The organism is Pseudomonas sp. S04 (assembly GCF_009834545.1).
GTDB lineage: Bacteria > Pseudomonadota > Gammaproteobacteria > Pseudomonadales > Pseudomonadaceae > Aquipseudomonas.
The window spans coordinates 3,879,856-3,937,308 of record NZ_CP019427.1; the positions used below are offsets into that span (position 1 = coordinate 3,879,856).

Consider the following 57,453-nt stretch of genomic DNA (forward strand, 5'->3'; position numbering starts at 1 on the left):
TCATGCTGCTTGGCCATGTCGTCGGCAGCTACGACCTTGATCAGGTCCTGGCCGCCGGCGATCTGATTCGCGCCCACGCGCTCTACCCCATCCTGTTACCCCTGATCCTGATCGGCGCCTTGAGCAAAAGCGCACAGTTCCCCTTCCACTTCTGGCTCCCCCACGCCATGGCCGCACCGACACCGGTCTCGGCCTACCTGCACTCGGCAACCATGGTCAAGGCCGGCGTATTCCTGCTGGCGCGCTTGTGGCCGGCGCTGTCCGGCAGCGAAGAATGGTTCTACATCGTCAGCGGCGCCGGGGCCTGCACCCTGTTGCTCGGCGCCTACTGCGCTATGTTCCAGAACGACCTCAAGGGCCTGCTGGCCTACTCGACCATCAGCCACCTGGGCCTGATCACCCTGCTGCTCGGCCTCAACAGCCCGCTGGCGGCAGTGGCAGCGGTGTTCCACATTCTCAACCACGCGACCTTCAAGGCCTCGCTGTTCATGGCTGCGGGGATCATCGACCACGAAAGTGGCACCCGTGACATCCGCAAGCTCAGTGGCTTGATCCGCCTGATCCCGTTCACCGCCACCCTGGCCATGGTCGCCAGCGCCTCGATGGCCGGCGTGCCGTTGCTCAACGGTTTCCTCTCCAAAGAGATGTTCTTCGCCGAAACGGTATTCATCAATGCCACCGCCTGGGTCGAGACCAGCCTGCCGATCATCGCGACCATCGCCGGCACGTTCAGCGTCGCCTACTCCCTGCGCTTCACGGTCGACGTGTTCTTCGGCCCGACCGCCACCGACCTGCCCCATACCCCTCACGAGCCTCCACGCTGGATGCGCGCGCCGGTCGAGTTGCTGGTGTTCACCTGCCTGCTGGTGGGGATTTTCCCGGCCCAGGTGGTCGGCCCGCTGCTGGCCGCTGCCGCCTTGCCGGTAGTCGGTGGCACCTTGCCCGAGTACAGCCTGGCGATTTGGCACGGCCTCAATGCGCCGATGATCATGAGCCTGATCGCCATGTCCTGCGGCATCATTCTCTATTTGCTGCTGCGCAACCAGTTCAAGCACGGGCGCTTCAAGTACCCGCCGCTGATTGGCCGGTTCAACGGCAAGCGCCTGTTCGAACGCAGCCTGGTGGTGATGATGCGCCTGGCCCGCCGCCTGGAGCGACGGATCAGCACCAAGCGCCTGCAGGCACAACTGTTCCTGCTGGTGCTGGCGGCAGTGCTGGCCGGGTTGATCCCGATGCTGGGCAGCGGTATCAGTTGGGGCGACCGGCCGAAGATCCCGGGCTCGATTGTCTTCGTCACCCTGTGGCTGCTGGCGATTGTCTGCGCCCTGGGCGCCGCCTGGCAGGCCAAGTACCACCGTCTTGCTGCCCTGACCATGGTCAGTGTCTGCGGCCTGATGACCTGCATCACCTTCGTCTGGTTCTCGGCCCCGGACCTGGCCCTGACCCAACTGGTGGTCGAGGTGGTGACCACGGTGCTGATCCTGCTGGGCCTGCGCTGGTTGCCACGGCGGATCGAGGAAGTCTCGCCACTGCCAGGCAGCGAAGCCCGGGCCAAGGTTCGCCGTCTGCGCGACTTGCTGCTGTCGATCGCGGTCGGTGTCGGCATGGCGCTGCTGTCCTACGCCATGCTGACCCGCCAGACACCCAACGACATTTCCTCGTTCTACCTCAGCCGCGCCTTGCCCGAAGGCGGCGGCAGCAACGTGGTCAACGTGATGCTGGTGGACTTCCGCGGCTTCGACACCCTGGGTGAAATCACCGTGCTGGCGGCCGTGGCGCTGACCGTGTTCGCCTTGCTGCGGCGCTTCCGTCCACCCAAGGAAAGCATGCAACTGCCGGCGCAACAGCGCCTGCTGGCACCCGACGTGGTCACCGACCTGGTCAACCCGCGCCAGGCCAGCGACACCGCCCTGGGCTTCATGATGGTCCCGGCCGTGCTGGTGCGCCTGCTGCTGCCGATTGCCCTGGTGGTCTCGTTCTACCTGTTCATGCGCGGGCACAACCAGCCTGGCGGCGGGTTTGTCGCCGGCCTGGTGATGTCGGTGGCGTTCATCCTGCAGTACATGGTGGCCGGCACCCAATGGGTCGAGGCACAGATGAGCCTGCGTCCGTTGCGCTGGATGGGCACCGGGCTGTTGTTCGCCAGCGTCACCGGCCTCGGTGCCATGGTGGCCGGCTATCCGTTCCTGACCACCCATACCTGGCACTTCAGCTTGCCGCTGCTGGGTGATATCCATATTGCCAGCGCGCTGTTCTTCGACGTCGGCGTGTATGCCGTGGTGGTCGGTTCGACCCTGTTGATCCTGACGGCCCTGGCGCACCAATCGGTGCGTGGCCACAAACCGAGCAGCCAGCCCAAACCCATTGCCAAGCCAGGAGCTGCCTGATGGAAGAAGTCATCGCAATTGCCATTGGTGTACTGGCGGCCTCCGGGGTCTGGCTGGTACTGCGTCCGCGGACCTTCCAGGTGGTGATGGGCCTGTGCCTGCTGTCCTACGGGGTCAACCTGTTCATATTCAGCATGGGCAGCCTGTTTATCGGCAAGGAGCCGATCATCAAGGACGGCGTGCCCCAGGACCTGCTGAACTACACCGATCCCCTGCCCCAGGCGCTGGTACTCACCGCCATCGTCATCAGCTTTGCCATGACCGCGCTGTTCCTGGTGGTGCTGCTGGCATCCCGGGGCCTGACCGGCACCGACCATGTCGATGGCCGGGAGCCTAAAGAATGAACTGGATGCAACATCTGATCGCCGCCCCCATTCTCCTGCCGTTACTGACGGCGGCCTTGATGCTGCTGCTGGGGGAAAAACATCGCCCACTCAAGGCCCGGCTCAACCTGTTTTCCAGCCTGATCGGCCTGGGGATCTCGGTGATGCTGCTGTACTGGACCCAGCAACAGGGCGTCCCCAACTCCATCGGTGTGTACCTGCCCGGCAACTGGCCGGTGCCTTTCGGCATCGTGCTGGTGGTCGATCGCCTGTCGGCCTTGATGCTGGTCCTGACCGGTATCATCGGCGTCAGCGCCCTGCTGTTCGCCATGGCCCGCTGGGACGGGGCCGGGGCCAGTTTCCATGCGCTGTTCCAGATTCAACTGATGGGCCTGTACGGCGCTTTCCTGACGGCCGACCTGTTCAACCTGTTCGTGTTCTTCGAAGTACTGCTGGCGGCCTCCTATGGCCTGATGCTGCACGGCTCGGGCCGCACCCGCGTATCCGCGGGCCTGCACTACATCTCGATCAACCTGCTGGCCTCCTCGCTGTTCCTGATTGGCGCGGCGCTGATCTACGGCGTCACCGGCACCCTGAACATGGCCGACCTGGCGCTGAAGATTCCCCTGGTGCCCGAAGCCGATCGTGGCCTGCTGCATGCCGGCGCAGCAATCCTCGCGGTGGCGTTCCTGGCCAAGGCCGGGATGTGGCCACTGAACTTCTGGCTGGTGCCGGCCTACTCCTCGGCCAGTGCGCCGGTGGCGGCGATGTTCGCGATCATGACCAAGGTCGGCGTCTACACCCTGCTGCGCCTGTGGACCCTGCTGTTTTCCGGGCAGGCCGGAGCCTCGGCGTATTTCGGCGGTGACTGGCTGATCTACGGCGGCATGGCGACCATTGTCTGCGCGGCGCTGGCGATCCTCTCCGCGCGCCGCCTGGAACGCATGGCCAGCTTGAGCATCCTGGTCTCGGCCGGCATCCTGCTCTCGGCCATCGGCTTTGCCCAACCGAACCTGGTGGCAGCGGCGTTGTTCTATCTGGTCAGCTCGACCCTGGCCCTCAGTGCGCTGTTTCTCCTGGCGGAACTGATCGAGCGCTCGCGCACGGCGGTGGAAATCCCCCTGGACGACGAAGTCGAAGCGCTGCCACGTCCACTCGGAGCAAGCCCGCCGACCAAGGGCATCAACCTCGACGACGAACAGCAAGCCGTGGTCGGCCAGGTGATTCCCTGGACCATGGCCTTTCTCGGCCTCAGCTTCATTGCCTGCGCCCTGCTGATCATCGGCATGCCGCCACTCTCGGGCTTTATCGGCAAGCTCAGCCTGCTCAGTGCCCTGCTCAACCCGCTGGGGCTCGGCGCGTCCTCGGGCCAGCCGGTGTCGACTGCGGCCTGGTGCCTGCTCGCGCTGTTGATCCTGTCCGGGCTGGCTTCGCTGATCGCGTTCTCGCGCCTGGGCATCCAGCGTTTCTGGACCCCGGAAGAGCGCCAGCCACCGGTCCTGCGGCGCCTGGAGTGCGTGCCGATCATCGCCTTGCTGGGCCTGAGCATCTTGCTGACCTTCAAGGCCGAACCGCTGATGCGTTTCACCCAGGCCGCCGCCGACACCCTGAACAATCCCCAGCAGTACGTCATGGCCGTGCTCGGCACCCGCGCCGTGCCTAGTCCGGAAGCCCAGGCCGCCGCGCAGGAGGTGCACCCATGAGGCGTCTGTTTCCGGCTCCCTGGCTATCCCTGGCGCTGTGGGTACTGTGGTTGGTACTGAACCTTTCAGTCAGCCCGGGCAACCTGTTGCTCGGCGCGCTGCTGGGCTTCTGTGCCCCGCTGATGATGCGCAAGCTGCGCCCGCTACCGATCCGCATCCGCCGCCCGGGGGTGGTCCTGCGCCTGTTCCTGCTGGTGGGGCGTGACGTGCTGGGGTCGAACCTGGCGGTGGCCTGGAGCGTCCTGAACGCCAAGCGACGGCCGCCGCGCTCACGGTTCGTCAAGGTGCCGCTGGACCTGCGCGACGCCAACGGCCTGGCGGCGCTGTCGATGATCACCACGGTGGTGCCCGGCACGGTCTGGTCGGAGTTGGCACTGGATCGCAGCATTCTGCTGCTGCATGTGTTCGACCTGGAGGACGAGGCGCAATTCATCGAGCATTTCAAGGCGACCTACGAGCGCCCCCTGATGGAGATCTTCGAATGAGTGCCCTGCTCTCGAATGCGATTGTGTTCAGCCTGTTCGTGTTTTCCCTGGCCATGGTGCTGACCCTGATCCGCTTGTTCAAAGGCCCCTCGGCCCAGGACCGGGTCCTGGCGCTGGACTACCTGTACATCATCGCCATGCTGATGATGCTGGTGCTGGGCATCCGCTATGCCAGTGATACCTACTTTGAAGCGGCGCTGCTGATTGCGCTGTTCGGCTTCGTCGGCTCCTTTGCCCTGGCGAAATTCCTCCTGCGCGGCGAGGTGATCGAATGAACCAGGCTTCTCAATTGCCACTGTGGGTCGAGATCACCGTGGCCATTTTGCTGGTCATCAGCAGCCTGAGCGCCCTGATCGGTGCCATCGGCATGGTGCGCCTGAAGGATTACTTCCAGCGCATGCACCCGCCCGCACTGGCCTCGACCCTGGGGGCCTGGTGCGTAGCGCTGGCGTCGATCATCTATTTTTCGACGCTCAAGTCCAGTCCGGTGCTACATGCGTGGCTGATCCCGATACTGCTGTCGATCACCATGCCGGTGACGACCCTGCTGCTGGCGCGCGCGGCGTTGTTCCGCAAGCGCATGGCGGGCGATGACGTGCCGGCTGAAGTCAGCAGCCGGCGCAACGAGAGCGGTAGTTGAGAGGCTGATTCAGACCCAGGCGACGGTCAGCAGCCCCGCTCCCAGGACTACGCACAGAGGGGAAAAGGCCCAGGTGTCGAGGCGCGCGAACTTCGACCCGACCTGCTCCTTGAAGAACCCCACCAGGTCCGAATCACCAATGGCCCGGGCAAACATCAGCAGGGCAATCGCGCTGATCAACCATTGCAGCGACCAATGTTGAATCTGTGGCACCAGCAGTCCCACTCGCAAGCTCACCATCAGGGCAATCAGCAGCAGCCCGACGGCTACTGCCAGGGTGCCCAGTGACGAAGGTTTGAAGGCCGGGCGCAACCCCTTGCCCTCGGGCGTCGGGACGTAGGGCACTACCGCATCATTGGCCCATTGACCACCCAGCGCCCAGTACACATGGATCAGGCTGATCACCACAAATGCTCCTGCAAGCCATTGAGCAAGCACGAAGGTCATGATCGAGTTTCCTTGAATCGTTGGCAGAAAAAACAGCCTAGACCAGACTAATCCTCAATGCTTTGCGATTTATCAATGAAACGCCGATCGGTATGAGCAATATCTTCGTGCCCCGCAGTTCGCTTACGCTGCGCAGGCCTGGCTGCCGCGCTGCCAGTTCAGGTCGGTAAAGTGGATCGGTGCCTGAGCGATGTCAGGACCGCCTGGCGCAGGAAAAACGCCAGCCGCTGCTTATTCAGTCAATTGACTGCAGTAGAGGGTCCAGTGATCGCGGGACGAGGTTTATCGGGCGGGCGGTTCCTGCAGTTGCTGCAATTCTCGGCGCACCATGCTGGCGTACTCCGCCGGGCGCAACAGGTAGAGCTGTGAAGCCACCCAGTTCAGCCAGGCACCTTGCATGACCGCCTTTTCGGCGAACAACTGCAGTGCATGGGCGTGGGCGCGTGCCTGGTGCTGCTGATGAAAATCAGCCCGGGACAGGCTCATTACTCACTGGCCTTGAACGACACCAACTCACCCTTGCGGAACTTCGCTGCCTTGGCGGTAACGGCCTTCAGGGTCTTGGTCAGACCTTCCTGCAGTTGCTGATGCGCAGCAAACACGGTGACCACGCTATGGCCTTCCTTGAACACGATGGCTTGGCCATCGGCAGTGGTGACGAACGCGTAATCACCCAGGCCGTAGACCGTCAGTTTGATTTCGCGAAACTTGATTTCCAACTTGCCGCCTTCGCGGCTGGGTAATACCGCGGCGCGAAAATGATCGCCGACCTTGAGTTCAAGGCGCTGTTTGTCATCCACCACCAGGGCCGACTCGGTATCGATCTCGGCGACGTAGATACCTTCGGGGTTTTGCTCGGTGATGTAGACGAAACGAGATTGAAACTGCTTAACCAGCTTTGCGCGCAAATCACCCAGCACAAACAAAGCGTGCATATCGAGATTACTTACTGCCAACGAAATATCCCCACATCAGAAATGACACTGCCGGCAGAAAAACAGGCAGCAAAAAAACGGCCGTACCGAAGATGTCGCAACAATGGCCCAGGCTGTCATCGTGAAGCCGGTAGAGCACCGCTTCATCGCAAGGCACGAGCAGGCTACTGGATAACCACTCGCACCGTCGTCTCTGGCAGTCGTCGGATGTTGAAGGAAATGTTCCTTCTAACGATCAGAGAATACTGGACTATCAACTTTAGGGAAAAAGCTCATAAAAAAAAGCATTTTTCTGACATATAGCCTGAAGAAAATTGCTTTAGATGAGCACCTACCTCCAGTCAGTGGAGGATTCTAGAGCAGCCAAGCGCTCCTAGACTACTGAAAGTGACGTGCGACCGTCGGCAAACCATAGAAAAGGAATTCCTATGTACTCACAACACCTTGCCAGCCTAATCACCAGCAACCGCCACTATTCGCCACAGACCGTTCACGACGGGACTTGCAGGGCGATCGGCGAGCTTTTTCCAGCACCGCTTCAATTGCGTTATCAAGTCATACTCGCTGGGAATGGCTTCTTTCATATCACAGAAACCGCTACAGGTCGTGTAAGGGGTTTCCGTATGAGCCACAACGAAGCCTGTGCCCTCGCCCGCACCTTCGAAGCCAGCCACTAAGTAACCGCCCTGTAAACCGGCGCAGGTGTTTCGTCATACCAATGACATAACTGCGCCGCCTCCCCGCAACAACTGCCATACTGCCCGACCATTGAGACCCAGCCTCCTCGGCGGACTGCGTTGCAATCAATAGAATAATTTCCAAGGGAAGGCGCACGTGACCGAATTTGATATCGGCGAGTTTTTCATCCGGGGCGAAGCCAGAGAAATCGACGGCGAATTCCAGGCAGTGATTGTTATGCGTGCCAAACCACCGCTGACCACCATCACCTATCACCAGGTCGAAAAAGACCGCTGGTTCAAGACCTGCGAAGTGGCTGCCGTCGCGGCCATGGAGTCGGCCAAGGCCCTCAAGCTCGCCGTCGATCAAGGCGCCCTGAAGAGCTGATCAGACTTTCGCTGCTGCGGCCCGTGGCCTCTCGGGCTGCCCGGCATTCAACTGCGCCAACCAGGCATCCTTGCAGGCTTGCGCCTCTGTGCGGCTGCCAAAGGCCGTTCCGTACTGCTCGCCATTGAGCAGGACCACCCAGCACACTGCTTGCCCCAACGCCCGCAACCCGGCAGGCACACCACTGCCAATCATCACGGCAACATCGACCTTACATTGCATGAACCCCCCTCGGGATATTCATTAGCTTCCTATCAATAGGCCTATGGTAATGAATAGCCGAACGGGGAAATAGCGATGTGCCTGCACTATTTAGTTGCGTAACCGGTAACAATCGCGCGTAGGAGCGAGCTTGCTCGCGATGGACGTTAACGATGACGCGTATAACCTGAACAAACGCGCTGTCTTTGAGTTCATCGCGAGCAAGCTCGCTCCTACAATGACCAGCATTACGCCAAACGCAAAAATCGCAACCTGCAGCAACGTCCGCCTCGGACGCTGTTGCAAGTTGCGATTTGTTTGCGGCAACCCTCTAAGGGTGACCCGCGCGAATCAAGCTTGACGCTGGTGCTTGTCGATCTGCTCGTGACGTTCTTGAGCTTCGATGCAGTACTTGGTGGTCGGGCTGATCAGCAGGCGCTTGAGGCCAATAGCCTCGCCGCTGTCGTCGCACCAGCCAAAACTGTCGTCAGCGATGCGCTCCAGGGCACGTTCCAGCTGAGGCAGCATGCGCTGGTCACGGTCAATGGCGTTCACCAGCCAGGTGCGCTCTTCTTCGACCGAAGCCGCGTCAGCCGGATCTGCCGGGGTGTCCAGGCTTTCAATGGCGATGCGGTTCTGCTCGATACGCTCGTGGGTTTCCACCTTCATGTTTTGCAGCAGCTCAGTGAAATAAGCCTGTTGCTCGGCATTCATGTAGTCATCCGCCGGCATGGCCAGCAACTTATCCTTTGTCATTGATTTCTCTATAAAAAATACGTGCATTAAGGCGAATCAGGATGCGTTCCGGTCAACCTGCCAGGTTTCGCAAAGGCGCCATACATTCCAAGCGCCACCCAGCAGTCAATTTACGAGGGGGCGGCAGTCTAAGGCCGAGGGGCGGCCTCAGCAACTGAAAAGACAGGGAATTTGTCTGACAAAGCCCTTAAATTGCTCTGCGGCAAGCTTTGGGCGTTTATCGGAGTGCGTTTATAGCAAGAAATTCAACCCAGCGGCTGTATATAGAAGACAAACGGCGACAGGCGCCCGCCAGAAGTGTTCAAGGCCAGTCATTTAGCGCTAGATTCTGTCCCTAGCCCCGCCACTCTCCAAGGAGTTGTACATGAAGCTGATCGGAATGCTCGATTCACCTTATGTAAGACGTGTCGCCATCAGCCTCAAGACCCTGGACATCCCGTTCGAGCACGCCTCGATTTCGGTGTTCCGCGGTTTCGAGGCGTTCCAGGCGATCAACCCGGTGGTCAAGGCGCCCACGCTGGTGCTGGACGACGGCGAAGTGCTGATGGATTCGACCCTGATCATCGACTACCTGCAAGCCCTGGGCAGCCCGGGTAAAAGCCTGATGCCGGCGTCCCTGGATCAGCGCCTGCGCTCCTTGCGGCTGATCGGCCTGGCATTGGCCGCGTGCGAGAAGTCGGTGCAGATCTATTACGAACGCAACTTGCGCCCCGCCGAGAAACAACATGCGCCCTGGCTGGAGCGGGTCAGCGGGCAATTGCATGCGGCGTACTCGGCACTGGAGCGGGAACTGGCCAGGCAACCACTGCCCATGGATGGCACCTTGCAACAGGACGGCATCACCCTCGCCGTAGCCTGGAGCTTCACCCTGCTGGTGGTGCCCGATCAGGTCGACATCACGCAGTTTCCACTGATCAGCGCATTTACCGCGTATGCCGAACAGCAGCCGGCGTTTATCGAGACCCCGATGACCTGAGGCCTCGCCTGATGCTTGCCGCTCCCGGCCTGCCCGCGATGGCCTTTCAGATATCGCCATCGCGGTATAGGTATCTACACAACTGTGGTGCGACGTTGCACCTGTGGGCCTCTGGGGTGTTGGATTAGACCGAGTACATATCCATTTCTTCGGTAACGGCCTCCTATGGTTCCGCCTGACGGCGGCTCACTTTTGGACAGCGCAAAAGTAAGCAAAACGCTCTTGCCCCACCACTCGGCACCTCGCTTAGGCTCGGTGTGCCCTCACTCCGGCTTGAATCCGTGGGCCGCCGCCACGCGCCATCCATGGCGCGGGGCGGCTAACCCGGCGTCCTGCCGGGTTACCCACGGCTTCAAGCCTGCGTTCGGCCAGCGTGGTTAACGGGGCGCCCAGGATCAAAAGCCAGAGCCAGAGCCAGAGCCAGAGCCAGAGCCAGATCAAAAGATTGCTGACTTCGTCAGCGTCTTAGGAAGTAGAAGCCACACCGCGCATGCCCCAGCGATCAGGTCGGCTTTAAGGCCGCCTCGCTTTGTTTTTGATCCTGGGCGCCCCGTTAACCACGCTGGCCGGAGTCCGATATTGATTTGGGGGGTAAACCGGCAGGACGCCGGTTTAGCCGCACTGGGCCAGGGAGGGCCCATTGCGGCGGCCCCCCAAATCAATGTCGGAGTACGGGCATGCCGAGCCTAAGCGAGGCACCGAGTGGTGGGGAAAGAGCGTTTTGCTTACTTTTGCGCTGTCCAAAAGTGAGCCGCCGTCAGGCGGAACCATAGGAGGCCGTTACCGCAGAAATGGATATGTACCCCGCCTAATCCAACCCCCCAGAGGCCGCCACGCAAGCAAGCTCCCTCGCCCCAGGCCGCTACAAATTTGTGTAGATACCTACGGCCATCGCGAGCAAGCCTTGCACCTAGCGCCCACCTGATTATTTGACGAACGGTCATCCGAGTGTTCAGATACCGCCCAGTTTCAGGTGTCTCATGCCGCCGTGCATGAGGTGAAACGGGAAACCGGTGCGCCCTTTCAGGGTTAGTCCGGTGCTGCCCCCGCAACGGTAAGCGAGTGACGCGTTCGACAGACCACTGGGCCCAAAGGCCTGGGAAGGTGAACGCTTCGAGCCTCGCAAGCCCGGAGACCGGCCTGGAATTTCTGTTTGGCAAACCTGCGGTGGGCGGGCATGGGCCGGTATTGGCGCGTGTCCGGTACTTTCTCCTGCGTGCTTCTGCGAAGATTTTTTTCGAGAAGACCAAAAATGACTCAGATTCCAACTCCTTCCAGCCAGGACCAGCGTCCTGCGCGACTGTATGCCTGTGGCGCCCTGCTCTGCCTGATCAGCCCACCCGCCCTGGCCGACACCTCGGCCATGACCCTCGACCAGCAACTCGTCAGCGCCCCGTCGGTGGAATCCACCACCGTCGCCGAAATGGCGCGGTTCGGCAGCAAGGTCGAGATCATCGACCGCGCCCGGATCGAACGCGCCGGCCCCGACGCCGACATCACCCGCGTGCTGCAGATGTCAGTGCCCGGCCTCTACGTCGCGCCGAAAAACGGCCCCTTCGACTACGCCAACTATTCGCTGCTGGGTGGGCGCAACGACGACACGCTGATCCTGCTCGATGGCGTGCGCCTGAACAATCGCCTGTACGGTGGGCTCTACCTCGACACCCTGCCGGCCAATGCCATCGAACGCATCGAAGTGCTCAAGGGCGGACAAAGCCTGCTGTTCGGCACCCAGGCCGTGGCCGGGGTGATCAACATCGTCACCCGCAGCGCCCAGACCCGCGAGACCTCCGGTGAAGTCAACATGGGCCTGGACAGTTTCATGGGCCACAGCGGCGACGCGCGCGCCGAACAGATCGTCAGCAACGGCTTTGGCGACCTTGGCTTGCTGGCGTACGTCAGCCACAACGTCTCCGACGGCTACCAGCCATTTCGCAGCAGTGACATGCGCAGCACCGCCACCGACCGCAAGCGCGGCTACGAAGTCAGCACCTTTGGCGCCAAGGCCACCCAGGCCTTCGGCGACGATTCGCGCCTGGAACTGTTCTACCAGTACAGCGACGCCAACCTGGACTTCGCCCGCCCCACGGACAACCGCAACACCAGCAACGACCGGGTGCAACAGATCGCCACGGCGACCTTCGAACAGCAGGTCAATCAAGACCTGAGCTACTTCCTCAAAGGCCACGTCAACGACTGGGACACCCGCTACACCCGGGTCTACAACCTCGAAGGCGGCGGCACCCGGGTGCTCAATCACAACGACTACTGGGGCTTCACCGACTGGGGCCTGCAGGCCGAGGGCAAGGCCGAACTGCCCGATGGCCACGTACTGGTGTTCGGCAGCGACAACCAATGGTTCAAGGGCCAGGACGATGTCATGGTCATCGACAACCAACAGGCCGAAGCCCACGCGCTGTATACCCAATTGCGCCCGGTGATCGCCGCGCTACCGGACTGGCACCCGAGCATCGGCGTTCGCCAGGAGCACCTGAGCGGCGGTGAAAGCGCCACGGTCGGCATGCTCACCTCACTCTACGACCTGACGGAGCACTGGGCATTGCGAGGCCAGTTCGGCAGCGCCTACAAGCTGCCCAATGCCGAGCAGTTGTACGTCAACGAACCTGGCGAGGAGATGGGCAATCCCAACCTCAAGGCCGAGAAGAGCCGCAATGCCGAACTCGGCCTGGATTACCGGGGCACCCTGCTAGGCCGCGAATTCAGCGCCAGCGTCACCGGCTTTCGCCGGGAAATCGATGACCTTATCACCCTCGACGGCGACCAGTGGGTCAACGGTGATGGCGAGATCCTGGTGCGCGGTATCGAAGTCGACGGCCAATGGCAGCTCAATGATCGCTGGAGCCTGCAAGGCGACATGACCCGCAACTTGGTGGAGGGCCGCAACGGCGTGACCATCAGCAACATCCCGAGCTTCTTCGCCCGCTCACGCCTGGGCTATGAGTCGGACAATCGCTTGTGGGGGGCCGGAGGGTCGCTGCGCTACATCCGTTCGGTGGTCAGCGCCAAGGACGTGGATTACGGCCACTACTCGGTGGTCGATGCCGATGCCTATCGCTACCTGGACAACGCCCGGCGCCACCGCCTGAGCCTGCTGGTGGAAAACCTGTTCGACCGTGACTACGCCACCAGCATGACCACCGGCAGCCCGTCCGTGGAGAACCTCGGCCGGCCGTTCACCACCGAGGTGCGTTACACCTACCGTTTCTGAGGGAGTGCTTGCCATGGAAAATGACGTCAACGGCGTGCCGAGCGATCCGGCCTGGTCGAGCATCCCGCCGCACGCCCGCCAGGTGTTCTTGTGCACCGGGCCGCGGTGTGTGGCCAGGGGTTCCCTGGCGCTGTGGAAAACCCTGCGCCGGGAATTGCTCAAGCATGACCGGATCGAAACACCGGCGGGGGTCCTGCTGACCCGCACCGGCTGCCAGTTCCCCTGCAACCTGGGGCCGGTCCTGACCGTGTACCCGGATGCTTGCTGGTACCGGGTGCGCGATGACCAGGAGGTAAAGCAACTGGTGGACGGGCATCTGGTGGCGGGTGGGGTGGTCGCGCACCTGCTGATCGGCGCGCCTGCAGGAGATCCGTCCAATGCTTAGGCGACTGCTGCTCAGTGTGTCGCTCTGTGCCCCGCTACCCGCACTGGCGCAGACCTACGACAACTGCGGGACAACCCGGGAAATCGAACAGGCACCGCAACGAATCATCGCGCTCAACCAGCACAGTGCCGACACCTTGCTGGCCTTGGGAGCCGGACCGGCGCTGATTGGCGTGGCCTATATCGACGATGACAATGTGGCGATCGAACAAGGCGCCTACCGCGGCATCCCCCTGATCTCCAAACGTTATCCATCGGCCGAGGTGCTGTACACCCAGCACGCCGACCTGGTGGTGGGCGGGTTTGCCTCGGCCTTTGCGCAACACCTGAGCTCACGGCCGATGCTGGCTCGCCAGGGCATCGCCAGTTACCTGCTGGAGTCCGCCTGCGACCAGCGCTCGCTGGATTTTTTCGCGCACATCCGTGCCGACCTGCAAACCCTCGGCGCTCTGCTGCAACGCCCCGGGCAGGCGCAGCAATTGAGCGCCGCCCTCGACGCCGACCTGGCCCGGGCCGCGGCGCTGCACAGCGGTGCCAAACCGTTATCGGTGTTCTACCTCGATAGCGAGGCGGACGGCCTGGACAGCGTCGGCAAAAACGCCTTCGTCACGGCCCTGCTCAGCGCCGCCGGGGCGCGCAACACCTTCGCCGAGGTCGACCTGGGCCGCCTGAGCGTGAGCCGCGAAACCTTGCTCGACAGTGACCCCGACGTGCTGTTGCTGGCCGACGCCGTCTGGTCTCCGGCCAGCCGCAAGCGTTATCTGCTGCGCCACGACCCGGTGCTCTCGCAACTGCGGGCAGTGAAGGAAAACCGCATGCTCGACGTACCATTCGCCCACCTGGTGCCAACGTTCGCCAGCGGGCGCGTGGCGCTGGAGTTGGCGCAGCGTTTAAAGGAGATACGCATGGAGCTGCTACGGGACCCCTATGGCCACGCGCTGGACCAGCCCGTCGGCGTGGCAGATGACGCGGTTGCGGCCGGTGGTCTTGGCGGCGTACAGCGCCAGGTCGGCGTCGCTGAGCCATTGCGTGGCGTCGCTGTGCATCGGGTTGAACGCCGCCAGGCCGATGCTCAGGCTGACTTGCAGGGTCGGGCTCTGTTCATAGCCCAGGCCCGAGAAACGGTCGCGCAGGGCGTCCATCGCCTGGACCGCATGGGCCAGCGGCACGTCGGGGAGGATCACGCAGAACTCGTCCCCGCCGTAACGCCCTGCGACGTCCGTGGCGCGCAGGTTCTGCTTGAGGATCTTGCTCAACTGGCGCAGCACAATGTCCCCGGCGACATGCCCGTAGGTGTCGTTGATCGACTTGAAGTGATCGATGTCGATCAAGGCAATCGCCCCGCCGGCCTGCTGACGCTGGCAGCGCTGGAACTCGATTTCCAGGGCGTCTTTCCAGGCCCCGTGGTTCAGCAGCCCGGTCAGGCTGTCGGTGCGACTCAGGGCCAACAGTTCACGTTTGCTTTTGCCCAGGGCATGGGTCTGGCGAAAGCAGATCCAACCGAGTGCCAGTGGGTAGAAAGTCAGCAACGGCAAGCAGGCATACATCTGCAAGGAACTGGTCGGCGGGATGAAGGCCGGCAGGAACAACAACAGCCCAAGCCCCAACCCCAGCAGTTGGGCCAATAGACCGGCGAGCAGGAAGCGCAAACCGCCAATGGCCACGTTGTTCATGGCCATCATCGACAGTGTGGCAACGCTGGGTAACGGGTTGAACTGCATGGCCGCCACCCAGAAGCCGCCCATGAACGAGTCAAGCAACAGGTTGCGATATTCCGCGCGATACGGCACCGCCGAGCGGCGGGTCCACTGGTACGCCAGGTGCGGCCATACCAGGCCGTTGAACAGCATCAATGCCACCAGCCAGACCGGCGGCTTGAGCGGCAGCAGCGCCGCACCCACGCACAACAGGCCCAGCACCAGGCCGAGGGAGCGCGAGGTGTACAGCCTCTTGGCCATTGAAAGTCCCTTTCCTGCAACAGGTTGCATAGGGGGCCAAAGCTCCTCTTGGTACGGCAGATGGGAACCCTGCGACAGCTAGTCCCGCAGACGGCAACACATCGGAGTCTATCAGGGCAACGTCAAATTGCCATCACCGTCCAGCAGCCAGAAAAAGCCGGCCCAGCCTACCCTGCGCCGAAAGATTGACTATAAATGACAGGGACTCATCGCACCGCTGGCGCGGGTGTGCGGCACGACGAAAAACGAGGAGGAGCATGCACACCTACCAGGTTCTGATCATCGGCAGCGGTTTTGGCGGCCAGTGTGCGGCAGTCAATCTGCTCAAGGCAGGTATCGACGACTTCCGTCTGCTGGAGCGGCGTGATTTTTCTGGCGGCACCTGGTGTCAGAATACCTACCCCGGCGCCGCAGTCGATGTGCCCTCCCCGCTCTACTCCCTGTCGTTCGCCTCCTGGCCCTGGACGCAGATGTTCGCCGAGCAGGCCGAGCTGCACCGCTACACCCAACATGTGGTCGAGCACTACCAACTGCGTGACAAGGTCGAGTTGCAGGCCGATGTCGAGCGGGTCGAATGGGACGACAACGCCCGGCAATGGCAGGTCTTCACCCGTGGCAAAGGCACCTTCCGGGCGCAGTTCCTGATCAACGCCTCCGGACCGCTGAGCCAACCGGTGATCCCGGCGTTCGAGGGCCTGCCACGTTTTGCCGGCAGCACCTTTCACAGCAATGCCTGGGATCACCGCTACGACTACCGCAACAAGCGGGTCGCCATCGTCGGCAGCGGTGCCAGCGCGGCGCAGATCATTCCCAGCATTGCGCCGCAGGTCGCCCACTTGCATGTGTTCCAGCGCACCGCGCATTGGGTGCTGCCCCGCGCCGACCGCAGTTTCGGCCGCTTCCAGCGCTGGCTGCTGGGACTCAAGCCGGCCTACAAGCTGCTGCGCTGGCTGATCTACTGGCAATTCGAAACCCGGGTGATTGCCTTCAAGTATTCGAAAACCGCCCTCAAGCTGGTGCAACGGCAAGCGCTCAATCATCTCAAGCGCCAGGTGCCGGACCCGCAGCTGCGACAAAAGCTCACCCCGGACTTCACCATCGGCTGCAAGCGGGTGATTCTGTCCAGCACCCTGTACCCGGCGCTGAGCCGCGCCAACGTTACCCTGCACGGCCGCGACCAGGGCATCGCCGCACTGGACGAACGGGGCATCCGCACCCTCGACGGCCAGCACCTGGAGCTCGACCTGATCGTCTGGGCCACCGGCTACGACGCCACCGACGGGGTGATCAATTATCCGGTGCTGGGTAAACACAGCACTCGCCTGAGCGACGTCTGGGCGCTCTACCCACGCGCCTACCTGGGTACCAGCCTGCCGGACTTTCCCAACCTGTTTATCGTCACCGGCCCCAACACTGGCATTGGCCATACCTCGGCGCTGTTCATCATCGAGTCGCAGATGAACTACATCCTCGACTGCATTCGCACCCTCAAGGCGCAGGGCCTGCGCAGCATAGAAGTACGCAAGGAGGCCGAAAGCGCCTATACCGAAATGATCCACCAGCAGATGCAGCGCACCGTGTGGAAATCCGGTGGCTGCCACAGCTGGTATCAAAGCAAGAGCGGTCACGTGATCGCGATGTTTCCCGGATTCAGTTTCAGCTACCACCAACTGACGCGCCGACTGAAACCGGGCGACCACATCCTGTCCTGACGAGTACTGGGGAGAACGCGATGGTAATTGTGCTGATCCTTGCGCTGCTGCTGGCCTACTGGACCTGGCGCACCTGGCCGCGTCTCGGCCACCTGCTGTACGACGCCAGCACGGCGTTGGAGGCGCGCCTGTATCGCCTGGAAAAAATCACCATGCCGATTGCCGAAATGGGCATGGTCACCTACCAGGGCGGGCCTGACACGCCGGACCGGACCCTCCTGCTGCTCCACGGCTACAGCGCCGACAAAACCATCTGGCTGCGCTTCGCCCGGCATTTTGTCGACGACTGCCGGGTGATCATCCCCGACCAGGCCGGGCATGGCGAAACCGGGTTCAAGGCCGGTGGCGGCTATGACATCCCGACCCAGGCCGAACGGATGATCCAGTTGCTCGATGCCTGCGGGATCGGCAAGGTCCACGTGATCGGCAATTCCATGGGCGGCTACGTCGCCGCGTGGCTGGCGGCCGCCCACCCAGGACGTATCGCTTCGCTGACGCTGATCGACCCCGCAGGCCTGAGCTCGCCCGAGCCCAGCGACATGGAGCGGTTGCTGGCCGCCGGCATTAATCCGTTCCTGATCCACTCGCCAGCCGACTTCAAGCAGCTCTATCGGATGACCATGGCATCCCCGCCCTGGGTCCCGGGCGTGGTGCTGGCGGCCATTGCCGAACGTTACCAGGACCGGCGCGAAGAGCTGGCGGAGATCTTCGAGGACTTTCACGCCAGCCAGCCGATCGGCTCCCGGCTGGCGCAGATCCATGCTCCCACCTTGCTGCTGTGGGGGCGCGAAGACCGCTTGCTGCATGTCAGCAGCGCCGAGGTCTGGGCCAAGGGCATCGCTGGCGCCCGCCTGGAAATCTGGGACGGTATCGGCCACATGCCGATGGTCGAACGCCCGGCGCAGACTGCAGCCTTGTTTCGGCAGTTTCTCGAGCGCCCGCGGCGTTAGCCCGCCGCCAGAGGGCAGTCGAAAAACTACTGATACGCGCAGCCGACAGCTAGAGACGTGATAACGAGCTGTGCAGCAGTCGTTTGCAGAATGAAGTTCGGAAGAAACTTCGTTTGCAAGCCTCGCCAGCGCCGAACAGAATCGGCCTACTTCACTGTCACTGCGCCGGGATTTCTATTCATGAGCAACCAGAACGTCGTCAGCCCTGACCTGATCCGCCAACGCTTCTCGCGGGCGATGTCGGACATGTACCGCGAAGAAGTGCCGCTGTACGGCGCCTTGATGGAGCTGGTAGCCCAGACCAACGCCCAGGTGCTGGAGCAGGATCCGGCCATCGCCCGGCGACTGCGCGCGACCGGTGAAATCGACCGCCTGGACCTCGAGCGCCATGGCGCGATCCGCGTCGGCAGCGCCAGCGAACTGGCCACCCTGTGCCGGCTGTTTGCGGTAATGGGCATGGAGCCGGTGGGTTACTACGACCTTACCCCGGCCGGGGTGCCGGTGCATTCCACGGCGTTTCGCGCGGTGCATGAAAGCGCCCTGCAGATCAGCCCGTTTCGTGTGTTCACCTCGCTGCTGCGCCTGGAACTGATCGCCGACCCCGAGTTGCGCGCCTTTGCCGAATCGGTGCTGGCCCGGCGCTCGATCTTCACCACCCAGGCCCTGGAACTGATCGACCAGGCCGAACAGCAAGGCGGTCTCGACGAAGCCCAGGCCGAGGCGTTTGTCGAACAGGCACTGGAGACCTTCCGCTGGCACCACCACGCCACAGTCACCGCCGCGCAGTACCAGCAACTGAGTGCCCAGCACCGGCTGGTCGCCGATGTGGTGGCGTTCAAGGGCCCGCACATCAACCACCTGACTCCGCGCACCCTGGACATCGACATCGTGCAGGCGCAGATGCCCAGTCATGGCATCACCCCCAAGGCCGTCATCGAAGGCCCACCCCGTCGCCAGTGCCCGATCCTGCTGCGCCAGACCAGCTTCAAGGCGCTGGATGAAGCCATCGCCTTCACCGACCAGCAGCAGGCCAGTGGCAGCCACAGCGCGCGCTTCGGCGAAATCGAGCAACGCGGCGCTGCCCTTACGCCCCAAGGCCGGGCTCTTTATGACCGGCTGCTGAATGCCGCCCGCGACGAGCTGCAGGACTTCCCCAACGAAGCCAACGCCGAACGCTACAACCGCCTGATGCACCAGCACTTCGAAGCGTTCCCGGACAGCTACGCCGCCCTGCGTGAGCAAGGCCTGGCCTACTTCCGGTTTTTCGTCACTGAACAAGGCCGCGCCGCCCCTGCCCAAGCGCTCGCGGGCCTGAGCCTGGACGCTTTGCTGCAGGCCGGTTTCCTGCGGTTCGAGCCGCTGGTGTACGAGGATTTCCTGCCAGTCAGCGCCGCTGGGATCTTCCAGTCGAACCTCGGCGATGCCGCCCAGACCCACTATGCACAGCACTCCAACCAAGCCGCGTTCGAGCAGGCGTTGGGGCGTTCGACCATCGATGAGCTGGGGTTGTATGCGCAAACGCAGCAACGTTCGCTTGAAGAGTGTTACGCGGCGTTGAATCTGCTAGCGCGAAACTGAGGCACGAACATTCAGAAATGTTGTACATCTGAATGTTGTTTGTCGAACTTTTTAGAGAGGAGTTCGCCCAGTGTCATGACCTGGCAATCCTTGCACTGGTAAAGAGCCATAGCACTGGGCGAACGGCGGTGATTTTAATGCAAGTTGGCAGATATGTCCGGTGACAAATTCTGAATAAATGTGCACGACATATTTCAACAGAATTCATAAGCGAAAAAAAACGAAACCCGGTATGGGGTCACCATCACCGGGTCTGGTTTTATCGTGCGGCAATAAATCTTAGTGTGCAGTGGTGACCTTCAGCACGTCGGTGTAGACCACCACCACGCTCTGGTCGACCTTGAGGTTTTTGAGCTTGGCCTGCAGCTCAGGTTTTTCCACGGTCACGGTCTTTTTCAGGCCTGCCGGGTTCTGCAGCGTTACCTGGTTTTTCGCCAGGTCAATGGCGGTGATTTTCAGCTGGACCTTGACCTGACGGTAGGCGGTGCCGCCTGGGTTCGGATTGTTCTCGGTGGCGCGCATTTCGCCGACCCGCTCAACCGAGCCTGGCAGGCTCTTGTCGACATCGGTATCAAGGAACGTGCCGACCGAACGGATAACGTCCAGTTGCACCTTGTCACCGGCCTTGAGGTTGCCCAGGTCCTTGGCTTTGTCGCTCAACTGGATGTGCACCGGCTTGCCTTCGGCGCCTTCGAGTACCACTTCATGATTGGCTGCATCGACGGAAATCACCTTGGTGATTACCTGGTTGGCCTCCACTACTTCCGACAGTGGAATATCCGCAGCGTAGGCACTGAGGCTGCCGGTAGAAAGCAGGGTGGCAAGTGTGATGGCTTTGGTCAGTGTATGGAGCTTCATGGCGATACATTCCCTGTGCAATAAAATATGGGCAGTGACTTACTACGCAAGCCTAAAGTCTTGTGTGTCGAGTGAGCATAGACATAGATCAGCACTTTTCCTAAAACATTCCTGAACAGGGTCGCGGACTGCGACTGACCACTCAATAACCGGTCATTTCCAGGTAACCGGTGCCCGGGTGAGTGCCACTCACTTGCACCGGACCCTCCCAATAAGGAATGCGCAAGGCCATCCAGGCCCTGGGGTTCAGCGCCGCGACCCGAATGTCCACCCCCTCGCCCGCCACCTTGAGCGACCACTGGGTTGGCAACTGGCGCCCCGCCACCTCGCTACGAGCCAAGGGCGTCAGGCTGATGTCCTGGCGTGACAAGCTCCGGCTGCTGCCGTCCGGGTTGATCCAGGTGCCATTGAGGTAGCCTTGCCCGTCTTTCTCCCGGACCCGGAACAGCATCAGGTGCGCGCCACTGTCCAGGTGCAGGGAGAACCAGTCCCAGCCGCTCTGCCCGGCCAGCAATGGCTGGCTGCTCCACTCCCGGTCGAGCCAGGCCGGGCCGCTGACCTGGTAACGCACGCCGTCGATCTCCAGGGTGCCGCGCGCCTGGAAAAACGGCTGGCTGTAGTAGTACGAAGCCTGGCCCTGCTCGGACTTGCGACTGAAACCCTGCTCGCCCTGCAGCACCAATGGCCGGTTGGTCGTCAGTTGCAGTTGATAGGCAAAGCCCGCGCCACTGGCCTGCACCTGCATCTCGGCCAGCGGTTCCTGGGCATCAGCCCGGGTGCTCAGGCGCCAGTCATCGATCCACGCATCAAAGGGCACGCCCTGCACCCCGGCCTGACCCACTGCGCCGCGCGCGTAGCGTTCGCCAGCATGGTGCACGGTGGCCGAGGTCACGGCGGCGTGCCCCAGCCAGATCACCTGGCTGGCCCAACCTGGTTGTTCGGGACCGGGCTTGAGCGCGTTGCGAAACAGCGTCCACTGCACTCCGAACTCCCGCCCCTGGGCATCCTTGAGATTGGCCGTGAGGTACCACCATTCAATGCGATAGCCGTCGTGGGCGGCGTGATCGGCGGGAAAGCTCAACGTGCGTCCGGGTGTCACCTGACTGAAGGCTGCCGCGTCGCTACCCAGGCCGGCGAACCCCTGGTCGCCCGACGGCTCATCGCACCCGGTCAATCCCAGCACCAGCAGCAACGCAGACAGCCGGTTAATTTTCATGGGCAAATCGCCTGAGCAAGTCCGCAGGCTGGCTGCGGTACAGCTTGAACAAGGGCCAGGCCGAAGCCAGCAGCGTGGCCAACAGCGCCAACCCCATCAGTTGCGCCAATTGCAGGGGAAACACCCGCAACGGCAGGCGCCAGCCGAATGCCTGCACATTGATCACCGTGTCCAGGCACCAGGCCAGCGCGATGCCCAGGGGCAACGCCAGCACCAGGGTCAGCAACGCCAGTAGCCAGGTCTGCCCGAGGTTGAGCAGCATCAACTGGCGGCGGGTCACCCCCAGCGCCCACAGCGGTGCCAATTGCCCGAGACGACTTTCGCTTTGGGTCAACAGGCTGATGAACAAAGCCACGCCGGCGACCCCCAAGGTCAGGCTATTTAGCGCCGCGGTGGCGGCAAAGGTGCGCTCGAAGACCTCGCTCGACCAGCCCTTGAGTCGGGCCTGGTCGACGATGCGGCTGTCATCCAGGGCAAAGTCCCTGTGCAAGGCACTGACCAGCGCGGGAATCCGTGCCGGCTGCAGCCGCAGATTGAAACGACTGGGGGCCAGCCCTGGCCAATGCCGTAGCAACTGCTGGGCATTCACCAACAGGTGCCCCTTGGGATTGCCGTAGTCGGCGTAGATCCCGATCAATTGTACCGACCACGGCCCCTGGGGCGTGGCAATGCTCAGGTGATCGCCCAGGCGCACCTTGAGCCGGCGTGCCAGTTGCTCGCTGAGCATCAGCCTGTCCCCCGTCGCCAACTGGTCCCAGGGTTGCTCCCCCAGGGCTTCGAGCAAGGGCCAGTGCGCACGGTAGCTGGGGTCGTCGATCACCCCGTAGAGGTCCGCCGGCCAACCTTGCAGCGACAGCGCGACCTGCCAACTGGGCAACACCGCGTCAAGGTTTTGCCGGGGCAGCCAGTCCTGCAAAGCAGTGGCCTGCGCCGGGCTCTGCGGATTGACGTAGAGCTCGGCGCTGAGCCGTTGCTCCAGCCAGTCATTGAAGGTCAGGCGAAAGCCGGCGGTCATGCTGCCAGCCCCGATGTTGGCGGCCAGTGCCAGCAGCAGCGCCATCAGGGCCAGGCTCAGGGCCGGCAATTGCTGGCGGCAATCGGCGAGAAACCACTGCCCGAGTACCGAACGCCGGCGCCGCGCCAACAGATTCAGCAGCGCGTCGAGCAGCACCGGTAAACCCAGGGCTGCCCCCAGCAGCAGCGCTGCCATCAGCACAAAACCACTGGCCAGGCTGTCGCCCCAGCCCCATGCCAGCAGGCCAATCACCGCAGCCCCCAGGGCGACCCAGGCCTGGCGTCGCAACCAGCGGGCGTGGGCCTGGTGCCAGGCCTGCGGATTGGCCAGCGCCAGCAGTGGCATGCGCGCCGCACGCCGCAGGCTGTTGCCCCCCGCCAGCAAGGCGCCCAACAGGCTCAAGCCCAGGCCACTGAACCACCACCAGGGGCTGAGGCTCAACTGCCCCGCCACCTCGGCGCCGTACAACCCACGCAGGCTGGCGGCAACGTCGGGCAGCAAGACACTGGCCAGCAGGTAACCACTGGCCACCCCCAACAGACCGCCGAGCAAGGCCAGGCCTGCCAGTTCCAGGCACAGGCAGCCGATCAGCGTCCGCCCGCTCACACCGCAGGCGCGCAGGGTCCGGAACAGGCCTCGGCGCTGCTCCAGGGCCAGGCCGATGGCGGCGTGGACGATAAACAGGCCGACGACAAACGACAGCACGCCCAAGGCATCCAGATTCAGGTGAAAGCTCTCGGTGAGCCGCGCCAGATTGTTTTCTTCGCCACTGTGTTTGAGCTGCAAGCGCGCACCCAGTGAGCCGGGCAACGGCGGCGCGCTGGCGGCAAATTCCTTGGGCAGCAGCAGGCGCGAAAGCTGCCCGGGCAATTGCAGCACCTGCTGCGCCACGCCGATGTCCACCAACAGCACGCCGGGCGCCATGTCGGCTTGCCCGTGCAGCGCCGGCAAGGTGCGACCCGTGGTGGTCAACGGCCGGTCGCCTTCCTTGAGACCCAGGGCCTGCAAGGTTGTCGGGGCAATCCAGGTCCGTCCCGGCGGGCTGACAAAGTCGACCATCTGCTCAAGCTTCAGGGTTTGTCCGGCCAGCGCCGAGCCGATGGGTAACGACAGGGGCTCGATGCCCAGTAGTTGCAATCGCTGGTCGGGCTGATCCTTGAGCTGGATCCGCGCCTGCAACACTGGCGACACTGGCCAGCCCGCCCGGCGCAACTCGACGAACAGCTGTTGTCCGAAGGTTGCGCCATCGACGGCTGCGAGGCTGGCCTGGGGTTCGCCGCCGATCAACTGACTGGCCCGGGCGTAGCTGTCGCGCGCCTGGCTGTTCAGCGCCTCGACCCCAGTCAGCAGGCCGCTGGCCAGCCACAAGCCGGTGAGCACACTGAACAACTGCACCGGGTGCCGGCGCCAGTGACTGAGCAGCGCCCGTAAGGTTTCCCGCCAGACTTTCATGACCGCGGGCCGGAGTCGACCAGGCGTCCGCCGTGCAACACCACCCGCTGCGCCAGCCGCGCCGCGATCCGCGGACTGTGGGTGACCATCAGCAAACTGCTGGGGCTGTCGGCGAGCAGTTCGAGCATCAAGTCGAGCACCTCATCGCTGGTGCTTTCATCGAGACTGCCGGTGGGCTCGTCGGCCAGCAACAAGGGCGGTCGCGAGGCCAGCGCCCGACCCAGCGCCACGCGCTGCTGCTGGCCGCCGGACAATTGTTCCGGGTAGCGCTTGAGCAGATCCCCCAGGCCCAGGCGTTCCACCAGTTGCGCCTGCCAGGCCGGATCAAGGCGCCCGGCCAGACGCGCCTGGAAGGCCAGGTTGTCTTCCACGCGCAAGCTGCCGATCAGGTTGAACTGCTGGAACACCAGGCCGATTTCAGTGCGTCGCCAGTGGGCCCGCTGGCGTTCGTTCATCCGCTCCAACGGCTGCTGGTTGATCCGGATGCTGCCGCGATCGACCTGGTCCAGCCCGGCCACCAGGTGCAGCAGCGTGCTTTTTCCACTGCCCGACTCGCCCATCAGCGCCAGGCTACTGCCCTGTTCCAGGCGCAGGTCGACCCCCAACAACACCGCCAAGGGTCCCTGGGCGGTGGCGTAGCTCTTGAACACCCCTTGAACCTCCAGCATGGGCAACGCTCGCTCGGTGACAGAGAGCTCAAGGATAGCGGACCGGGTCATCGGCCCTGCATGGTTTTTGTCGTTTGACGATTGCCGGGGTGCCAAGTGCGCGCCCTAAGCTCAAGACTGGAATAGCCATAACGATAAAAACGGAGACTCCATGCCTCGTTTCACACTGTCCACCCGTGGCCTGCTGGCCGCCTTGATCGCCGCCTGCCTGGCCCAGTCCGCTGGTGCCAGCCAAGCCCCCGCCGCCGCCAGCCCCCTGACCGCTGCCAGCAACGCCGCCGTCCTCAAGCAATTGCCTTTCAGCGACCGCACCGACTACGAGTCGGTCAACCGCGGATTGATCGCCCCGTTCAAGGGTCAGATCAAGAGCGCCGACGGCAAGGTGATCTGGGACATGCAGGCCTACGCCTTCCTCGACAAGGACCAGGCCCCCGACACCGTCAACCCGAGCCTGTGGCGCCTGGCCCAGCTCAGCGCCCATGCCGGGCTGTTTGAAGTCAGCGACAAGATCTATCAGGTGCGCGGCCTGGACCTGGCCAACATGACCATCATCGAAGGCGATGACGGGCTGATCATCATCGACCCCTTGACCATGGCCGAAACCGCCAAGGCCGCCCTCGACCTCTACTACCAGAACCGTGCGCACAAGCCGGTGGTGGCGGTGATCTACAGCCACACCCACGTCGACCACTTCGGTGGCGTGCGCGGGGTGATCGACGAAGCCGACGTCAAGGCCGGCAAGGTCAAGGTGTTCGCGCCATCGGGGTTCATGGAACATGTGATGAGCGAGAACGTCTACGCCGGCAACGCCATGAGCCGCCGTGCGCAGTTCCAGTTCGGCAGCCTGTTGCCCCGGGGCGACAAGGGCCAGGTGGACGCCGGTATGGGCAAGAACACGCCATCGGGCGGCACCATCACCCTGATCCCGCCGACCGACCTGATCAGCCAGGAAATCGAGACTCGCACCATCGCCGGCATCGAGGTGCAGTTCCAACTGACCCCGGGCACCGAAGCACCGTCGGAGATGAACCTCTACCTGCCGCAGTTGCGAGCCTTGTGCATGGCGGAAAACGCTACGCAGATGATGCACAACATCCTCACTCCGCGCGGCGCCCCGGTGCGCGATGCCAAGGCCTGGTCGCAGTACCTGGACAGCAGCCTGACGCGTTACGGCGACAAGACCGACGTACTCTTTGCCCAGCACAACTGGCCGACCTGGGGTGGCGAGCGCATCCGCACCTTCCTCGCCGATCAGCGCGACATGTATGCCTTCCTCAACGACCGCACCCTGCACCTGTTGAACCAGGGCCTGACGCCGATGGAGATCGCGCAGAACATGCAAAAGCTCCCGGGCGATCTGGAGAACAAGTGGTACACCCGCAGCTACTACGGCTCGCTGAGCCACAACTCACGGGCGGTGTATCAGCGCTATATGGGCTTCTATGACGGCAACCCGTCGAACCTCAACCCGCTGCCGCCGGTGGAAACCGCCAAGCATTATGTCGAGGCCATCGGCGGTAGTGCGGCCGTGATTGGCAAGATGCGCGAGGCCATGACCAAGGGCGATTACCGCTGGGCCACGCAACTGGGCAATCAGTTGATGTTCGCCGAGCCGGACAACAGCGAAGGCCGCGAAACCCAGGCCCAGGCGCTGGAACAACTGGGTTACCAGAGCGAGAACGCCACCTGGCGCAACATGTACCTGACCGCCGCCATGGAACTGCGCAATGGTGTGCCACCGACTGCCGGCAGTTCGGTGTCGGTGGACATGGTGCGGGCGCTGACCCCGGAGATGTTCTTCGACTTCCTGGCCATTCGCCTGAACAGCGAGAAAGCCGTCGGCCATGACCTGACGTTGAACTGGACCTTCGACGACCCGAACCAGGCCTACAACCTGACCTTGCGCAACGGCGTGCTGACCCACCGCAGCGGCAGCAATCCCCAGGCCGACGCCAGCGTCAGCATGAGCAAGGCCACCCTGGAGCAAATCAGCCTCAAGCAACTGGACTTCCCGACGGCGATCCAGAAAGGCCTGGTCAAGTTGCAGGGCGACGGCAAGAAACTGGGCCAACTGCTGGGCAGCCTGGACACCTTCAGCCCGCAGTTCAATGTGGTTACGCCCTGATCGCGGGCAAGCCGCAAGCGGGCGCCCGCCCCCACGGTGGTTTTGGCTGTTCACAGATTCTGTATGCACCACATCAAACCTGTGGGAGCGGGCTTGCCCGCGATGGCGGTGTATCAGGCACCATCGATGTTGAATGGGCTGGCCCCATCGCGGGCAAGCCCGCTCCCACAGTGATTTTGGGTGCTCACAGATTTTGCATATACCCAGCAAACCTGTGGGAGCGGGCTTGCCCGCGATGGCGGTGTGTCAGGCACCATCGATGTTGAATGGGCTGGCCCCATCGCGGGCAAGCCCGCTCCCACAGTAGTTTTGGGTGCTCACAGATTTTGCATATACCCAGCAAACCTGTGGGAGCGGGCTTGCCCGCGATGGCGGTGTGTCAGGCACCATCGATGTTGAATGGGCTGGCCCCATCGCGGGCAAGCCCGCTCCCACAGTGATTTTGGCTGTTCACAGATTTTGCATATACCCAGCAAACCTGTGGGAGCGGGCTTGCCCGCGATGGCGGTGTGTCAGGCACCATCGATGTTGAATGGGCTGGCCCCATCGCGGGCAAGCCCGCTCCCACGGTGGTTTGGGGTGCTCGCGATGCCGGTGGGTCAGGCCTGGACGATCTCCACCGCCGGCATCTGCCAACGCTGCTCGATCACCTGCCGCTCGGGGCCGTACAGGCGCAGGATCAGGGTGAAGGCGCCGTCTTGTGGGGCCGGCAACCAGTTGCTCGAGGTCTCGGGGGCGGTGCTCTGCACCAGCAGGGTCAGACCACCGTCGGCGTCCGGCTGCAGGTGATCGCGGCTGCTCAGGCAATAGCGATCGATGGGGTTGGCCACCAGTTGCCGGTCCGGCAGGTCGTAGAGGGTCAGTGACCAGAATTCGCTGGCCGGTGGCAACTGCCCCGGGGCAAAGCGCAGGCGGTAGCGGCGCCCGCCCACCAACGACTGACCCTGGTTGTCCTGCTGGCTGCCGGTGTAGAACGCCTCTTCGACGCTGTTGCCGTAGATACCCATGGCCGCCCCCAGGGCACGGTTGAGGTAGTTGTTGTGCATGGCTTCGCGGTTGCCGAACATGCCCAGGGTGCTACGGACCTTGGCCCCGGCGACCTTCATCTCTGCCTGGGCCTGCTGGATACCCGCCAGCAATGCCTGCAACTGCTGGGCAGACAACGCGGCCGGATCAAAAGCTTGCCCCGCAACGACGCCGATCCGCGCAAAGCGTTCACGCAACGCTTGCTCGCTCGGTTGGACCGGACACAGCGTGAGGATCTGGTTCAACTGGTTGATGAACCCCGGCCCCAGCCCGGTCTTGCTGTCCCACGCCTGCCACGCGATGGCGGGTGCCGCTACGGGTGCCGGGGTGCCGGCATACTCGTGCAGCGAGCGCAGGCGATACTGCTGCTGCAAGGCACGCACCGCCGGCATGTCCTCGGTGTTCTTCAGCGCGGTGCGGCCCAGCACCATGACGATCTCGGTTTCACTGCGCAGCACGGCCTTGATCCCGGCCGGGGTTGCGCCCGTCCAGGCGGGCCCGGCGATCAGGTAGTCCCCCGCCTCCCGCCCGGTGCTCAGCACCCCGACATAGGCAAAGTTGTGGGTGTATTGATCCACCAGCTGGTGCACGTAGTAACGGTCCTCGGCCACTGCCGGCACGCTCAAGACCTGTGGCTCACTGCGCAGGTCCAGCCAGGCCCAGGAGTACGGCGTGTCATTGTTCGGCGTGACAATTTCGCGGTTCTTCGGCGTGTACAGGCTGCTGTAGTGACGAAAGCGATTGAAGCCGCCGACATACTCGGCAGCACTGGGGTCGAGCACCTGCTTTTCCATGGTCTGGTAGTGCATCAGCATCGGGTAGGCGTAGATCCACGCGTCCCGGGTGATGGCCTGGATATCCTCGGCAGAGGTTGGGTAGACCTGGCTGGCGGCCAGCAACCAACTCGGACACGCCAGTGCGGCACCGGCCACACTCATGCCGGCGAGCAGACGACGACGGCTGAAAGGAGCATTCATGGTTCAGCCCTCGCCCTTGATGGCTTCGATGGTCGGTAATGAGTAGCTGCCATCCAGTGCCCGCTGTTGTGGCAGGTACAACCGCAGCATCAGGTTGAACGGACCTTGCGGCGTCGGCAGCCAGTTGCTCTGGGCGTCCTGTGCCGGGGTCGCGTGCGCCAGGGTCAGGGTCAGGCCGCCATCGGCGTCGTATCGCAGGTCGGGGCTGCGATCACCCAGGGAGTAACGCGCCAGCGGGTTGGCCACCAGCAATTGGCTCTTGCCGTCGTACAGGGTCAGGGACCAGAAGGCATTCACCGGTGGCAACTGCCCGGCGGCGAAATGCAGGCGATAGGTTTTATTGCCATCGAGTAGTTGGCCCTGGGCGTCGTGCAGTGCCATGGGATACAGCGCTTCGGCAGGATCATTGGCATAGATGTAGCGCCAGGCCACAGCCGCGCGAGTCAGGTCATCGTCACCGAACTTGCCGACGTTGGACGGCGAGCGGAACCAGCCTTGCTGTTCCACGGACAGTTTGCTGGAGGCCACTCGCACCTGTTCGCGGCCGGCTTCGGCGCCTTCGGCCACTGCGTCCTTGAGGTCTTGCGGCGGCACGAATGCGCCGCCTGGCTGGATGCCGATTTCGGCATAGCGTGCCAGCTTCTGCTGTTCGGCGGGGGTCCACTGGTGCAGCGCCGCGAGGCGATTGAAGCGCTCGAACAACGCCACCGCCGGCCCCTGTTTGCTGTCTTCATAGGCCGGTAACTGCAGGGTGGGCAGCGCCGCAGGTGCCGGGTTCCCCAGCGCCCTGGACAGGGGCTGCAAGGCGTAGCCCTTGAGCACCTGCGCCGCCTGCGTGAGATCGTCGGCACCCTTGACCTCGGTGCGCCCGATCAGGAACACCACGCGGCTCGGCGAGCGAATCACCCCGCTGAAACCGGACGGCACCTCACCCTGCCAGTCTGGACCGGCGATCAGGTAGCGCCCGGCCTTGCTGCCGGTCGCGCGGGTGCCGATGTAGTCAAGGTTGTCGGTGCGCAGGTCCACCAGTTGGAAGTTGTAGTAACGCCCCTCGACCTCGGGGACTTGCAGCACCTGGGGTTCGCCGCGCAGGTCGAGCAAGGCGCGCGAGTAGAAGGTGTCGTTGTTCGGGGAAACCACTTTGTTGTCTTGCGGGCCGAGCAGCCGTGGCTCGCTGTACAGCACGTTGAACGGCAGCTTGGCGGCGATGGCGCTGAGCACCTTGAGGTGTTCGCCGGTGGCGTAGGCAAACACATAAGCCTCTTGGGCCAGGGCCCGGGCTTGCGGTTGATCGAGGCTGGCGGCTTGTACGGTGCTCGCGCTGAGCCCCAAGGCTAATGCGGAAATCCAGTGGCGCATGGAAATGTCTCCTGACAGCAATGAATGCGGCGCTCAGTGCCCGCTTTGTAGGAGCGGGCCCCGCAGGACGGGTTACTTGGCCCAGCGTCGCAGGTCCGAGGGGGTGTAGTCGTCGGTCTTGGCGGCAAAACCCACGCGCATCGGCTCGGTCTCTTCGTTGGCCAGGCCTCCGGCGTAGTAGCGCCCGGCGATCAGGTCGTACGAGGTTTCCAGGACGTTGTAGGTGAACCCGTGATCGTAGTGCTGGATCGCGTGCAACTCACCGCTGCGCCACAGTTCGCCACGGCTGTCGTACTGATCCGATTGCGCGATCTGCCAGCTGTCTTCATCGACATAGAACCGACGCTTGCCGTAGATATGCCGGGCATTGGGCTTGAGCGTGGCTTCCACCACCCAGACCCGGTGCTTCTCGTAACGGGCCAGGTCCTGGTTGACGTGGTTGGGCTTGATCACCGCGTCGTACTTGAGGTCGCGACTGCCGATCTTGTAGCTGTTGTAGGGGATGTACAGCTCTTGCTTGCCCACCAGCTTCCAGTCGAAACGGTCCGGCGCACCGTTGTAGCCATCGATGTTGTCGGCAGTAATCAGGCCGTTGCTGTAACGGGCGCTGTTGTCGTAGGCGATCATCGGCGCACGACGCACCCGACGCTGCCCCGGCAGGTATTGCCAGGCTGAACGCGGCTCGGCCACCTGGTCGATCGGCTCGTGCACCAGCACCGCTTCACCGGACAGACGGGCCGGTTCCAGCACCCGGCTCTTGAACATGAACAGGGTGTTGTTGCCCGGCTCAAGCCCGCTGATGGTGTCGGCGAAGTTGATCAACGACTGGTTGCGCACGTAGCTGGTGGCGCCGTTCTCGCGCACCAAAGCCGAGCTGCTGATGCGCTCGTAGCTGCCGCCACGGTAGCGGGTCATGTGGTTCCACATCACCTCCAGGGCTTCGGTGGGCAGCGGGAACGGAATGCCGTGGACGTAGTCGTGCAGGCCGTTGCCGCCATCGGCCAGGCTGGTCTTGGCGACGTTTTCCCGGCTCTGCTCGAGCACCGTCTTGGGCAGGTTGGCGCTGCGGTGCGTGGGGTAGATGTGCATCTTGTAGGTATCGGGGTAGCGCTTGAACATCGCCACTTGCCCCGGGCTCAGAAACTTCTGGTACTGCGCCAGGTTTTGCGCGGTGATGGTGAACAGCGGCTTCTCACTGGCGTAGGGGTCGCTGTACCCGCCCTTGGCGTCGACCGTGCCGGCGTTGCCCGCCAGGCCCCCGGTCCAGGCTGGAATACTGCCGTCGGCGTTGGCGGCCATTTCCGACCCCATCGGCGTCAGGGTCTTGCCCAGGGCCGCCGGATCACTGCCTTTGGCCTGCGCCAGGCTCGCCGCGCAGGCCAGGGCCAGCACACAAAGTTGCATACGCATCACTGATACTCCTTAGAAGTCGACCTTGAAGCTGACCGAGGCAAAATCGCGGTCGTCCAGGGTGCTGTAGTCGTTCGAGCCGAAGAAGCTGTTGTAGGCCAGCTCCACGCTGTAGTCGTTGAGGTAGTTGGCGGTCAGGCTCAGGCCCAGCGCTTGCTGGCCTTCCTGGAACGGCCCTTGGGGGTCATAGGAATAACCCGAGACGTCATGGCGCCAGTTGACCGCCGGGATCAGGTTGACCCCCGGGAACACGTCGCTGTATTCCAGGCTGGCACGCAGGCGATAACCCCAGGACCAGTCGGTGGCGAAGCCCTTGTCGGTGCAATATTGGTTGGTCACACCCGAGGCCACGGTGTTGCACTGCGCGCCATTTTTCGGGCTGCTGCGGCCAAAGGCGGCGTTGCGTCCCAGGCGCTCGTCACCCAGGTCCTCGATGTGCACCACCCCGGCCTCGCCGAACAGGCTCAGGCGCGTGGCACCGAGGATGTTGTCGTAGGCCTGGGTCGCCGAACCGGTCATCTGCCACACGCCCTTGCGTACCCAGCCGTCGTAGCGGTCGCCATGGGTGTTATCAAACCCGCTCGGCAGGTCGACCCAGGAGCTGCCGCCCGGCCCGGAAATCACCGCAACGTTGATGTCCGGGGCGTTGATCGCCAGCGGCATGTTCGGCCGGTAGCTGATTTCGCCGGCCAGGGAGATGCCCGAATTCGGCTCGACGCCATTGAGGCTGAAACCGTACAGGCGAATGTCCTCGGGGAACGCCGCCGCATAGCTGGGGTTCTGGATGCCGCCGGGGAACGTCCCGGGCTGGGTGACATCCCGCGCGTCGAGGGTGAAGTACGGCAGGCGCGAGTGATAGTTGATGAAGTAGATCGCCGCTTCCGCGTCGTTCAGCGCCGGGATCATGTTGCGCAGGGCAAAGCCGAACTGGCCGTTATCGGACGGCGATTCGTTGCCACGGGAGGTGGCGTAGAGCCCGGCGCTCTGCATTTGCTGATCGGTCTGCACCTGGCTCAGGTACAGCGGTCCGCAGCCCTTCTGGATCGCGTCGCTGCTGGCGAAAAACGTGCCGCAGCCGTCGAGCACGCTGGGCCGCCAGTTGTACTGGTAAAAGCCTTCCAGGTTCAGGGTGTCGGTCAGGCCGAGGCTGAAGGAGAGCATCTCCACCGGCAACTGGCCTTCCTTGATCTCCACCCCGGGACGGTTGAACGCCGAGACGTCCAGCGGGTTGATCACGTTGATGCCGTTCTGGATCAGCAGCGACTCACCCCAGGACAACACCTGGTTGCCGACCTTGACGTTGAGCGGGCGGTCAGCGACCACGAAGTCCTTCCACAGATAGGCGTCCAGGGTCTTGAAACCCTTGAACTTGGACAAGTCGTCCCAGCCCGAATCGTCGAACTGCTTGAAGCGTCCTTCGCCGTTTTCGTAGGCCTCGTCGTACCAGTACTTGAACCGCAGAAAGGCCCCCTGCCCTTGTCCATCAAGGCTGAAATCGGTCAGGCCCTTGAAGATCTGCGAGATCTGGTCGCCCTTCTCGAAGTTCAGCCGGTTGTCGTCGGCGCTGACGCTGCTGCCATTGGCCTGCACATGCTGTGCCTGGAGGGCATTGGCCCGGGTCATCATGCTTTTGTCGGGATTTTGCGTCGACCAACTGCTGCCCAGGGACAGGGTGGTCTTGGTCGACAGGCTCCAGTCTTCGTTGAACTCGAAGGTGGTCGCCTGGGCAGGCGCGACCATGGCCGCCAGGATGGCCAGGGCTAGCGGTTGCGGTCGGGTGTGGCCAAGCCTTTTGCGTCGTGGCGCGACGCAGGCGTTGGCCGAGCATGTTTTTATCATTATTAGGCTCCGGTCAGATGTACTCAGCCCGGTCAAAATGCCCAACAATCCAACAACAGGCGCAAGCGTGGCGCGACAAAAAATGATCATCCGGCTTTTTAGGCCGGGTCAGCGCAACCCTGGAAGTGCCCAAGGCGAAACTGCTTGGGGGTGATACCGAACTGCTTGCGGAAGGCGCGGATGAAATTGCTCGGCTGGCGATAACCCAGGCGCTCGGCAATCCGCTCGATCGGCTGGTCGCCAGCGGTCAACCAGTGCCGCGCCAACTCCAGGCTGTCAGTGCGGGTCTCGTTGGGCGCCGCCGCTTGCCAGTGGCGCAGCATGCTCTGGTGCAAAAAGGGATGGGCGCTGAGCACGGGCAGTTCCAGGCTGAGCCTTGGCAGGATCAGACACGGGTGCTCGGCCACCTCGGTGCTGACCCCCTGCCCATCCAGCCATTCGCCAGCCGCCTGCCCGGGTGCCAGGCGCACGCGGCTGAACAACTGGGCCGGTGCCAGGCCAACTCGCCGCGAAATGTTGCGCACCAGGCTCAAGGTGGCAGCATCAAGGCCAAAAAAATGCGGCATCTGCCGGGCCGGGCGCAGGTGCAGACGGGCCTCGTCGGTGCTTTCCTCGAGCTCGGCCAGGACATGGTTGGTGACCCGCGGCAGATAGTCGGTAAAACAGCGCAGGCTGGCGCGCAAGGTGGCGGCCGAGTCCAGCAGGATGTTCATGCCTTGCAGGCAACTGGTGGCCATGCCATTGACCAGGTCACAGCCGAAGTGGCGCCCAACGCCGGCGTTCTCGCATTCACGCCACAACTGTTCCACCAGGTGCGCCGGGATGTGCTGATGCTGGTCGTCGAGCCAGGACAGGCTGATACCGGCACGCTGCAACAAGACTTGCTCACACAGGCCGACCTGGCGGGCATGACTGAGGATGGTGCGGGTGAAGGCACTGGAGGCGAACGTTTGATCAGGCATGAGCGAGCGCTGCAGGCAAAAGAGGGTTGTACTTATGCCAGCCCGTATGCTATCGATCAAATGCATTAAAAGTATCCAACGAATGCAGGAGACGCATAGTGGACCTCCGTCAGCTTCGCCACCTGGTGGCCCTGGCCGATTACCGCAGTTTTGTGCGGGCGGCCGAGGCGATCAACCTCAGCCAACCGGCCTTCAGTCGCAGCATCCAGACCCTGGAGCGCGACCTCGATTGTGCGCTGGTGGAGCGCAGCAGCCGCGAGTTTCGCCTGACCGGCCAGGGCCAACTGGTGCTGCAGCATGCCCGACGCCTGCTGGCGGGCAGCCAGGCGCTGCACAACGAGTTGATGCAATACAACGGCCTGACCGGCGGTGAGCTGCATTTCGGCTGTGGGCCCTACCCGGCGCAATTGCTGGTGCCCGAAGCCCTGGCCGAATTCATCAGCGCCCACCCGGCCATCCGTACCCGCTTTCACCAGGGTGACTGGGAACAACTGGCAGGCTGGCTCAAGGAGCAGCAGATCGAATTCCTGGTCGCCGATTCGCGCTATTTCACCGGCGATCCGCAGTACCAGGTGCAGTTACTGCGACCCCGTCGCGGGCGGTTCTTCTGCCGCGCCGGACACCCCTTGAGCCACGGCCGGCCGCTGGCACTGCGGGCCCTGCTCGACTACCCGGTGGTGGGCACGCGGATCCCGCCGATGATCCGCAAAATCCTCGCCGACGTGCAGGGCGAAGCCGACTTCGAGACCCGCGTGGAATGTGCCCAGTTCGACGCGATCCGCCGCGTAGTAATGCGCTCCGACGCCGTGGGCCTCGCCACCATGGAAGCCTTGAGCGAGTTGGTGCTCAAGGGCGAAATCAGCCTGCTGAGCTTCACCGACATCCCCACAGACGACCCGGGACTGCAGCTGCATTACGGTATCGTCAGCCGCGCCGGACACTCCCTGACCCCGGCGGCCCTGGCCATGGTCGATGCGATTGTGCGGGTGGATCGACGCTTGCTGGAAGTGGAAGGCGCGATGGTATAACCCACCCGGCCGACAAGCAGATCGCCGTGCGGCGACTTTTGATCTTGATCCCCCTGCACCGTCGGCAGGATTGAAAGGCGGCGAGGACTACGTCCTCGAACGCAGCCTCGCGGGCTCGGCAGCTGCTACGGGGGTTGGGGTATTGTCGAGAAATGCGGTGTGGCGCAGATCGCCATCGCGGGCAAGCCCGCTCCCACAAGGGAACGCGACACCAGGGCAAACAGGTCGGCCGGTAGGCCGCCTCGCCCGCTCTTACCACTCAGGCCGACTGCCAGGTCGCCGTGCTCTTGCTTTTGATCTTGATCCACCCGCCCCTTCGGCAGGCTGAGCGAAGGTGCAGCGAAGCAAACCGTAGGCGATGCCCCCTGATGGGCACAGTAGCGAAGGGACCCCGAGCCTTAGCGAGGGGCCGAACGCTGGGGCAAGACTTTTTGGGTACTTTTGTGTCGTCTGACAAAAGTGCCTCGCCGTAAGGGCGAAACCCTAAGCCGCCGTTACCGCAGCAACGGATATGTACCCACCCTCCCCCCCAAAAAAAATCACCGCAACCGCAGCGGATCAACCAACCCCGCCGCAATCGCCATCCCCACCAAATCCGGCAAAGTCTGCGCCAACATCCGCTTCATCACCCGCGAACGATACAAGTCGACAGTCTTGGCACTGACCCCCAATTGCTCGGCAATCTCCCGAGTGGTGTAACCCTGTACCAACGGCAACAACACATCGCGCTCCCGTGGGGTCAACGTCTGCAGGCGCGCCTGCAAGGCCTGGTGCCCCTGGTTGCCGGAGCGGCCCGCGGCGCCATTGCTCAGCGCCTGTTGCACACTGTCCAGCAGCAACTGCTCGTTGTAGGGCTTTTCGATGAAGTCATGGGCCCCGGCCTTGAAGGCGCGCACCACAATCGGCACATCGGCGTGGCCGCTGACAAAAATGATCGGCAGGTTCAGCTCGCGCTGGCGCATTTCCTCCTGCACGTTCAAGCCACCCATGCCGGGCATGCGCACATCAAGCAAGACGCAGGCATCGAGGCTGGCATCGCAGGCATTGAGAAACTCGACCCCACTGGTAAACGGCAAGGCCTTGAGCCCCACCGATTCGAGCAGCCAGACCGTTGAGTCGAGCATGCCCTGGTCATCGTCGACCACATACACCACGTGTTCTGTCGCACCCGCCATTACGTTATTCCTGAGGTTGTCTGGTTGGGCCGGCCAGCGGCAAGCGGCAGCTCATCAGCAAGCCGACGGCCTGGCGCCGAGCCTCAAGCTCGCCACCAAAACCTTCGATGATGCTGCGACTCATGGACAGGCCGAGGCCCAGCCCGTCGGCCTTGCTGGTGTAGAACGGAGTGAACATCTGCGCCAGTTGCGACTCGCTGACACCCGGCCCCTGGTCATGCACCGTGATCTCGACGTTGCCCGCGCTACCCTGCTGCGCCGCCATCAGGATCAGCGAAGGCTGGCTGGGATGGCGCTCGCGGTTGGCATCGATGGCATTGCGCAACAGATTGAGCAACACCTGTTCGAGCAACACCCGGTCGGCATACACGGGCGGCAGATTATCCGGCAGGCGATCCTCGATTGTCACTTGCCAATTGCTCGCTTCCCAGGCGCACAAACGCACGGCGCCACGGGCCACCTCGGCAAAATCCAGGGCCTGCATGCGCCGCTGACCCTTGCGCAGGAATGCCCGCAGGCGGCTGATCACCTGCGAGGCGTGGGTGGCGTGATGGGTGATGCGTTGCAGGCCCTGGGCGACTTTTTCCGCGGCCTGCGGATTGCTCTCCAGGCTCTGCAAATAGCGCTGGCTGGCATTGGCATAATTGACCACCGCCGCCAGCGGTTGATTGATCTCGTGGGCAATCCCGGAGGCCAGTTCGCCCAGCGTCACCACCCGCGCAGTGTGCGCCAGTTCGTCCTGATGGCGACGCTGCTGGGCTTCGCGCAATTCCCGTTCGGTCATGTCCCGCGCCACCAGCGAGTAGTAACGCTCGCCCCCGGCCGAACGGTGGGCCAGCAGCACCAGCGACACTGGCACCGAACTGGCGCCAGCCAAGGGTTGCAGGCGCGCGTCGCCGCTCCACACGCCATCGCGCTCAGCGCTGCTCCAGCCGTCACGCTGCAATCGCGCCAGGTCGTCACTGGCAAACAGCGCGGCCAGCTCCGGCAACGGTTGTCCTTCGGCGATCCTGAGCAGGCGCCGGGCCGCCGGATTGAGGTAGGTCACCTGGCCCTGCGGGTCGATGAACAACACCGGATCGGTATTGACCTCGACCACCTCGGCCAGGCGCCGCTTGTTCTCCTCGGCCTGCACCCGGGCGGTGATGTCCCGGGACACGCTGACCACCTCGACCACCGCCCCGGTGTAGGTTTCACGGATCGCCCGGCTCGCGGTTTCGAACCACAGGTAATGGCCGTCACAGTGGCGGATGCGGTAAGTCATGGTGTGATAACCGTCTTGCTCCAGCGCATCCCGCGCCCGCTGCACCAGGCTGTGCAGGTCATGTTCATGGAACAGGCTGCGGGCCAGACGCCCACGCAATTGCTCCGGCCAGTAGCCCAGCAGGGTCCAGGACGCCGGCGAGGCGTCGAGAAAGCGCCCGTCCGGGGTGTGCCGGGATATCAGGTCGGTGGTGTTCTCGATGATCAAGCGATAAAGCCGACGGGCCGTGGCCGCTTCGCGTGCGGCCAGCACCTGGGTGGTGGCGTCGCGACAACGGGCGAGCACCCGCTCATCCTGTGGGTCGGGGATAAAAGTCCAGATCAGGATCTGTGCCTGGCACTGGGCCTCGACCCCGTCGATGGCGCGTTGCTGCTCAAGGCAAGCGCGCACCAGTTCGCGATGATTGACTGGCAACAAACCCGGCACCTCAGCCAGCGGCTTGTCCCCGAGCAAGGCCAACAGCGCGGCGTTGCATTCCAGCGTCCGGCCCTGGGCATCGAGCAGCAGGCTCGGTTGCGGATCGTGACCCAACAGCGGTGACGCGCGCAGCGTGCCATTGGCGCTGTGCAGCAGGGTCGTCAACAGGTCATGGACCCAGCCCAGCCAATCGAGGCTGACACCCTCGCACACTTCAATCAGCAACAGCCCCGGCTGCCCGGCCTGCAAAGCCAGCTCGAACACCTGACCATGGCGAATGGCGGCCCGGCGCAGGCGTCCGGCCAGCCAGCAATCGAGCTGGCGCACCTGGGCCAGGTCCAGGCGCCCCACTTGCTGCAGTTGATCGAGCAATCGCTGATCGCTGGCCAGCGCCGGATCGCCCTGCCCCGGCGGAAAATGCCGGGCAGCACCGGCATGGCTATAAAGGCGCGCCTGCGGTTGCCAGCGCAAATAAAACGCCCGGCGCACTTCGGGGCAGTCCTGCAATGCACGGCACAAGGCGTCGGCCCGCGTTGCCAGGGGCACGCCTTCGCGCTGCAGGCGCAACCAGCTGTGCAATCGAACGGGAACGTGGGTCATTGCAGGTCTACTTCATCCGGGGCACCCAGCATATACCGGCCATGGCTTTGGATGAAACAAATATAGTATATATACTATAGTGCTTAGGTTTAACTTCCATATATATCGATGAATGTTATATAAAGTCTACCGGACCCAAGAGACGATCCCGGCCACCGCGCCCAGGGTCGTCCGTAGAGCTAACAATCAGCCACCGAGAATCCGTCATGTCGATTTATGAACAAGGGCTCAGCCCTGTCCCGGTCAATCACATCGCCTTGTCGCCCCTGAGTTTCATCGAGCGCACTGCCAGCATCTACCCCCACTACCCCGCTGTGATCCACGGCTCGCTGCGCCGTACCTGGAAGCAGACCTACGATCGTTGCCGCTGCCTGGCTTCGGCTCTGGCCGGGCGCGGAATAGGCCAGGGCGATACGGTGGCGGTGATGCTGCCGAACATTCCCGAGATGCTCGAAGTGCATTTCGGCGTGCCGATGATTGGCGCCGTGCTCAACCCGCTCAACGTGCGCCTGGATGCCGAAGCCATCGCCTTCATGCTCCAGCATGGCGAAGCCCGTGTACTGATCACCGACCGTGAATTCCACGGGGTGATCCACGCGGCGCTGGGCATGCTCGATCATCCGCCGCTGGTGATCGATGTCAACGATCCGGAGTACGGCGAAGGCGAGGCTGTCAGCGAGCTGGACTATGAAGCGCTGCTGGCCGAAGGCGACCCGGACTTTGCCTGGCAGTGGCCGGCGGACGAATGGCAGGCCATTTCGCTGAACTACACCTCCGGCACCACCGGCAATCCCAAGGGCGTGGTGTACCACCATCGAGGGGCTTACCTGAACTCCCTGGGCAACCAGATGACCTGGTCCATCGGCAACCACCCGGTGTACCTCTGGACCCTGCCGATGTTCCATTGCAACGGTTGGTGCTATCCCTGGACCATCACCGCGCTGGCCGGCGTGCACGTGTTCCTGCGCCGGGTCGATCCGCAGCGCATCCTCAACCTGATCCGCGAGCACCAGGTCACGCACCTGTGCGGCGCGCCCATCGTGCTCAACGCGCTGGTCAACATGCCCGAGTCGGCGAAGGCGGCCATCGATCACCCGGTCAACGCCATGGTCGCGGGTGCCGCACCGCCGGCCAAGGTGATTGGCGCCGTGGAAGAAATGGGCATCAAGGTCACCCATGTCTATGGCCTGACCGAAACCTATGGCCCGGTGACGCTGTGCGCCTGGCACGCCGAATGGGACGAACTGGCCCTGGATGAACGGGCCCAGATCAAGTCCCGCCAGGGGGTGCGTTACCCGACGCTGGAGGGCGTGATGGTCGGCGACTCGCGGACCCTGGCGCCCACCCCGCGCGACGGCCAGACCATCGGCGAAGTCTTCATGCGCGGCAACACGGTGATGAAGGGCTACCTGAAGAACCCTACCGCCACCGCCGAGGCGTTCGCGGGCGGCTGGTTCCACACTGGCGACCTGGCGGTGTGTCATCCGGACGGCTACATCGAGATCAAGGACCGGCTCAAGGACATCATCATTTCCGGCGGCGAGAACATTTCCACCATCGAACTCGAAGGTGTGTTGTATCGCCACCCCGGCGTGCTGGAAGCGGCGGTGGTCGCCCGTCCCGATGAGAAGTGGGGAGAAACCCCCTGCGCCTTTATCACCCTGAAGGCCGATCACCAGGACGTCAGCGAGGCCGACATCATCGCTTTCTGCCGCGACCACCTGGCCGGTTTCAAGGTGCCGCGCAGCGTGGTCTTCACCCTGCTGCCGAAGACCTCCACCGGCAAGATCCAGAAGTACCTCCTGCGCGAGCGGGCCCAGGCCCTGTAAACCAGGCGTGTGGTCCAACCGTCCGGCGGCGGGGTGTAGACCTCGCCGTGCCCACAGTCCCATTGAGGTTCACGTAATGCCCGAATTCAACGCCCCGTTGCGCGACATGCGCTTTGTCCTGCATGAAGTGTTCGACGCCCAGGCCTTGTGGGCGCGCCTGCCGGCTTTGGCCGAGACGGTCGACGCCGCCACCGCCGATGCCATTCTCGAGGAGGCCGCCAAAGTCACCGGCCAACTGATCGCCCCATTGAATCGCAGTGGCGACGAACAGGGTGCCCAGTGGCACGAGGGCCTGGTCAGCACTCCCGAGGGTTTCCAGCAGGCCTATGCCACCTACATCGAAGGCGGCTGGGTCGGCCTGTCCGGCAATCCCGACTTCGGCGGCATGGGCATGCCCAAGATGCTCGCCGTGCAGTTCGAGGAAATGCTCTACGCTGCCAACTCAAGCTTCGCCCTGTACAGCGCCCTGAGTTCCGGAGCCTGCCTGGCCCTGGACGCCCACGCCAGCGACGCCCTCAAACGCCTCTACCTGCCACCCATGTATGAAGGCCGCTGGGCCGGCTCCATGTGCCTGACCGAAGCCCATGCCGGCACCGACCTGGGGATTGTCCGCAGCCGCGCCGAACCCCAGGCCGATGGCAGCTATCGGATCAGCGGCAGCAAGATCTTCATCACCGGAGGCGACCAGGACCTGACCGAAAACATCATCCACCTGGTCCTGGCCAAGCTGCCGGATGCGCCGCCCGGTCCCAAGGGTCTCTCGCTGTTTGTGGTGCCCAAGGTGCTGGTCAACCCGGACGGTTCCCTCGGCGCGGCCAACGCGGTGAGCTGTGGTTCGATCGAACACAAGATGGGTATCAAGGCCTCGGCCACCTGCGTGATCAACTTCGACGGCGCCAGCGCCTGGCTGGTGGGCGAAGCCAACAAGGGGTTGGCGGCGATGTTCACCATGATGAACTACGAGCGCCTGTCCGTCGGCATCCAGGGCATCGGCTGCGCCGCAGCCTCGTACCAGAACGCCGTGGCCTACGCCCGTGACCGCCTGCAGGGTCGGGCAGCCAACGGGGCCAGTGCTCCGGCGCAGGTCGCCGATCCGATCATCGTCCACCCCGATGTGCGGCGCATGCTGCTGAGCATCAAGGCCATGACCGAGGGCGGCCGGGCGTTCGCCAGTTACGTCGGGCAACAGCTGGACCTGGCGAAGTTCTCCCCCGACCCTGCCGAGCAGGACCGCGCCCAGGCCCTGGTGGCCCTGCTGACGCCAGTGGCCAAGGCGTTCTTCACCGACACCGGCCTGGAAAGCTGCATCCACGGCCAGCAAGTGTTCGGCGGCCATGGCTACATCCGGGAGTGGGGCCAGGAGCAACTGGTGCGAGACGTGCGCATCGCGCAGATCTACGAAGGCACCAATGGCATCCAGGCCCTGGACCTGCTGGGGCGCAAGGTGCTGGCTGACGGCGGCGTGACGTTGCGCCTGTTCACCGGGGAAATCCACCAGTTCGCCCAACAACCGGATGCGCCCTACCGCACGCAATTGATCGAGGCGGTGCAACGCCTGGAAGACCTCAGCGACTGGCTGGAAGACCAGGCCGCGAACAATCGCAACGAAATCGGCGCGGCCTCGGTGGAGTACCTGCACCTGTTCGGCTATGTCGCCTACGCCTGGCTCTGGGCACGCATGGCCCAGGTGGCGAAACACAAGCTGCAGGACGACCCCGGGTTCTACGGCGCAAAACTGGCCACCGCCAAGTTCTACATGCAGCGCCTGCTGCCACGGGTGTTGGGCCTGGAGCAAGCGATTCGTGCTGGCAGCCAGCCGTTGTTCGACCTCAGCGCCGAACAGTTCTGAGGCCCCTTCCGCCCTCCCGAGGGCGGGGCAATGGGTGCCCCGCCCTCGGGAAGTTTGACTATGCTTGGCTGACACCCACCGGTGACGAGGGATTTATGGACGATCCAATCGACAACAAGCCCCCCAGCTTCTGGCAGATGCTCCACAGCGTGATGGCGGCGGCCTTTGGCGTACAAAGCGGGAAGAACCGCGCCCGCGACTTTACCCACGGCAAGCCGAGTCATTTTGTGCTGCTGGGGATCATATTCACGGCGGTGTTTGCCCTGACCCTGTTTGCCATCGTCAAGCTGGTGGTGCATCTGGCCGGGGTCTAGCGGGCGGCTCAGCGCATCAGGGTCTGCAGGCTGAACGGATAGCGGTAACTGGTTGGACGGCCCTTGGCCGACAGGCTGCGGAAATTCACTCCGTAGCCCTGGCTGTCGCGCAGCGCCAGCATGCGCCGGGCCTGGTTGCGGTCGATCAGTTGCAACAGTGGTATTTGCCGGTCGCGCCCGCCGTACTGTTCGACGGCCACGCCCTGGTCATAGTCATGCAACTGCACCAGGGCCCAGCCGCCGAGGCTGAAATGGCCGCCTACCAACACGCTCAAACGCCCGTCCAGCAACGCCTGCAACGCCGCCGGCGAGGTATTCACCGCGCTGAACAAGACGCCCTTGCCCGGTTGCCCACCGATCTCCTCGTAAGCCTGCATGGCGCCGAAGGCCATCTCGTCATTGGCGGCCCAGACCAGCGATACCCCAGGGTAACGCTTGAACAGTTGTGCCGCCTGCTCATGGGCGCGCTCGCGCTTCCAGGCGCCATAGACCATCTGTCGCAATTGCACCTCGGGATGCTCACGCAGCGCACGTTGCATGCCTTTCTCGCGCAACTGCGCGGACGGGGTGATCTTCAGCCCGGAAAACGCCAGCAACTCCAGCTTCTGGCCGGGGGCGACGGGCGGATGTTGGCGGATCAGTTCCTTGAGCATCAGGTAGCCGCCCTCCTCGTCGTTGGGCACCAGGCTACCGAGCCAGTCGGGGTATTTTTCCCGCGCGTCACCGAGCAACGCCAGTTGGTCGGCGGTCAGGGCATTGTTGACCATGAACAGCTTGACCCCGCTGCCCTGGGACAGGCGCAGGATTTCTGGGGCGACATACTGTTCGTTGACGAACACCAGGTAATCCGGGCGGTTGGGGCCCAGCAGCACTTCGCGTGCCTGCTCGATGGTGGATTGCGCCACGCGCTCGGAATAACGGACCTGCAGGTCCATGCCCAGGTCGCGAGCGGCCGCCTGCATGAATTGGCTGTAGCTGACCCAGAACACTTCCATGGTGGTTCCCGGATTGAGGAATACCACCGACGCCGCTTGCGCGCCGGGTCCGAAGACCGCGCAAAGCGTCAGTAAAATCCCCCACACGAACCTGAACATTAAACAACCGAGCCCCGAAAATTAGCCGCGCATTATAGCCGGCCACTGGCTGGCACATTGCGGTTAATTAACGTGTCGTCCGACAATCAGCGGATCAGGGCCCGGCCACGCGGGTTTACTGATGGCTGACCCAGTACACGGCAGTGCCCACTACCAGGATGATCAGGAACAGAATCGCCCACGCATCGACGCTGCTATCGCTTTTGCCTGCTTTGGTCGGATTGCTCATTGCATCGCCTCTTGTCGGTTTTATCGGTGATTGCATGAAGACTCGATCACAGTTAAGTCGAGGATTGCCCATACGACAAATAAGGGTAAGACAATAATCAGTCTCATTAGTCGATTTGGTTCTTTCCATATACTCAAACATCACTTTTGCGCATAAACGCAAACTGGTATCTTGCCCCGGCTCCGTGGGGAGTGCGCGGCCGTGCGCGCAGAATTGCCAAGGCATTTTCGGAACTCAGCGAGCGAGAAACGCCGCGATTTTCGAGGGGCCCAAGCCTGAGAACAGGACTTATATGTACGTATACGACGAGTACGATCAGCGGATCATCGAGGACCGCGTCAAGCAGTTCCGTGATCAGACCCGACGCTATCTGGCAGGCGAGCTGAGCGAAGAAGAATTCCGCCCCCTGCGCCTGCAAAATGGCCTTTATATCCAGCGCTTCGCCCCGATGCTGCGGGTTGCCGTGCCTTATGGCCAACTGACTTCGCGGCAGACGCGAATGATGGCCAAGATCGCTCGCGACTACGACAAGGGTTATGCCCACATCAGTACCCGGCAGAACGTGCAGTTCAACTGGCCGGCACTGGAAGACATTCCAGACATCCTGGCTGAGCTGGCCACCGTGCAGATGCACGCCATCCAGACCAGCGGCAACTGCCTGCGCAACGTCACCACCGACCAGTTTGCCGGCGTGGCCTCCGACGAGTTGATCGATCCGCGCCCGTGGTGCGAGATCGTCCGCCAGTGGACCACCTTCCACCCGGAATTCGCCTACCTGCCGCGCAAGTTCAAGATTGCGATCAACGGTTCGACTTCCGACCGCGCCGCCATCGAAGTCCATGACATTGGCCTGGAGCCGGTGCACAACGCCGCAGGCGAACTGGGTTTCCGCGTGCTGGTTGGCGGCGGCCTCGGGCGTACGCCAGTGGTGGGTGCGTTCATCAATGAATTCCTGCCGTGGCAAGACCTGTTGAGCTACCTCGACGCCATCCTGCGTGTGTACAACCGCTATGGCCGTCGCGACAACAAGTACAAGGCGCGGATCAAGATTCTGGTCAAGGCCCTGACGCCGGAAGTCTTCGCCCAGAAAGTCGACGCGGAAATGGAGCACCTGCGCGGTGGCCAGACCACCCTGACCGAAGCCGAAGTGCAGCGTGTCGCCAAGCATTTCGTCGACCCGGACTACAAGGCCCTGGACAACCAGAGCGCCGAACTGGCCGCACTCGACCAGCAACACCCAGGCTTCGCTCGCTGGCGCACCCGCAACACCCTGGCCCACAAGAAGCCGGGTTATGTTGCCGTGACCCTGTCGCTCAAGCCTACCGGCGTTGCCCCGGGCGACCTGACCGACAAACAGCTGGACGCAGTGGCCGACCTGGCCGATCGCTTCAGCTTTGGTCAACTGCGCACCTCCCACGAGCAGAACATCATTCTCGCCGACGTCGAGCAGAGCCAATTGTTCACCCTGTGGGGCGAGTTGCGCGAGCAAGGATTTGCCACGCCGAACATCGGCCTGCTGACTGACATCATCTGCTGCCCGGGGGGTGACTTCTGCTCCCTGGCCAATGCCAAGTCGATCCCGATTGCCGAATCGATCCAGCGTCGCTTCGATGACCTGGACTACCTGTTCGACATCGGTGAACTGGACCTGAACATCTCCGGCTGCATGAACGCCTGTGGTCACCACCACGTCGGCCACATCGGCATCCTCGGGGTGGACAAGAAAGGTGAAGAGTTCTACCAGGTGTCCCTGGGTGGCAGCGCCAGCCGCGACGCCAGCCTGGGCAAGATCCTCGGCCCGTCCTTCGCCCAGGACGCCATGCCGGACGTGATCTCGAAGCTGATCGATGTGTACGTGGAACAACGTACCGAAGACGAGCGCTTCATCGACACCTATCAACGTATCGGCATCGACCTCTTCAAGGAACGCGTCTATGCAGCGAATCATTAAGAACAACGAGGTCATCGACGAAACCTGGCACTTGCTGCCCAAGGATTTCAACATCGATGAGATCAGCAACTGCGACGACTACATCGTGCCGTTGCAACTGTGGCGCGAACACGGGCGCATGCTCCTGGCCCGTGATGGCGGCCTGGGCGTGTGGCTGGACGCCGATGAAGAAGCCGAGGAAATCGGTGACGACGTGGATAAATTCCAGGTCATCGCCCTCAATTTCCCGGCGTTCACCGACGGCCGCAACTACTCCAACGCCCGTTTGCTGCGCGACCGCTACGGCTTCAAAGGCGAGCTGCGGGCGATTGGCGACATCCTGCGCGACCAGTTGTTCTACCTGCGCCGCTGCGGGTTTGACGCCTACGCCTTGCGTGCCGACAAAGACCCGTACGAAGCGCTGGAAAGCCTCAAGGACTTCTCGGTGACCTACCAGGCCGCCACTGACGAACCGCTGCCGCTGTTCCGTCGCCGCTAACGGGCCAAGGCCTTGAACCCCGCCCGGGGTTCAAGGCTTGCTGTCGTCATCAGCCTCCCAACAGATCCTCGATCGGAATCGGCCTGCCGGTGTGGACCCAGTCCCTGTACAACCTGACCTTGTTCTCCAGCCGCGTGAAACTGGCGAAGGGGTTCTCGGCATCCAGCGTCGACAGCGCGACATCCCTGCTCAACACCCCCCACAACTCCTCCGAGGCATCGGCCTCACTCAACAAATGCCAGACTCTCGCCTGGATCACTGAATAGGCCACCCGAAAATCAGCGGTGCGGCTCAGGCCCTCTATCGTTCGCAAAAAACGCGCTCCCCGGGGCTTGGCGACCAGCCGCAGCCATAGCAAACGCTTCAGCTCGACATGGGCCTCAGGCAGGCGCTGCAACCACACCGCCGGTTGCGTGACACTCAGGTCGGGGGCGCTCAACCAAAGATTCAGGCCGGTGTGTTCTCGATGGGTAATGATGCGCCGCAGGCTGTCCTCGTCCGTCAGTGGATTGCCCCACAGGCGGACCCGGTCCCTGGCCACGGCCTGGACCAGGACGGCAGGGGGAAACCGGGAAATCCGGTTGTTACTGAGGTCCAGCAATTCCATGGAGGGTTGTTCAGGAATACCAACGGGACAATGGGTAATGCCGGTACCGCCGAGGCTCAACCTGCGTAAATCCGTCATGCCAAACACCAGCGGCGGGACGCCCAGCGGATTATCGCTCAAGTCCAGCACCTGCAAACGCACCAACTGAGACAACTGCCCCGCCGATTGCTCGGTCAGTTCCAGCCAGGTCGACTTGAGGTTCAGTGTGGTGAGGTGGGGCATGCGAGTAATCGCAGGCGGCAAGCGCACCTCAACTACACCGTGGGGATTGACCTGTCGCAGGTCGACGCTCTCCATGTTCAAGGTGCGCAGATTGGGAAAGCACCCCAGGAAACCTTCCAGCCCCTCTGGTCGCGCCAGCTGGAAACCTTTCATGGACAACTCGACGACGTCATTGAACTTTGCCGTCAGAAACGGCAGTGAATGAAAGTACTCGAAGTCCAGGTCCAGTTTGTAGCCCAGCAGTTGCGCGCCCGAATAGACATGAGTGTCGACATGCCCGCGTTTTTGCCAGAAGCTCATCAAGTCGGACACCAGCTCAATCCGCGCCTCTTGCTCAAGGTAAAGCACCTCTTCGACACGCTCCAGGTTCTCCTCCTCAATCTGGGCCGCATCCATCCCCTGCGCCGCCTCTTCGCCCTCGACCAGAAAATCGATAGCCATTTCGTCGACTTCCTGCAGGACCTGGTCGACCCATTGGCGTAAATCGAGATCGAGTTGGCTCAGTTGTATTTCCAGCCGTGCCAGTTGCTCCATCGCCCCGGCGCCCAGGTTCTGCAGAAACTCAGCGGCCTGCGCCGGAGTAAAACCGGTGTAAATCGACCTGACGTGAACGATCTCGATATCCCGAGTCAACGCCGCCCCCTGCGAGGTCGCCGGATAACCTCCGCCTCGCAGCCCTGGCGCCTCGAAAAGCAGCCCGGAGTCCATTCGCGAAAGCCCGGTGATGAGTTCGGAACGCGGCAGTGTCCGCTCGCTGATTTTCCGCCTCAGGCCGCGCGCGGCATCCAGCGGTTGCAGCTGCAACGCATCACGTTCGGACTCTGACAGCAGGTCGAGAACAGCCTGATAGACATCGTGGGCGTCCGGCCGATAGACACCCTGCGCATCGTGCCCGCTATATCGGCGAGCCACTTTGATCAGGTACCTGCATTCATGGGACGCGAACGGCCCGACCTGATCCAGGAGGCGTCCCGCCGCTGACCCCTCGTGCACCTCGATACGCAGCGACTTCGGCCATCCGGGCAACGCTTGCAGAGAGTGCAGCGCCAGTGCGTCAGTCTCCGGGTTTTGAATGGATTGAAGGTAAAGCCCTTCATAGGCACGATTGAGCCGCACGTGTTGCCGATACTGGCTGGCCTTGCCATCCAGCCGCCGGAGCAGGCGCCGGCTTTCGGCCACTGTCGGCGGCGCCTGAATATCCACGCCTGACCGGTCGAGCAGTTGTTCTATGGCGCCTTTAGGCAAGCCCGGGTACTGACGTTGAAACAGCTTCACCCATTCATTGTCAGAGTGCTGGAAGCTGTCATATCGCGCCTGAAAGCGCATCGCCAGGGCAGTGGCGGCCTGTTCCCCGGGGATCGCCTGCAGGGTTTCGCGCTGAAGATCCTGATCGATCCTGAAACGGCTGATGGTATCAGCCAACAGCGGCGTCGGCGGACGGCGCCCCGCCTGCATCAACCGCAGCATATCGTCGTCGACCGCGCTGACATTGCCGATCTGGTGCAGTACCTCATCGCTGAATGACGCCACCGGCGCGCCGATACCGCGTATCAACGCCAGGCGCGTGGTAGTGCCTGACGGTGTGGCTTCCACAGGCTGTACCTCGGGCATCTCGGGCCTGATGACAGGTTCTCCCGGGGTCTCCGCAGGCCGGGCCACCGGCCCTGGCAGCGTCTCCACGGCCCCCTCGCCCTTGAGTGCCGCACCCGCACCCAGCAGCGGCAGCGCATTGAGCAAACCAAACACCACGCGGGTCACGCCCGCGGATGAATCATCCGGCTGCTTGCCATTCATTGCCTGGTCCAGCCCATACCCGGCATCGATAATCCCGGCCAACACCAACAAGCCCTCACCCCCCGGCACAAACAGGGCCAAAGGTCCGAACCTGTTGATCCATTGCACAATGGGTTCGACCACCGCACTCAGGTTATCCCGATTGACTTGCGCATCATCGCGAATGGTTTCAATGCTGGCATTCGCCGCCTGCTTCATGCTCAGGACTAGCTGTGCGAAAGGATCGGTGCCTGGAGACACCACTTCAAGATGAACATACTCGGCCGGGTCCCAGTACCCGTCGTCGTTGAAGAATCCGTGGCCCTGTTTCAGATGGTGTTGGCGCGGGTATATCGCCATACCATCCAGTGCGGTCAACACACCGGCATGAAAGGTACCGTCATGGCGGTCGTCCTCGGCAAAGTGAGCCGCCAGCGCCCGCTTTCGCTCCCCATCCTGGCCCTGCTCCACGATCCAGCGGTGCAAGGCCCTGGCATCGACGAAGTCATGGATCGGTGAGGAGTTGCCCGGGATGTACAGAATGATCCTGGGGCTGGAACGGTGGCGGAAACTCCAGATATCGCTGGCGGTGTAACGATAAAGTACCAATCGTGCGACTTCGACCGGGCTGGGGACGTGCATGAGTGCCTGCAACGGCTCGATCGCCAGTTGCTGCCACGGTTGATCCGGCGCCAAACCCGCGGCCCGCAAGGCCAGTTCGAACCCCTGCCGTGTGAGGGTGTTTTCCTGCCGTTGCAGGTATGCGGCCATGACAAAGGCCGCCTTGACCGACGTCCTCAGTGCACAGGCGCCAGGCGCAACGATCACCTCATCCGAGGGCCAGGCCCGCTCCACATACTCACGGTATTGGTCCTTGAGCTCCAGTTCCCATACCCACTTCTTGAAATCGGCGGGTCGCAGCCTTAGCTGCGTCAAGGGACCATAGGTTTGCGGCTCCGTGTGGCGATAGATGCCTTCGTAGGTGTCATGGTTGCCATTACCCACATAGGCAAACTCATCGACATGGTCGACCAACCGTACTTGCGGGCCGATATCGGGAGGCGTGTACAAGCCGAACGCGGTTTCCCCGAAACGCCCGTCACCCACTGTTTGGTAGTTGCAGAGTAACGCCTGAGCCAGGCTTTGGGCGTTCGCTACCCGACCCTGCTGAACCCCGTTTTGTGCAGGATGGCCGTGATAGTTGTAGTTGAGCGTGACCAACTGCGTGGTCAGGGGTGCAATGTCTGCTCCCCATTTCGTTTGAATGAGTTGGCCGGCGAACTGCTCCGGCGACAGGGGTAAAGCCTTTTCAACCGCTGCCTTTAACTCATCGCGCATGGGAGTGATTGGGACACCGTGTGTGTCTGAGGCTTTGGGCTCTTGAGACTCGATCATTGTGCAATTCCTTTGCGGCTGGTTGAAGAAGCGTCAGCCTAAATGGACTCAGCACTTGCCCATCGCAGGAAAGCTCGTCAGCACCTCACGAAACGCCAATGGTACAAGTCGGAAAAATGCACCTGCAGTGGATACGCTTAATTACATTGCCATTGTGTAGTGTGATGCCGATGGCAACATTGCCTATACCCCCAATCAAGACCGAGAACACGGCTGTCTATATTGAGCACGAGGACTGGCCGTAGATTGACCGTGTTCATTTCAGGAGCCTCGAAGATCTGCTTGAAGCCCTGGAGTCCAATGGCTTCAAGCAGGTACCGGGCGAGATGGACACTGTCGAACGGGCAAGGTCTCCACAGCCTCGGTTCCCTGCCACATTACAAGAACAACTCACTCAGCCCGGCATGTTCATGCTTGACCGCCGCTATTCCTTCCAAAAGCGAACGCTGATCGACCGCGAGGGGTCACCAGAACCGTTGTTGCGTCAAACGGCTCCACCAGGTCAACAACAGGCGATCCACCGAACCACTGGCAGCCAACCCGACCCGCTCCTGCAAACTCTTGCGCTCGGCATAGTGCAGGTGGAACAACTCGGCACCCTTGGCGCGTTCGGCCAGGTACTCGTCGCTGGTCTTGAGTTCATCCACCAGTTGTTTGTCCAGCGCGGCGATACCCAGCCATACTTCCCCGGTGGCCACTTCATCGATGGCCAGTTGCGGGCGATAACGGGCGACGAAGTTCTTGAACAGTTCATGGGTCACATCCAGGTCTTCCTGGAACTTCTCCCGGCCCTTCTCGGTGTTTTCACCAAACACCGTCAGGGTGCGTTTGTATTCGCCAGCGGTCAGCACTTCAAAGTCGATGTCGTGTTTTTTCAGCAACCGATTGACGTTGGGCAACTGCGCCACCACGCCGATCGAGCCGAGGATGGCAAAGGGCGCGCTGATGATCTTCTCGCCGATGCACGCCATCATGTAGCCGCCGCTGGCGGCGACCTTGTCGATGCACACGGTCAGTGGCACGCCGGCCTGGCGAATCCGCGCCAGTTGCGAGGAGGCCAGCCCGTAGCTATGCACCATGCCACCGCCGCTTTCCAGGCGCAGGACCACTTCGTCCTTGGGCGTGGCCAGGGACAGCAGCGCGGTGATTTCGTGGCGCAGGCTCTCAGTGGCCGAGGCCTTGATGTCGCCGTCGAAGTCGAGGACGAACACCCGCGGCTTGGCCTCAGGCTTTTTCTTGTGCTTCTTCTCGGACTTGGCTTCGGATTTGCGCAGGGCCTTGAGCTGGTCCTTGTCGAGCAAGGTCTGCTCCAGGCGCTCGCGCAGCCCCTTGTAGAAATCGTTGAGTTTGCTGACCTGCAACTGGCCCGCTGATTTACGCCGGCCCTTGCTGCGCAGCGCGGCAAAGCTGGCCAGGACCACCAGGATGGCGATCACCAGGGTAACGGTTTTAGCCAGAAAACTTGCGTACTCGGCAAAAAACTCCACATGGACTCCTTAACGACGGTGCGCCGCTCGATACGCGGGCGCGGATAGCTCCAGCATACCCATGCGACCGCGTTGCGGCCAGCCGTGAAACCTGATGCGAGGGGCCTCCAACGAGCATTTCAAACAAGCGTATGTTTTTTCATTGACAGCTCACCGGCATCCTCATAACCTCGCAAAACCTTCAACGTACCGGGATGACGCGGACGTGGGCAGCATCTACTTGATTCGACATGGCCAGGCCTCCTTCGGTGCAGACGACTACGACGTGTTGTCGCCGACCGGGGTGCGCCAGGCAGAAATCCTCGGCAGCCACCTGGCTGAGCTGGGGCTGAGCTTCGATCGCTGCCTGGCCGGCGACCTGCGCCGCCAGCAACACACCGCCACCAGCGCGCTGGCGCAGTTCGCCGCCGTTGGCCTGCCGGTGCCGACCCTGGAGACCGACTCGGCCTTCAATGAGTTCGACGCCGACGCGGTGATCCGTGCGCTGCTCCCGGACCTGCTGCCCGAAGAACCCGAGGCCCTGCACATCCTGCGCAACGCGGCGCACAACCGCGGCGAGTTCCAGCGCATCTTCGCCCTGATCATCGAGCGCTGGCTGGCCGGCACCTACGACCCGCCCGGCCTGGAAAGCTGGCTCGGGTTTGTCGAACGGGTGCAGGCCGGCCTGCAACGCATACTGGAACAGGCCGACAACACCCAGAAGATCGCCGTGTTCACCTCCGGCGGCACCATTACCGCCCTGCTCCACCTGATTACGCTGATGCCCGCCAAACAGGCTTTCGAGCTGAACTGGCAAATCGTCAACACCTCGCTCAACCACTTGAAGTTCCGTGGTCGCGAGGTGGCCCTGGCTTCTTTCAACAGTCATGCCCACCTGCAACTGTTGAAGGCCCCGGAACTCATCACTTTCCGATGAACCCCGGATTACTGTGACCCTTGCTGTAACACCCCATAAAAGGATCGAACCATGACCTCCGTAGCTGACGCCGTACAAGCAATGCAAGCCAAGTTCAACCCAGCCGCCGCTGCCGGCCTGGACCTGGTGTTCGGTTTCCGTATCGACGAAGACAAGAACTTCTCGCTGGTTGTCAAAGACAGCACCTGCGAACTGAAAGAAGGCGAGAACCCGGACGCCCAAGTGACCCTGGTCATGGACAGCGAAACCCTGCAAGGCATCGTCAGCGGCGAAACCGATGGCATGCAAGCGTTCATGGGCGGCAAACTGCGCGCTGAAGGCGACATGATGCTGGCGATGAAACTGTCCGAGCTGTTCCCGGCCTAAGCCAGCGGCCTCCCCTGTGGAGGCCCGGCCAAGCTGCAGACGAATCCCGCCGCCAAGGCGGGATTCGTCGTTTCAGGTCCCCGACGGGCCTTCAGCGCCCGCTTGCTCTACACTGCGGGGCCCTTTACGTCAGCGACCGGCCCATGGACATCGATCTCGCCCGTACCTTCCTGGAAATCGTGCGTTGCGGCAGCCTGGCCGCCGCTGCGGAAAAACTCCACGTCACCCAGACCGCGATCACCGCGCGGGTACAAAAACTCGAGAGCCAACTGGCCGCCACCCTGTTCGTGCGCAACCGTGCCGGCGCCCGTCTGACGGCCGACGGTGAGGCCTTTGTGGTGTATGCCAATCAGCTGGTGCAGACCTGGGAAGCGGCCCGCCGCGACTTGCCCCTGCCGGACGGCTACCGCAATGTGCTGCACATCGGTGGCGAGGTCAGCCTGTGCAATCCGTTGATGCTCAGTTGGGCCCGGGACATTCGCGCCAACATTCCGGCCTACGCCCTGCGCACGGAAATCGGCAACGGCGAAGCCCTGCTGCGGCAGTTGGAAATGGGCGTGCTGGACGCCGCCCTGGTGTTTCAACCCGAATACTGGCCGCGGCTGCAGGTCGAGCAACTGCTCGAGGAAAAGCTGATCCTGGTACGACTGCCCTCGCAACCCGAACCCTATGTGTACATCGACTGGGGCAGCGACTTTCGCCGTCAGCACGACTCTGCGCTGCCGGACAAGGCCAAGGCCGTGCTGAGTTTCAACCTCGGGCCGCTGGCGTTGCAGTACATTCTGCAGAACGGTGGCGCCGGTTACTTCCGGACCCGGGTGGTGCAGTCCTATCTGGACAGCGGGGTGCTGGAGCGGGTGCCCAAGGCGCCGGAATTCAGCTACCCGACGTTCCTGGTGTATTCGCGCGATCGTGATTCCCAGGTACTGCAGCAGGCGTTCGAGCTACTGCGCCAACTGGTCCAGCGGGAAAGCGACTGGTCACAGCGCTGGGACCCGCTGCTCTGAAGACATTCAGCACCTGGATCAAGCGCTATTACGCAGATCCATTGGCCGGATAATTTGCCCGCGACTAATCTTCTGTCAATAACAACGACAACAGGTGATCAGGGTGAGGCAAACCACGCAGGCGTTTCGCAACCGATATCGCGCCGAGATCCACCGCTTCTACAATCCGTGGCTACACGCAGGGTTTGTGCTGGTGTTCGGGATCACGGCGATCAGCCTGTTCTGGGGCACGCTGGAGCAGGTGCAAGTGCTCGAATGGTTGGCGGTGCCGCTGACCCTGCTGCTGTTCAACCTGGTGGTCTATACCGTGCACCGGCACCTGGGCCATCACAAGCATGCCTTTGCCCGCCTGTTTTATGCCCGTCATGCCGGCGATCACCACAGTTTTTTCGCCCCCGGCCAAATGGCCTACGACACCGCGCGCGACTGGCGGGTGATTCTGTTTCCGGCCTGGCTGATCGTGGTGCATTGCCTGCTGGTCACCCTGCCCGCCTGGTGGTTGCTGGCGCAGTTCAATGGCAACGTTGCTGGACTGTTCGCCGGCTGCATGATCCTCGGCTACCTGACCTACGAAGTGTTTCATGCCTGCGAACACCTGCCGCCGAGCAATCCCCTCACCCGCCTGCCGTGGATCCGCCAGATGCGCCACCTGCATGAACTGCATCATCGGCGCGAGCTGATGCAGGCGCGCAACTTCAACATCGTGTTGCCACTGATGGACTACCTGTTTGGCACGCTGTACTGGGAAGACCACCCCAACCACGCCCACCTGCCTTGGAGCAGAACGCCCATGACCCGCCTGCAGCACCAGATCGACATTGCCCGCGAGCCGATTGCCGTGCTCGCCTACGCCAGCAGCGCCACCCGCTGGCCGGAGTGGCACCCCTCCTCGCTGCGGGTCGAGGGGCCGCAAGGACCGCTGCATGCCGGGGCACGTTTTGAAGAGGACATCCACGCCGGTGGTCGCGCCGGGCACCTGAGCTGGGAGGTCAACGAATACCTGCCGGGGCGTCGTTGGAGCGCCCGGGCCCAGGGCGATCATGGCCTGGAATTGCTGTTGACCTATGAATGCAGCAGCGAGGGCGACGGCAGCCGTTTTGTGCGTACCCTGGAGTACCGCTTCAGCGGTCTGTGGATGCGCCTGGCCAATCAATTGCTGCTCAAGCGGCGGATCGACCGCGAGTCAGCGGTGTCGCTGCTGGCCCTGCGCGACCGCGCGCTGGGCACGCTGGGCAAGCCCGCCGGAGCCGTCGCTTGATGAGCCGCGCGCGCCGGCGCGTCAGCCTCAGTGGTTTGCTGTTGGTGGTCGTGGTGCTGATCGGGCTGTTCCTGCTGCTGGCGCCGACCCAGGTGCAACCCGTGGCCTGGACGCCGCCACCGGCCCCGTCCCTGGTCTCGGGGGTGTTTGCCGAAAACCAACGGCTCAGGGACGTGGAGCACGTCGGCGCGGCCAACCTCCCGGGGCCCGAAGCCCTGCTGCTGGAAGACGGTTTCCTGATCAGCGGCCTGCATGACGGCCGGGTGATCCGCAGCAGCCTGGACGGCAAGATCCTCAAGGTGCTGACCGACACTGGCGGCCGGCCTCTGGGCCTGGCCCGGCATCCGGATGGCCGGCTGATCATCGCCGACGCCATCAAGGGCCTGCTGGCCCTCGATACCCAAGGCCAGTTGATCGCCCTGAGCACCGAGGCCGGCGGCGTGCCCCTGGGCTTCACCGACGATGTGGTCATCGACCGGACCGGGCACTTCGCCTATTTCAGCGATGCTTCCAGTCGGTGGGGCTACGGCCATGATGGCGAGGCGATCATCGAGCACGGGGGTGACGGGCGTCTGCTGCGCTATGACTTCCAGAGTGGCAAGACCGAGCAGTTGCTGGACCGCCTGGAGTTCGCCAATGGCGTGGCGCTGGGGCCCAATGACAGCTTTGTGCTGGTTAACGAAACCGGTGCCTATCGCATCACCCGCTACTGGCTGAGCGGCCCCAAGGCACGCACCCGCGAAGTGTTCGTCGACAACCTGCCGGGCTTGCCGGACAACCTCAGCTTCAACGGCCAGGAGCGTTTCTGGGTGGCGTTGTACGCACCGCGCAACAGCCTGCTCGATGGGTTGGCCGGGTATCCGTTCGTGCGCAAGATGATCGTCAGGGCGATGATGCTCCTGCCCAAGCCGGTGGAGCGCCGAGCGTTTGCCCTGGGGTTGGATCTGGACGGCAAGGTGATCAGTAACCTGCAGGATGCCAGCAGTGGCAACTACTCACCCATCACCACGGTCCGCGAGTATGGCGACTGGCTGTATTTCGGTTCGCTGAAGTCCAGTCATATGGTGCGACTGCCTTTGGCCAAGGCGTTGTCAGCACTGCCTTGAGTAAATCACGGGGGCGACGCTGCGCCCCCGCCGAGTGGTCAAGCCTTGGAGGCACCGTTCAAGCTTTTGGAGATTTCGTCTTTGATCGTAAGGCGTTTGGCCTTGAGCTTCCTCACCTCGTCGTCGGCCTGGGCAGCGGCTTCCGCCTTCAGTACCTGGGTGTCGATATCCGAGTATTTATCCAGCAGCGCGTGCAGGTGGGGATCATTGGCACGCTTTTTCTGAATGTCTTCCTTTGAATAGCTCAAGTCCTGATACAGGTCATGTTTCACCGGCATGGAACACCTCCGTTTGTTGATCGGTGGCGAACACTTGTCCTGTGTTCACCAGTTATCAGCATGGCCTTGCCTGAGGGTCGCTGTCGACCGTCAATCGGACCAGCGGTGTCCGTTCGTCGCCCCTCACTCGCGGCCGCTCTCCCCCAGGACACTGCGGATCATGCTCAACAGCGC

General features: G+C 62.7%; 48 protein-coding genes, 1 pseudogene and 1 riboswitch (2 of these 50 cut by a window edge). Of the genes and pseudogenes, 27 read left to right on the forward strand and 22 right to left on the reverse strand.

The annotated features are described in order from the left end of the window. The 6 genes in view from PspS04_RS17140 to PspS04_RS17165 are tightly spaced (each overlapping or abutting the next) and all read left to right on the forward strand, a layout consistent with a single transcriptional unit that may run on beyond the window. Positions 1-2,387, forward strand: the 3' portion of a protein-coding gene (locus PspS04_RS17140; protein ID WP_159996787.1) for a monovalent cation/H+ antiporter subunit A. The gene continues 532 nt to the left of window position 1, outside the view; the window shows 2,387 of its 2,919 coding nt (coding positions 533-2,919); its start codon lies beyond the left edge, outside the window; its stop codon occupies positions 2,385-2,387. Then, the gene (locus tag PspS04_RS17145; RefSeq protein WP_005789164.1) at positions 2,387-2,731 is read left to right on the forward strand and encodes a Na+/H+ antiporter subunit C; all 345 of its coding nucleotides are present in this window, start codon (positions 2,387-2,389) and stop codon (positions 2,729-2,731) included. Before PspS04_RS17140 ends, PspS04_RS17145 begins: the two co-directional genes overlap by 1 nt. Continuing rightward, positions 2,728-4,413, forward strand: a complete 1,686-nt coding sequence (locus tag PspS04_RS17150; RefSeq protein ID WP_159996789.1) for a monovalent cation/H+ antiporter subunit D — start codon at positions 2,728-2,730, stop codon at positions 4,411-4,413. Before PspS04_RS17145 ends, PspS04_RS17150 begins: the two co-directional genes overlap by 4 nt. Further along, positions 4,410-4,898, forward strand: a complete 489-nt coding sequence (locus PspS04_RS17155; protein WP_159996791.1) for a Na+/H+ antiporter subunit E — start codon at positions 4,410-4,412, stop codon at positions 4,896-4,898. The genes PspS04_RS17150 and PspS04_RS17155 overlap by 4 nt, the downstream gene beginning before the upstream one ends. Continuing rightward, entirely contained in the window at positions 4,895-5,173 is a 279-nt protein-coding gene (locus tag PspS04_RS17160) for a K+/H+ antiporter subunit F (protein ID WP_095171447.1), read from the forward strand. The genes PspS04_RS17155 and PspS04_RS17160 overlap by 4 nt, the downstream gene beginning before the upstream one ends. After that, entirely contained in the window at positions 5,170-5,538 is a 369-nt protein-coding gene (locus PspS04_RS17165) for a Na+/H+ antiporter subunit G (RefSeq protein WP_095171449.1), read from the forward strand. Before PspS04_RS17160 ends, PspS04_RS17165 begins: the two co-directional genes overlap by 4 nt. Before the next feature lie 9 nt (positions 5,539-5,547). Here the strand turns inward: PspS04_RS17165 and PspS04_RS17170 are convergent, their stop codons facing one another. From PspS04_RS17170 to PspS04_RS17180, 3 genes are all read right to left on the reverse strand, one after another. Then, positions 5,548-5,985 carry a DUF3995 domain-containing protein gene (locus PspS04_RS17170; protein WP_095171451.1) on the reverse strand — a complete coding sequence of 146 codons (438 nt, stop codon included), beginning with the start codon at positions 5,983-5,985 and terminating at the stop codon, positions 5,548-5,550. Positions 5,986-6,267: 282 nt separating this feature from the next. Further along, complete coding sequence (locus PspS04_RS17175) at positions 6,268-6,471, reverse strand: hypothetical protein (RefSeq protein WP_159996793.1); 204 nt, start codon at positions 6,469-6,471, stop codon at positions 6,268-6,270. Continuing rightward, on the reverse strand, positions 6,471-6,920 hold the full coding sequence (locus PspS04_RS17180) for a hypothetical protein (protein ID WP_095171455.1): 450 nt from the start codon (positions 6,918-6,920) through the stop codon (positions 6,471-6,473). Before PspS04_RS17180 ends, PspS04_RS17175 begins: the two co-directional genes overlap by 1 nt. A 428-nt stretch (positions 6,921-7,348) precedes the next feature. On the opposite strand from PspS04_RS17180, the gene PspS04_RS28130 reads away from it, so the two are divergent. Further along, entirely contained in the window at positions 7,349-7,597 is a 249-nt protein-coding gene (locus PspS04_RS28130) for a hypothetical protein (RefSeq protein ID WP_401131024.1), read from the forward strand. A 157-nt stretch (positions 7,598-7,754) separates the two neighbouring features. Beyond that, complete coding sequence (locus tag PspS04_RS17185; RefSeq protein WP_095171458.1) at positions 7,755-7,985, forward strand: hypothetical protein; 231 nt, start codon at positions 7,755-7,757, stop codon at positions 7,983-7,985. Here PspS04_RS17185 and PspS04_RS17190 read toward each other — a convergent pair whose 3' ends face one another. Both PspS04_RS17190 and PspS04_RS17195 read right to left on the reverse strand, forming a co-directional pair. Next, positions 7,986-8,207, reverse strand: a complete 222-nt coding sequence (locus PspS04_RS17190) for a hypothetical protein (RefSeq protein ID WP_159996795.1) — start codon at positions 8,205-8,207, stop codon at positions 7,986-7,988. Positions 8,208-8,537: 330 nt separating this feature from the next. Further along, positions 8,538-8,942 (reverse strand): TraR/DksA family transcriptional regulator, encoded by a 405-nt coding sequence (locus PspS04_RS17195; RefSeq protein WP_095171462.1) that lies wholly within the window; start codon positions 8,940-8,942, stop codon positions 8,538-8,540. A gap of 364 nt (positions 8,943-9,306) precedes the next feature. On the opposite strand from PspS04_RS17195, the gene PspS04_RS17200 reads away from it, so the two are divergent. The 4 genes and pseudogenes from PspS04_RS17200 to PspS04_RS17215 all read left to right on the forward strand — a co-directional run. Continuing rightward, complete coding sequence (locus PspS04_RS17200; protein ID WP_159996797.1) at positions 9,307-9,918, forward strand: glutathione S-transferase; 612 nt, start codon at positions 9,307-9,309, stop codon at positions 9,916-9,918. Between the two features lie 954 nt (positions 9,919-10,872). Continuing rightward, positions 10,873-11,076, forward strand: a riboswitch (cobalamin riboswitch). 205 nt (positions 11,077-11,281) lie between these two features. Continuing rightward, complete coding sequence (locus tag PspS04_RS17205; protein ID WP_237235025.1) at positions 11,282-13,147, forward strand: TonB-dependent receptor plug domain-containing protein; 1,866 nt, start codon at positions 11,282-11,284, stop codon at positions 13,145-13,147. Positions 13,148-13,160: 13 nt separating this feature from the next. Beyond that, positions 13,161-13,532: a (2Fe-2S) ferredoxin domain-containing protein gene (locus tag PspS04_RS17210; protein WP_159996801.1), complete on the forward strand. Its 372-nt coding sequence runs from the start codon at positions 13,161-13,163 to the stop codon at positions 13,530-13,532. Beyond that, positions 13,525-14,433: pseudogene (locus tag PspS04_RS17215) on the forward strand (ABC transporter substrate-binding protein); the annotation flags it as partial. The gene PspS04_RS17210 and the pseudogene PspS04_RS17215, both read left to right, overlap by 8 nt. Before the next feature lie 12 nt (positions 14,434-14,445). On the opposite strand, the gene PspS04_RS17220 reads toward PspS04_RS17215, so the two are convergent. Further along, on the reverse strand, positions 14,446-15,519 hold the full coding sequence (locus PspS04_RS17220; RefSeq protein ID WP_095171886.1) for a diguanylate cyclase: 1,074 nt from the start codon (positions 15,517-15,519) through the stop codon (positions 14,446-14,448). Between the two features lie 227 nt (positions 15,520-15,746). Between PspS04_RS17220 and PspS04_RS17225 the strand changes: the two genes are divergently transcribed. The 3 genes from PspS04_RS17225 to hglS all read left to right on the forward strand — a co-directional run bounded on the left by PspS04_RS17225 (position 15,747) and on the right by hglS (position 19,729). Further along, positions 15,747-17,201: a flavin-containing monooxygenase gene (locus PspS04_RS17225; RefSeq protein WP_159996803.1), complete on the forward strand. Its 1,455-nt coding sequence runs from the start codon at positions 15,747-15,749 to the stop codon at positions 17,199-17,201. 20 nt (positions 17,202-17,221) lie between these two features. After that, a complete protein-coding gene (locus PspS04_RS17230) occupies positions 17,222-18,151 on the forward strand; it encodes an alpha/beta fold hydrolase (protein WP_159996805.1) in 930 nt (309 codons plus the stop codon). 180 nt (positions 18,152-18,331) lie between these two features. After that, complete coding sequence (gene hglS, locus PspS04_RS17235) at positions 18,332-19,729, forward strand: 2-oxoadipate dioxygenase/decarboxylase HglS (RefSeq protein WP_174244584.1); 1,398 nt, start codon at positions 18,332-18,334, stop codon at positions 19,727-19,729. A gap of 279 nt (positions 19,730-20,008) precedes the next feature. Here the strand turns inward: hglS and PspS04_RS17240 are convergent, their stop codons facing one another. The 4 genes from PspS04_RS17240 to PspS04_RS17255 form a co-directional block, all read right to left on the reverse strand. Continuing rightward, a complete protein-coding gene (locus PspS04_RS17240) occupies positions 20,009-20,587 on the reverse strand; it encodes a hypothetical protein (protein ID WP_159996809.1) in 579 nt (192 codons plus the stop codon). Between the two features lie 142 nt (positions 20,588-20,729). After that, on the reverse strand, positions 20,730-21,803 hold the full coding sequence (locus tag PspS04_RS17245; RefSeq protein ID WP_159996811.1) for a lipocalin-like domain-containing protein: 1,074 nt from the start codon (positions 21,801-21,803) through the stop codon (positions 20,730-20,732). Then, positions 21,793-24,270, reverse strand: a complete 2,478-nt coding sequence (locus PspS04_RS17250; protein ID WP_159996813.1) for an ABC transporter permease — start codon at positions 24,268-24,270, stop codon at positions 21,793-21,795. The genes PspS04_RS17245 and PspS04_RS17250 overlap by 11 nt, the downstream gene beginning before the upstream one ends. Beyond that, positions 24,267-24,938 carry an ABC transporter ATP-binding protein gene (locus PspS04_RS17255; protein WP_159996815.1) on the reverse strand — a complete coding sequence of 224 codons (672 nt, stop codon included), beginning with the start codon at positions 24,936-24,938 and terminating at the stop codon, positions 24,267-24,269. Before PspS04_RS17255 ends, PspS04_RS17250 begins: the two co-directional genes overlap by 4 nt. Positions 24,939-25,089: 151 nt before the next feature. Between PspS04_RS17255 and PspS04_RS17260 the strand changes: the two genes are divergently transcribed. After that, complete coding sequence (locus PspS04_RS17260; protein WP_159996817.1) at positions 25,090-27,063, forward strand: alkyl/aryl-sulfatase; 1,974 nt, start codon at positions 25,090-25,092, stop codon at positions 27,061-27,063. 599 nt (positions 27,064-27,662) lie between these two features. Here PspS04_RS17260 and PspS04_RS17265 read toward each other — a convergent pair. From PspS04_RS17265 to PspS04_RS17285, 5 genes are all read right to left on the reverse strand, one after another. Next, the gene (locus PspS04_RS17265; protein WP_159996819.1) at positions 27,663-29,066 is read right to left on the reverse strand and encodes a DUF1254 domain-containing protein; all 1,404 of its coding nucleotides are present in this window, start codon (positions 29,064-29,066) and stop codon (positions 27,663-27,665) included. Positions 29,067-29,069: 3 nt separating this feature from the next. Further along, positions 29,070-30,425, reverse strand: coding sequence for a DUF1254 domain-containing protein (locus PspS04_RS17270; RefSeq protein ID WP_159996821.1), 1,356 nt, complete (start codon positions 30,423-30,425; stop codon positions 29,070-29,072). A gap of 72 nt (positions 30,426-30,497) precedes the next feature. Continuing rightward, on the reverse strand, positions 30,498-31,835 hold the full coding sequence (locus PspS04_RS17275; protein WP_159996823.1) for a DUF1329 domain-containing protein: 1,338 nt from the start codon (positions 31,833-31,835) through the stop codon (positions 30,498-30,500). A 12-nt stretch (positions 31,836-31,847) separates the two neighbouring features. After that, positions 31,848-33,674, reverse strand: a complete 1,827-nt coding sequence (locus PspS04_RS17280; RefSeq protein ID WP_159996825.1) for a DUF1302 domain-containing protein — start codon at positions 33,672-33,674, stop codon at positions 31,848-31,850. Positions 33,675-33,772: 98 nt separating this feature from the next. Next, positions 33,773-34,636 carry an AraC family transcriptional regulator gene (locus tag PspS04_RS17285; protein ID WP_159996827.1) on the reverse strand — a complete coding sequence of 288 codons (864 nt, stop codon included), beginning with the start codon at positions 34,634-34,636 and terminating at the stop codon, positions 33,773-33,775. A gap of 98 nt (positions 34,637-34,734) precedes the next feature. On the opposite strand from PspS04_RS17285, the gene PspS04_RS17290 reads away from it, so the two are divergent. Then, positions 34,735-35,664, forward strand: coding sequence for a LysR family transcriptional regulator (locus tag PspS04_RS17290; protein WP_159996829.1), 930 nt, complete (start codon positions 34,735-34,737; stop codon positions 35,662-35,664). 539 nt (positions 35,665-36,203) lie between these two features. Here the strand turns inward: PspS04_RS17290 and PspS04_RS17295 are convergent. Then, entirely contained in the window at positions 36,204-36,839 is a 636-nt protein-coding gene (locus PspS04_RS17295; protein ID WP_159996831.1) for a response regulator transcription factor, read from the reverse strand. 4 nt (positions 36,840-36,843) lie between these two features. Next, positions 36,844-39,120 (reverse strand): PAS domain-containing sensor histidine kinase, encoded by a 2,277-nt coding sequence (locus PspS04_RS17300; RefSeq protein WP_159996833.1) that lies wholly within the window; start codon positions 39,118-39,120, stop codon positions 36,844-36,846. A gap of 206 nt (positions 39,121-39,326) precedes the next feature. Between PspS04_RS17300 and PspS04_RS17305 the strand changes: the two genes are divergently transcribed. From PspS04_RS17305 to PspS04_RS17315, 3 genes are all read left to right on the forward strand, one after another. Beyond that, positions 39,327-40,949, forward strand: coding sequence for an acyl-CoA synthetase (locus tag PspS04_RS17305; protein ID WP_095171790.1), 1,623 nt, complete (start codon positions 39,327-39,329; stop codon positions 40,947-40,949). A 76-nt stretch (positions 40,950-41,025) separates the two neighbouring features. Beyond that, a complete protein-coding gene (locus tag PspS04_RS17310; protein ID WP_159996835.1) occupies positions 41,026-42,798 on the forward strand; it encodes an acyl-CoA dehydrogenase C-terminal domain-containing protein in 1,773 nt (590 codons plus the stop codon). Positions 42,799-42,893: 95 nt separating this feature from the next. Beyond that, positions 42,894-43,112 (forward strand): DUF2970 domain-containing protein, encoded by a 219-nt coding sequence (locus PspS04_RS17315; protein WP_095171787.1) that lies wholly within the window; start codon positions 42,894-42,896, stop codon positions 43,110-43,112. Positions 43,113-43,120: 8 nt separating this feature from the next. Here the strand turns inward: PspS04_RS17315 and PspS04_RS17320 are convergent, their stop codons facing one another. Further along, positions 43,121-44,206 (reverse strand): ABC transporter substrate-binding protein, encoded by a 1,086-nt coding sequence (locus PspS04_RS17320; protein ID WP_159996837.1) that lies wholly within the window; start codon positions 44,204-44,206, stop codon positions 43,121-43,123. A gap of 521 nt (positions 44,207-44,727) precedes the next feature. Here PspS04_RS17320 and PspS04_RS17325 point away from each other — a divergent pair. Further along, positions 44,728-46,386, forward strand: a complete 1,659-nt coding sequence (locus tag PspS04_RS17325) for a nitrite/sulfite reductase (protein WP_159996839.1) — start codon at positions 44,728-44,730, stop codon at positions 46,384-46,386. Beyond that, positions 46,370-46,864, forward strand: a complete 495-nt coding sequence (locus tag PspS04_RS17330; RefSeq protein WP_095171782.1) for a DUF934 domain-containing protein — start codon at positions 46,370-46,372, stop codon at positions 46,862-46,864. Before PspS04_RS17325 ends, PspS04_RS17330 begins: the two co-directional genes overlap by 17 nt. Positions 46,865-46,913: 49 nt before the next feature. Here PspS04_RS17330 and PspS04_RS17335 read toward each other — a convergent pair whose 3' ends face one another. Beyond that, a complete protein-coding gene (locus PspS04_RS17335) occupies positions 46,914-50,861 on the reverse strand; it encodes a dermonecrotic toxin domain-containing protein (protein WP_159996841.1) in 3,948 nt (1,315 codons plus the stop codon). A gap of 464 nt (positions 50,862-51,325) precedes the next feature. Beyond that, entirely contained in the window at positions 51,326-52,348 is a 1,023-nt protein-coding gene (sohB, locus tag PspS04_RS17340) for a protease SohB (protein ID WP_095171778.1), read from the reverse strand. A gap of 205 nt (positions 52,349-52,553) precedes the next feature. Here sohB and PspS04_RS17345 point away from each other — a divergent pair, with 205 nt between their 5' ends. The 5 genes from PspS04_RS17345 (at position 52,554) to PspS04_RS17365 (ending at position 57,001) form a co-directional block, all read left to right on the forward strand. Then, positions 52,554-53,264 carry a histidine phosphatase family protein gene (locus PspS04_RS17345; protein WP_095171776.1) on the forward strand — a complete coding sequence of 237 codons (711 nt, stop codon included), beginning with the start codon at positions 52,554-52,556 and terminating at the stop codon, positions 53,262-53,264. A gap of 51 nt (positions 53,265-53,315) precedes the next feature. Then, positions 53,316-53,630, forward strand: a complete 315-nt coding sequence (locus PspS04_RS17350; protein ID WP_095171774.1) for an SCP2 sterol-binding domain-containing protein — start codon at positions 53,316-53,318, stop codon at positions 53,628-53,630. A gap of 143 nt (positions 53,631-53,773) precedes the next feature. Continuing rightward, positions 53,774-54,637, forward strand: a complete 864-nt coding sequence (locus PspS04_RS17355; RefSeq protein WP_159996843.1) for a LysR family transcriptional regulator — start codon at positions 53,774-53,776, stop codon at positions 54,635-54,637. Positions 54,638-54,740: 103 nt separating this feature from the next. Further along, positions 54,741-55,895, forward strand: coding sequence for a sterol desaturase/SRPBCC family protein (locus PspS04_RS17360; protein ID WP_159996845.1), 1,155 nt, complete (start codon positions 54,741-54,743; stop codon positions 55,893-55,895). Then, entirely contained in the window at positions 55,895-57,001 is a 1,107-nt protein-coding gene (locus PspS04_RS17365) for an SMP-30/gluconolactonase/LRE family protein (protein ID WP_159996847.1), read from the forward strand. The genes PspS04_RS17360 and PspS04_RS17365 overlap by 1 nt, the downstream gene beginning before the upstream one ends. 38 nt (positions 57,002-57,039) lie before the next feature. Here the strand turns inward: PspS04_RS17365 and PspS04_RS17370 are convergent, their stop codons facing one another. Both PspS04_RS17370 and PspS04_RS17375 read right to left on the reverse strand, forming a co-directional pair. Further along, positions 57,040-57,279 (reverse strand): DUF465 domain-containing protein, encoded by a 240-nt coding sequence (locus PspS04_RS17370; RefSeq protein WP_095171767.1) that lies wholly within the window; start codon positions 57,277-57,279, stop codon positions 57,040-57,042. Between the two features lie 123 nt (positions 57,280-57,402). Then, positions 57,403-57,453, reverse strand: the 3' end of a protein-coding gene (locus PspS04_RS17375; RefSeq protein WP_174244585.1) for a hybrid sensor histidine kinase/response regulator. The gene runs 2,025 nt beyond the window's last position; the window shows 51 of its 2,076 coding nt (coding positions 2,026-2,076); the start codon falls outside the window, past its right edge; the stop codon is at positions 57,403-57,405.

Coding starts and splice junctions, on each gene's coding strand:
- PspS04_RS17315 (WP_095171787.1), top strand. CDS start 42,894: ATGGACGATCCAATCGACAACAAGCCCCCCAGCTTCTGGCAGATGCTC.
- PspS04_RS17335 (WP_159996841.1), bottom strand. CDS start 50,861: ATGATCGAGTCTCAAGAGCCCAAAGCCTCAGACACACACGGTGTCCCA.
- PspS04_RS17300 (WP_159996833.1), bottom strand. CDS start 39,120: ATGACCCACGTTCCCGTTCGATTGCACAGCTGGTTGCGCCTGCAGCGC.
- PspS04_RS17240 (WP_159996809.1), bottom strand. CDS start 20,587: ATGAAGCTCCATACACTGACCAAAGCCATCACACTTGCCACCCTGCTT.
- PspS04_RS17150 (WP_159996789.1), top strand. CDS start 2,728: ATGAACTGGATGCAACATCTGATCGCCGCCCCCATTCTCCTGCCGTTA.
- PspS04_RS17285 (WP_159996827.1), bottom strand. CDS start 34,636: ATGCCTGATCAAACGTTCGCCTCCAGTGCCTTCACCCGCACCATCCTC.
- PspS04_RS17270 (WP_159996821.1), bottom strand. CDS start 30,425: ATGCGCCACTGGATTTCCGCATTAGCCTTGGGGCTCAGCGCGAGCACC.
- PspS04_RS17230 (WP_159996805.1), top strand. CDS start 17,222: ATGGTAATTGTGCTGATCCTTGCGCTGCTGCTGGCCTACTGGACCTGG.
- PspS04_RS17190 (WP_159996795.1), bottom strand. CDS start 8,207: ATGCAATGTAAGGTCGATGTTGCCGTGATGATTGGCAGTGGTGTGCCT.
- PspS04_RS17275 (WP_159996823.1), bottom strand. CDS start 31,835: ATGCGTATGCAACTTTGTGTGCTGGCCCTGGCCTGCGCGGCGAGCCTG.
- PspS04_RS17350 (WP_095171774.1), top strand. CDS start 53,316: ATGACCTCCGTAGCTGACGCCGTACAAGCAATGCAAGCCAAGTTCAAC.
- PspS04_RS17260 (WP_159996817.1), top strand. CDS start 25,090: ATGCCTCGTTTCACACTGTCCACCCGTGGCCTGCTGGCCGCCTTGATC.
- PspS04_RS28130 (WP_401131024.1), top strand. CDS start 7,349: ATGTACTCACAACACCTTGCCAGCCTAATCACCAGCAACCGCCACTAT.
- PspS04_RS17310 (WP_159996835.1), top strand. CDS start 41,026: ATGCCCGAATTCAACGCCCCGTTGCGCGACATGCGCTTTGTCCTGCAT.
- PspS04_RS17305 (WP_095171790.1), top strand. CDS start 39,327: ATGTCGATTTATGAACAAGGGCTCAGCCCTGTCCCGGTCAATCACATC.
- PspS04_RS17320 (WP_159996837.1), bottom strand. CDS start 44,206: ATGTTCAGGTTCGTGTGGGGGATTTTACTGACGCTTTGCGCGGTCTTC.
- PspS04_RS17295 (WP_159996831.1), bottom strand. CDS start 36,839: ATGGCGGGTGCGACAGAACACGTGGTGTATGTGGTCGACGATGACCAG.
- PspS04_RS17370 (WP_095171767.1), bottom strand. CDS start 57,279: ATGCCGGTGAAACATGACCTGTATCAGGACTTGAGCTATTCAAAGGAA.
- PspS04_RS17265 (WP_159996819.1), bottom strand. CDS start 29,066: ATGAATGCTCCTTTCAGCCGTCGTCGTCTGCTCGCCGGCATGAGTGTG.
- PspS04_RS17225 (WP_159996803.1), top strand. CDS start 15,747: ATGCACACCTACCAGGTTCTGATCATCGGCAGCGGTTTTGGCGGCCAG.
- PspS04_RS17355 (WP_159996843.1), top strand. CDS start 53,774: ATGGACATCGATCTCGCCCGTACCTTCCTGGAAATCGTGCGTTGCGGC.
- PspS04_RS17205 (WP_237235025.1), top strand. CDS start 11,282: ATGACCCTCGACCAGCAACTCGTCAGCGCCCCGTCGGTGGAATCCACC.
- PspS04_RS17155 (WP_159996791.1), top strand. CDS start 4,410: ATGAGGCGTCTGTTTCCGGCTCCCTGGCTATCCCTGGCGCTGTGGGTA.
- hglS (WP_174244584.1), top strand. CDS start 18,332: ATGAGCAACCAGAACGTCGTCAGCCCTGACCTGATCCGCCAACGCTTC.
- PspS04_RS17330 (WP_095171782.1), top strand. CDS start 46,370: ATGCAGCGAATCATTAAGAACAACGAGGTCATCGACGAAACCTGGCAC.
- PspS04_RS17280 (WP_159996825.1), bottom strand. CDS start 33,674: ATGATAAAAACATGCTCGGCCAACGCCTGCGTCGCGCCACGACGCAAA.
- PspS04_RS17255 (WP_159996815.1), bottom strand. CDS start 24,938: ATGCTGGAGGTTCAAGGGGTGTTCAAGAGCTACGCCACCGCCCAGGGA.
- PspS04_RS17160 (WP_095171447.1), top strand. CDS start 4,895: ATGAGTGCCCTGCTCTCGAATGCGATTGTGTTCAGCCTGTTCGTGTTT.
- PspS04_RS17210 (WP_159996801.1), top strand. CDS start 13,161: ATGGAAAATGACGTCAACGGCGTGCCGAGCGATCCGGCCTGGTCGAGC.
- PspS04_RS17200 (WP_159996797.1), top strand. CDS start 9,307: ATGAAGCTGATCGGAATGCTCGATTCACCTTATGTAAGACGTGTCGCC.
- PspS04_RS17165 (WP_095171449.1), top strand. CDS start 5,170: ATGAACCAGGCTTCTCAATTGCCACTGTGGGTCGAGATCACCGTGGCC.
- PspS04_RS17195 (WP_095171462.1), bottom strand. CDS start 8,942: ATGACAAAGGATAAGTTGCTGGCCATGCCGGCGGATGACTACATGAAT.
- PspS04_RS17170 (WP_095171451.1), bottom strand. CDS start 5,985: ATGACCTTCGTGCTTGCTCAATGGCTTGCAGGAGCATTTGTGGTGATC.
- PspS04_RS17175 (WP_159996793.1), bottom strand. CDS start 6,471: ATGAGCCTGTCCCGGGCTGATTTTCATCAGCAGCACCAGGCACGCGCC.
- PspS04_RS17145 (WP_005789164.1), top strand. CDS start 2,387: ATGGAAGAAGTCATCGCAATTGCCATTGGTGTACTGGCGGCCTCCGGG.
- PspS04_RS17365 (WP_159996847.1), top strand. CDS start 55,895: ATGAGCCGCGCGCGCCGGCGCGTCAGCCTCAGTGGTTTGCTGTTGGTG.
- PspS04_RS17250 (WP_159996813.1), bottom strand. CDS start 24,270: ATGAAAGTCTGGCGGGAAACCTTACGGGCGCTGCTCAGTCACTGGCGC.
- PspS04_RS17325 (WP_159996839.1), top strand. CDS start 44,728: ATGTACGTATACGACGAGTACGATCAGCGGATCATCGAGGACCGCGTC.
- PspS04_RS17180 (WP_095171455.1), bottom strand. CDS start 6,920: ATGCACGCTTTGTTTGTGCTGGGTGATTTGCGCGCAAAGCTGGTTAAG.
- PspS04_RS17220 (WP_095171886.1), bottom strand. CDS start 15,519: ATGCAACCTGTTGCAGGAAAGGGACTTTCAATGGCCAAGAGGCTGTAC.
- PspS04_RS17245 (WP_159996811.1), bottom strand. CDS start 21,803: ATGAAAATTAACCGGCTGTCTGCGTTGCTGCTGGTGCTGGGATTGACC.